41 protein-coding genes, 1 tRNA gene, 1 pseudogene and 1 CRISPR repeat array (1 of these 44 running past the window's edge) are annotated in these 57,671 nt (G+C 52.8%); of the genes and pseudogenes, 17 read left to right on the top strand and 26 right to left on the bottom strand.

Annotated features, from left to right (window positions below; genetic code table 11):
• Positions 1-76 precede the first annotated feature (76 nt).
• The 4 genes from JOD55_RS02155 to cysS all read right to left on the bottom strand — a co-directional run bounded on the left by JOD55_RS02155 (position 77) and on the right by cysS (position 4,468).
• Complete coding sequence (locus JOD55_RS02155; protein WP_204398229.1) at positions 77-598, bottom strand: ASCH domain-containing protein; 522 nt, start codon at positions 596-598, stop codon at positions 77-79.
• Entirely contained in the window at positions 591-1,955 is a 1,365-nt protein-coding gene (locus tag JOD55_RS02150) for a hypothetical protein (protein WP_204398227.1), read from the bottom strand. Before JOD55_RS02150 ends, JOD55_RS02155 begins: the two co-directional genes overlap by 8 nt.
• Before the next feature lie 116 nt (positions 1,956-2,071).
• On the bottom strand, positions 2,072-3,037 hold the full coding sequence (gene rlmB, locus JOD55_RS02145; RefSeq protein WP_204398225.1) for a 23S rRNA (guanosine(2251)-2'-O)-methyltransferase RlmB: 966 nt from the start codon (positions 3,035-3,037) through the stop codon (positions 2,072-2,074).
• Positions 3,038-3,040: 3 nt separating this feature from the next.
• Positions 3,041-4,468 (bottom strand): cysteine--tRNA ligase, encoded by a 1,428-nt coding sequence (gene cysS / locus JOD55_RS02140; protein ID WP_204398223.1) that lies wholly within the window; start codon positions 4,466-4,468, stop codon positions 3,041-3,043.
• 177 nt (positions 4,469-4,645) lie between these two features.
• Between cysS and JOD55_RS02135 the strand changes: the two genes are divergently transcribed.
• Entirely contained in the window at positions 4,646-6,052 is a 1,407-nt protein-coding gene (locus JOD55_RS02135; RefSeq protein ID WP_204398221.1) for an MFS transporter, read from the top strand.
• A gap of 61 nt (positions 6,053-6,113) precedes the next feature.
• On the opposite strand, the gene ispF is transcribed toward JOD55_RS02135, so the two are convergent.
• The 5 genes and pseudogenes from ispF to JOD55_RS02110 all read right to left on the bottom strand — a co-directional run bounded on the left by ispF (position 6,114) and on the right by JOD55_RS02110 (position 9,984).
• Positions 6,114-6,584 (bottom strand): 2-C-methyl-D-erythritol 2,4-cyclodiphosphate synthase, encoded by a 471-nt coding sequence (ispF, locus tag JOD55_RS02130; RefSeq protein WP_204399680.1) that lies wholly within the window; start codon positions 6,582-6,584, stop codon positions 6,114-6,116.
• A 23-nt stretch (positions 6,585-6,607) separates the two neighbouring features.
• On the bottom strand, positions 6,608-7,318 hold the full coding sequence (gene ispD, locus JOD55_RS02125; RefSeq protein ID WP_204398219.1) for a 2-C-methyl-D-erythritol 4-phosphate cytidylyltransferase: 711 nt from the start codon (positions 7,316-7,318) through the stop codon (positions 6,608-6,610).
• 149 nt (positions 7,319-7,467) lie between these two features.
• Positions 7,468-7,956 (bottom strand): annotated as a pseudogene (locus JOD55_RS02120) (CarD family transcriptional regulator); the annotation flags it as partial.
• Between the two features lie 81 nt (positions 7,957-8,037).
• Entirely contained in the window at positions 8,038-8,739 is a 702-nt protein-coding gene (locus JOD55_RS02115) for a response regulator transcription factor (RefSeq protein ID WP_204398215.1), read from the bottom strand.
• A gap of 51 nt (positions 8,740-8,790) precedes the next feature.
• Entirely contained in the window at positions 8,791-9,984 is a 1,194-nt protein-coding gene (locus tag JOD55_RS02110; protein WP_204398213.1) for a sensor histidine kinase, read from the bottom strand.
• Between the two features lie 183 nt (positions 9,985-10,167).
• On the opposite strand from JOD55_RS02110, the gene phoU reads away from it, so the two are divergent.
• The gene (phoU, locus tag JOD55_RS02105; protein ID WP_204398211.1) at positions 10,168-10,851 is read left to right on the top strand and encodes a phosphate signaling complex protein PhoU; all 684 of its coding nucleotides are present in this window, start codon (positions 10,168-10,170) and stop codon (positions 10,849-10,851) included.
• 261 nt (positions 10,852-11,112) lie between these two features.
• On the opposite strand, the gene JOD55_RS02100 is transcribed toward phoU, so the two are convergent.
• Entirely contained in the window at positions 11,113-11,853 is a 741-nt protein-coding gene (locus tag JOD55_RS02100) for a phosphoglyceromutase (protein WP_204398209.1), read from the bottom strand.
• Positions 11,854-11,967: 114 nt separating this feature from the next.
• On the opposite strand from JOD55_RS02100, the gene JOD55_RS02095 reads away from it, so the two are divergent.
• Positions 11,968-12,759, top strand: coding sequence for a sulfite exporter TauE/SafE family protein (locus JOD55_RS02095; RefSeq protein ID WP_204398207.1), 792 nt, complete (start codon positions 11,968-11,970; stop codon positions 12,757-12,759).
• A gap of 33 nt (positions 12,760-12,792) precedes the next feature.
• Here JOD55_RS02095 and JOD55_RS02090 read toward each other — a convergent pair whose 3' ends face one another.
• Positions 12,793-14,268: an amino acid permease gene (locus tag JOD55_RS02090; RefSeq protein WP_204398205.1), complete on the bottom strand. Its 1,476-nt coding sequence runs from the start codon at positions 14,266-14,268 to the stop codon at positions 12,793-12,795.
• Between the two features lie 290 nt (positions 14,269-14,558).
• Here JOD55_RS02090 and JOD55_RS02085 point away from each other — a divergent pair, with 290 nt between their 5' ends.
• The 3 genes from JOD55_RS02085 (at position 14,559) to JOD55_RS02075 (ending at position 18,172) form a co-directional block, all read left to right on the top strand.
• Positions 14,559-15,803, top strand: coding sequence for an alpha/beta hydrolase (locus JOD55_RS02085; RefSeq protein ID WP_204398204.1), 1,245 nt, complete (start codon positions 14,559-14,561; stop codon positions 15,801-15,803).
• Between the two features lie 62 nt (positions 15,804-15,865).
• On the top strand, positions 15,866-16,738 hold the full coding sequence (locus JOD55_RS02080) for a glutaminyl-peptide cyclotransferase (RefSeq protein WP_204398203.1): 873 nt from the start codon (positions 15,866-15,868) through the stop codon (positions 16,736-16,738).
• A 348-nt stretch (positions 16,739-17,086) separates the two neighbouring features.
• Positions 17,087-18,172 carry a hypothetical protein gene (locus JOD55_RS02075; RefSeq protein ID WP_204398202.1) on the top strand — a complete coding sequence of 362 codons (1,086 nt, stop codon included), beginning with the start codon at positions 17,087-17,089 and terminating at the stop codon, positions 18,170-18,172.
• A 316-nt stretch (positions 18,173-18,488) separates the two neighbouring features.
• Here JOD55_RS02075 and JOD55_RS02070 read toward each other — a convergent pair whose 3' ends face one another.
• From JOD55_RS02070 to JOD55_RS02055, 4 genes are all read right to left on the bottom strand, one after another.
• On the bottom strand, positions 18,489-18,986 hold the full coding sequence (locus JOD55_RS02070) for a hypothetical protein (protein WP_204398201.1): 498 nt from the start codon (positions 18,984-18,986) through the stop codon (positions 18,489-18,491).
• Between the two features lie 23 nt (positions 18,987-19,009).
• Positions 19,010-19,210 (bottom strand): Panacea domain-containing protein, encoded by a 201-nt coding sequence (locus JOD55_RS02065; RefSeq protein WP_204398200.1) that lies wholly within the window; start codon positions 19,208-19,210, stop codon positions 19,010-19,012.
• A 70-nt stretch (positions 19,211-19,280) separates the two neighbouring features.
• A complete protein-coding gene (locus JOD55_RS02060) occupies positions 19,281-19,673 on the bottom strand; it encodes a hypothetical protein (RefSeq protein WP_204398199.1) in 393 nt (130 codons plus the stop codon).
• A gap of 7 nt (positions 19,674-19,680) precedes the next feature.
• A complete protein-coding gene (locus JOD55_RS02055; RefSeq protein WP_204398197.1) occupies positions 19,681-20,136 on the bottom strand; it encodes a Panacea domain-containing protein in 456 nt (151 codons plus the stop codon).
• Positions 20,137-20,414: 278 nt separating this feature from the next.
• On the opposite strand from JOD55_RS02055, the gene JOD55_RS02050 reads away from it, so the two are divergent.
• The gene (locus JOD55_RS02050; protein WP_204398195.1) at positions 20,415-21,707 is read left to right on the top strand and encodes a hypothetical protein; all 1,293 of its coding nucleotides are present in this window, start codon (positions 20,415-20,417) and stop codon (positions 21,705-21,707) included.
• Between the two features lie 645 nt (positions 21,708-22,352).
• Positions 22,353-25,128: direct repeats of the CRISPR family, unit length 29 nt; unit sequence GGAAATACCCCCGCATGCGCGGGGAATAG.
• A gap of 18 nt (positions 25,129-25,146) precedes the next feature.
• Here the strand turns inward: JOD55_RS02050 and cas2e are convergent.
• From cas2e to cas6e, 4 genes are read right to left on the bottom strand one after another with little or no spacing between them, the layout of a single operon-like run.
• Entirely contained in the window at positions 25,147-25,461 is a 315-nt protein-coding gene (cas2e, locus tag JOD55_RS02045) for a type I-E CRISPR-associated endoribonuclease Cas2e (protein WP_204398193.1), read from the bottom strand.
• The gene (gene cas1e, locus JOD55_RS02040) at positions 25,461-26,396 is read right to left on the bottom strand and encodes a type I-E CRISPR-associated endonuclease Cas1e (protein WP_204398191.1); all 936 of its coding nucleotides are present in this window, start codon (positions 26,394-26,396) and stop codon (positions 25,461-25,463) included. Before cas1e ends, cas2e begins: the two co-directional genes overlap by 1 nt.
• 19 nt (positions 26,397-26,415) lie before the next feature.
• Positions 26,416-29,100, bottom strand: coding sequence for a CRISPR-associated helicase Cas3' (cas3, locus tag JOD55_RS02035; RefSeq protein ID WP_204398190.1), 2,685 nt, complete (start codon positions 29,098-29,100; stop codon positions 26,416-26,418).
• A 20-nt stretch (positions 29,101-29,120) separates the two neighbouring features.
• Complete coding sequence (gene cas6e, locus JOD55_RS02030; RefSeq protein ID WP_204398188.1) at positions 29,121-29,801, bottom strand: type I-E CRISPR-associated protein Cas6/Cse3/CasE; 681 nt, start codon at positions 29,799-29,801, stop codon at positions 29,121-29,123.
• 252 nt (positions 29,802-30,053) lie between these two features.
• Here cas6e and JOD55_RS02025 point away from each other — a divergent pair, with 252 nt between their 5' ends.
• The 4 genes from JOD55_RS02025 to cas5e are packed head-to-tail and all read left to right on the top strand — an operon-like array spanning position 30,054 to position 34,121.
• Entirely contained in the window at positions 30,054-31,640 is a 1,587-nt protein-coding gene (locus tag JOD55_RS02025; RefSeq protein WP_204398184.1) for a type I-E CRISPR-associated protein Cse1/CasA, read from the top strand.
• Between the two features lie 13 nt (positions 31,641-31,653).
• Complete coding sequence (gene casB / locus JOD55_RS02020) at positions 31,654-32,271, top strand: type I-E CRISPR-associated protein Cse2/CasB (protein ID WP_204398183.1); 618 nt, start codon at positions 31,654-31,656, stop codon at positions 32,269-32,271.
• A gap of 30 nt (positions 32,272-32,301) precedes the next feature.
• A complete protein-coding gene (gene cas7e / locus JOD55_RS02015) occupies positions 32,302-33,387 on the top strand; it encodes a type I-E CRISPR-associated protein Cas7/Cse4/CasC (protein ID WP_204398181.1) in 1,086 nt (361 codons plus the stop codon).
• Positions 33,384-34,121: a type I-E CRISPR-associated protein Cas5/CasD gene (gene cas5e, locus JOD55_RS02010; protein ID WP_204398179.1), complete on the top strand. Its 738-nt coding sequence runs from the start codon at positions 33,384-33,386 to the stop codon at positions 34,119-34,121. The genes cas7e and cas5e overlap by 4 nt, the downstream gene beginning before the upstream one ends.
• 223 nt (positions 34,122-34,344) lie before the next feature.
• Here cas5e and JOD55_RS02005 read toward each other — a convergent pair whose 3' ends face one another.
• Positions 34,345-42,432, bottom strand: coding sequence for a DUF5979 domain-containing protein (locus tag JOD55_RS02005; protein WP_204398177.1), 8,088 nt, complete (start codon positions 42,430-42,432; stop codon positions 34,345-34,347).
• 433 nt (positions 42,433-42,865) lie between these two features.
• On the opposite strand from JOD55_RS02005, the gene JOD55_RS02000 reads away from it, so the two are divergent.
• The 3 genes from JOD55_RS02000 (at position 42,866) to JOD55_RS01990 (ending at position 45,914) form a co-directional block, all read left to right on the top strand.
• Entirely contained in the window at positions 42,866-43,183 is a 318-nt protein-coding gene (locus JOD55_RS02000; protein ID WP_204398175.1) for a hypothetical protein, read from the top strand.
• Positions 43,184-43,239: 56 nt separating this feature from the next.
• A complete protein-coding gene (locus tag JOD55_RS01995) occupies positions 43,240-44,541 on the top strand; it encodes an alpha/beta hydrolase (protein WP_204398173.1) in 1,302 nt (433 codons plus the stop codon).
• A gap of 143 nt (positions 44,542-44,684) precedes the next feature.
• On the top strand, positions 44,685-45,914 hold the full coding sequence (locus tag JOD55_RS01990; protein ID WP_204398171.1) for an MFS transporter: 1,230 nt from the start codon (positions 44,685-44,687) through the stop codon (positions 45,912-45,914).
• 260 nt (positions 45,915-46,174) lie between these two features.
• Here JOD55_RS01990 and JOD55_RS01985 read toward each other — a convergent pair.
• Positions 46,175-46,262 (bottom strand) — tRNA-Ser (locus JOD55_RS01985).
• A 232-nt stretch (positions 46,263-46,494) separates the two neighbouring features.
• Here JOD55_RS01985 and JOD55_RS01980 point away from each other — a divergent pair.
• On the top strand, positions 46,495-47,505 hold the full coding sequence (locus tag JOD55_RS01980; protein WP_204398169.1) for an NAD(P)H-quinone oxidoreductase: 1,011 nt from the start codon (positions 46,495-46,497) through the stop codon (positions 47,503-47,505).
• Here the strand turns inward: JOD55_RS01980 and JOD55_RS01975 are convergent.
• Genes JOD55_RS01975 through serS form a run of 3 tightly spaced genes read right to left on the bottom strand, consistent with a single transcriptional unit; the run spans position 47,387 to position 52,280 of the window.
• Positions 47,387-50,017 carry an alkaline phosphatase family protein gene (locus tag JOD55_RS01975; RefSeq protein ID WP_204398167.1) on the bottom strand — a complete coding sequence of 877 codons (2,631 nt, stop codon included), beginning with the start codon at positions 50,015-50,017 and terminating at the stop codon, positions 47,387-47,389. The genes JOD55_RS01980 and JOD55_RS01975 overlap by 119 nt on opposite strands.
• Before the next feature lie 50 nt (positions 50,018-50,067).
• Positions 50,068-51,009, bottom strand: a complete 942-nt coding sequence (locus JOD55_RS01970; protein WP_338022176.1) for an HAD family hydrolase — start codon at positions 51,007-51,009, stop codon at positions 50,068-50,070.
• Positions 51,006-52,280, bottom strand: coding sequence for a serine--tRNA ligase (serS, locus tag JOD55_RS01965; RefSeq protein WP_204398165.1), 1,275 nt, complete (start codon positions 52,278-52,280; stop codon positions 51,006-51,008). Before serS ends, JOD55_RS01970 begins: the two co-directional genes overlap by 4 nt.
• Positions 52,281-52,604: 324 nt before the next feature.
• On the opposite strand from serS, the gene JOD55_RS01960 reads away from it, so the two are divergent.
• Complete coding sequence (locus JOD55_RS01960) at positions 52,605-53,795, top strand: diacylglycerol/lipid kinase family protein (RefSeq protein WP_204398163.1); 1,191 nt, start codon at positions 52,605-52,607, stop codon at positions 53,793-53,795.
• On the opposite strand, the gene pheA is transcribed toward JOD55_RS01960, so the two are convergent.
• Positions 53,769-54,866, bottom strand: coding sequence for a prephenate dehydratase (pheA, locus tag JOD55_RS01955; RefSeq protein ID WP_204398162.1), 1,098 nt, complete (start codon positions 54,864-54,866; stop codon positions 53,769-53,771). The two genes, JOD55_RS01960 and pheA, sit on opposite strands and share 27 nt — an antisense overlap.
• A gap of 258 nt (positions 54,867-55,124) precedes the next feature.
• Between pheA and JOD55_RS01950 the strand changes: the two genes are divergently transcribed.
• Complete coding sequence (locus JOD55_RS01950) at positions 55,125-57,512, top strand: hypothetical protein (protein WP_204398160.1); 2,388 nt, start codon at positions 55,125-55,127, stop codon at positions 57,510-57,512.
• Between the two features lie 45 nt (positions 57,513-57,557).
• Here the strand turns inward: JOD55_RS01950 and JOD55_RS01945 are convergent, their stop codons facing one another.
• A protein-coding gene (locus JOD55_RS01945; RefSeq protein WP_338022175.1) for a glycosyltransferase family 2 protein crosses the window boundary here: on the bottom strand, positions 57,558-57,671 show its 3' portion. The gene runs 672 nt beyond the window's last position; the window shows 114 of its 786 coding nt (coding positions 673-786); its start codon lies beyond the right edge, outside the window — the gene reads right to left on this strand; its stop codon occupies positions 57,558-57,560.

Here is a 57,671-nt window from a genome sequence, read left to right as displayed (position 1 = left end):
ACGGCCTTTTCTGCGCCGCATTTTACCAGCACGATCACTGTACGAAGCTGTAAATCCTTGATCTACCAGCACTCACTCAGTCCACGTAAGAGTAGAGAACCTCAAAGAACTCTGTGACCACGCCGCCCTGTTCATCAAATTCGCCGCCAAGGTCAGAAATCTCACGTTCAAAAAATGCACGATGTTCGCGCACCCAATCCTCATGAGTCCCCTCGCCCTCCGCCTGCGCAATATGGGCATCGACATCACCAAAAGCAGTAATTTCCACGGTGCTCGTACGCAACAAAGCGCGTGGAACGCCGTCGCCATCGCATAAAATACCCAAATCGCCAACGGTCGGAACAGGCACCCCAGCTCTTCTATACGAAGGCAGGTACGACGACGTAGCCCGCTTTTCCCCACGTAGCACCAGCTCGCATAGGCGATTCGCCTGCGCCCGATCCGCACCAAAAGCGAAAGACGACGGTCGCAACGACGTCAGATCATCCTGAGCGTTGAACCCCTCCGAAAGATTCAACTTCGCCGCATTAATTGCATGAATCCAAAAAGCTTCCAGATCAATAGCGCGTGGCTCTACGATCTCCTGTAAGTCACTCATGATCCCCGCTTTCCACACTGGTCGACGCTGCCGCGTTCCCTGCCTGCTTGTCATCCAAGCCAGCCCCCTGCCAGGCCTGCACATTCGTATCAGTCTGCTGGAAAATCGTTTGCACCCAATGCGTGGTAAGCACCCGCGATAGCGCATTAACGATCAAAGCTGCGCCAATGCCAATTTTCAGCTTCGGATGCTTGGTTTTCGCACCACCCCGCAGACCTTGTGAAAGCACCACTCCACCAATGCCAGCTTGAATAGCTCCAACCAGCGACACAATCCACGGACGATTCAAATAGACGGCGCGATAAGCACGCGCAACATCTGGCTCCACCAGGCCCTCACCCGCGATCTCCCAAGCCAGAGTTTCTGAAATAACCTCAGATCTCCGCTGCTGAGCTTTGAAAATACGCGCGTGCGGAATACTGCTCAGCTTCCCTACTCCTCGCAATACGTCCATCACTTCAGCTGGCAGCCCCAAAGCACGCACCAAATTCTGAGCACCCTCACTAGGCGGAACAAGCAGAGCACGGCGAATATCAGCGAAAGTAACGTCCACGACGTCGGCAACTGCTCGGCGCGCAACAGCCCCCGCACCAAGCTCATCGTCAATAAAAGCCGTGGCGACGACGTCGCCCTCCACCCACGGGAACATCGGCTGCTCACCGGACCAATCCCACGTCAGCCGGGTATTATTGCGACGCACGATCAGTAACGGACTCTTCCCTTGCGCACCACCAGCGGAAAGCGCCACCACAAAATCAGGGCGCGGGAAAATCTTACGAGAAAGATCAAGTGAGTGCTCTGATATCACCAGGCGCACATCGCCCATCTTAAGCACAGCTAGATCGGTATTTTCGGCATTCGCCATTGCTGGCATTTCTGACATCGCCAGATCCGCAAGCAACAACATCGGGCCGGTGCCCAACTCAGGGAGACCGTCACCAATAATTCCGTCGGCTTCATCTTCGCCACTACCAGCGCCAGCAAAGTTACGCGGCAACGGATCCTCACCAACCGCCGCGGCCAAATCGGCGTCGTCAATATCTACCGCGCCCAAATCAATCGGACCATAGACGACGTTATCGCCGATCTCCACCGCAACTTTGCGCAAACGCTGCGTCATTTCCTGCATGAGATCATTAACCGAGTACCCGAGGAAAACTTGCCCCTCATCGTCTAACGTTGCTACCCGACGACGGCGTCCTCCTACCGCAAGCTCGAAGTCAAAGCCGCCATCGCCGTCGTCCGTACCTCGCCCGAGAATACGATACTCAGCAAAAAAATCGAGAATATCGCTCGTGCTCGTCAATCGAGAATCGAGCCGCTCAATACGGCCACGGACTGGTCGCCAAGATACCATGAGGAACGCCTTTCTGTTTCCTCTAGCTTAACCCAGAAAACTACCCTCTGGGAGAAGAATTTTTCGCTAAGCGTGAGCGAAAAAGCGTCACCGCAAAAGACATCGCTCCGGCAATCTCACTGCTGACGCAGTTGATCAACCTGATACAGTGCAATTCCGGTGGCAACCGCAGCGTTGAGGGACTCCATATCTGAAGCGATTGGGATCGAAGCCACGACGTCGCAGGTCTCGCGCACGAGTCGGGAAAGCCCCTTGCCCTCTGATCCAGTCACCAGCACCAATGGAACGTCAGCAAGGCTCAGTGAGGCAACCGACTGATCGCCGTCGCCCGCCAAACCCACGACAAAGTAACCATTCTCCTTGAGCTGCTCAAGCGCACGCACCAAATTCTTCTCGCGCGCAATCGGCACTCGAGCCACCGCACCTGCGGAAACTTTCCACACAGTCACATTCACCGAAGCCGATCGACGCTCCGGAATCAGCACGCCGTCGGCCCGAAAAGCGGAAGCCGAACGCAATACCGCACCTAAATTATGCGGATCAGTGACGGAATCAAGCGCAACGATAAGCCCCGGGCGAGCCGAATCATAAGATGCCTCAACCAGCTCATCTAGCTCTGCATATTCATGCGGCGGCACCTCTAAAGCCACGCCCTGATGCACGGCGCCATCAGTCATACGATCCAACTCAGAACGCGTCACTTCGAGCAACGGTGCACCAGCGCGGGTAGCAGCTCGCATAATTTCGGCAACTCGATCGTCATTGGCCAAAGCTCCCACCACAAATACGCGGGTGAATGGAATCCCCGAAGCTACCGCTTCCACCACCGGATTGCGTCCAGCAATCAGCTCATGCCCAGCAGGCAGACGCAAGATGCCGCGCAACTTCGGGCCAGCTGCTTTGGCGGCAGCTGCTTCGGCAGCCTTTTTACGCTTATAGGCAGGATGGTAAGTGCGATCTTCGGCCTTCGGAGTAGGGCCTTTACCCTCGAGAGCTGCTCGGCGCTGCCCACCGGAACCGACTTTTGAGCCTTTCTTTGCGCCCTTACGAATAGCGCCAGGACGTCCAAAATGATTTGCCATAAATTACTCGCTCATCTTCCATCGAGCACCATCGCTGGAATCCTCCACCACAATGCCTGCATTAGTCAAAGCATCGCGAAGAGCATCAGCGGTGGCCCAGTCTTTATTCTCTCGAGCCGTAGCTCGATCTTTCAAAATTCCCTGTACCAAAGAATCCAAAGCTGAATGCAGTTTCGCATCCTGCAAATCGCCGCCACGCCACGGAGCTGCGCAAGGATCGAGTCCCAGCACATCAAGCATTGAGCGCACCAAAGATTGCGCGCGGCGCACCTTCTCATGATCTTTAGCGGCGAGGGCTGCATTTCCCTGTTTCACGTGTTCATGAATGACCGCGAGCGCTGCCGAAACGTTGAGATCGTCGTCCATCGCCCGCACGAAATCAGGCGGCAGATCCTCGCAACTGAGTTGAGCAAGTTCCTCAGCTGGAACTTCACCAACCAACTCCACCGCGCGTGATACGAATCCCGATAGTCGCTCCCACACCGCCGCCGCTTCTTCAAGCGTGCGATCCGAATAGGCTACGGTTGAGCGATAATGCACTGTTCCTAGAGCTAAACGCACCAGCACGGCCGGATGATCTTTGAGAATATTTTCCACGGTGAGCGAGTTCCCCAAAGACTTACTCATCTTTTCGCCGTCGATGGTTACCCACGCGTTGTGCATCCAATACCGCGCAAAACCGTATCCTGCAGCATGGGATTGTGCCTGCTCATTTTCGTGATGCGGGAAACGCAAATCGATTCCGCCGCCATGAATATCGAAGCTCTCTCCCAAGTACTTTCCAGACATCGCTGAGCACTCAAGATGCCAGCCCGGGCGCCCACGTCCCCACGGCGTCATCCACGAAGCGGTGAGCGGCTCGTGTGGTTTGGCTGCTTTCCACAGTGCGAAGTCGTGCGGGGAACGTTTATCGGGTTCAGAATCGTTTTCATCAGCGTGCAAATCGGCGAGCGATTGGCGCGTCAACGAGCCATAATCTGGCAAGGAAGCGACGTCGAAATACACATTTCCTTCCTCGCCCACGTAGGCATGACCTCGGTCAATAATCCGTTGGATCAGCTCAATCATTTCTGGCACGTGTGCAGTTGCGCGTGGCTCATACGTAGGGCGCAACACACCCAGCGCGTCGTAGGCTGCCGTGAATTCGTTTTCGAAACGGTAGGCCCACGCCCACCACGGCCAACCAGCTTCGGCCGATTTGTTGAGGATTTTATCGTCAATGTCAGTGACGTTGCGAATGAGGGTGACGTCGTAACCACAGCGCCGCAACCAGCGAACGAGCACGTCAAAGGCAAGTGCCGATCGAATATGGCCGATGTGTGGAGAGCCTTGAACCGTGGCACCACACAAGTAAATTCCAACCTTGCCAGGTTGGATCGGTTCGAAATCGCGTGTGGTGTGGGTTGCAGAGTCATGGATTCTTAGAGTCACACCTCTAGCCTACCTTGTTGGTACAAATTCACGCCAAAACAGGCCTTAATTGACTCGCTTCATGAGTGCGATCACGCTTGCCAGTGCGGCCACTATCACACCTGGAAGAGGTAATTATTCACACTTAATTCACGTCTGGTTTTACCTTTTGTTGCAATTTCGAAGTATTTTGTAACTATGACTGAATTGAATACCGCGCAACCAGTGCTTCCACAGGTTGACGCCATCAAAGACATCGCTTCCGATTCCGTCAACGGCGACTTGGGTAGCGCAAACACCAAAATCTTCACAAAAGAAGTCTGGGCATGGGGATCGTGGGACTGGGCTTCTGCAGCTTTTAACGCCGTGGTCACCACTTTTGTTTTCTCCGTGTACCTCACGAATGCAAAACTTTTTGGCTCCTCTGCAAATACCCTGCTCGGCTATGCGCTGTCCATCGCCGGCATCATCATTGCCATCGTGGCACCGGCACTTGGTCAAAGTGTTGACCGCAGCGGAAAATCCGCAACCATGCTGCGTATCGCAACGTTGAGCGTCGTCGTCATCATCGCCGGACTCTTCTTCGTATCGCCCAACGAAAATCGCCTCTGGCTGGGCTTGTTCCTACTAGCCGCCGGAAATATCGCTTTTGAGACTGGCTCGGTTATCTACAACGCGATGATCTCGGACATCTCCACGCCAAAAACTGTTGGGCGTATTTCAGGTTTCGGCTGGGGCCTGGGCTATGTGGGCGGAATTGTGCTGCTCTTGACGCTGTTCGTCGGGTTCATCAGTCCTGAGGTTGGCTGGTTTGGCGTCACCAAAGACAACGGTCTCAATATCCGCGTGGCAATGCTTATCGCCGCTGCTTGGGCGCTGATTTTCTCCGCCCCTCTGCTCATCACTGCGAAAGACAAGCCCCGCCGCGAAGGCACCTCGAGCGCCGGCATTATCGACGCATACAAGCAGCTCTTTGCATCTATTCGCCATCTGTGGGCAGTAGATCGCTCCGTGGTGTGGTTCCTGATTTCCTCTGCGATTTACCGCGATGGCCTGGCTGGAGTATTCACTTTTGGTGCGATTTTGGCGTCCACCGCTTTCGGTTTCAGTGGCGGCGAAGTGATTATTTTCGGCGTGATTTCAAACGTTGTGGCAGGTATCGCCACCATTGGCTTCGGCTTCCTTGACGACAAGCTCGGCTCGCGCGCCGTCGTCATTATGTCCGTTGCGTCCATGACGGTATTTTCGCTCATCGTTTTCCTTTTCCACGACGGCGTTGGCCCGCTTGACGCAAAAGGCGTCTTTTGGGTGTTTGGCGTGGGTCTATGCGTATTTGTGGGGCCAACGCAGTCAGCTTCACGCACGTATTTGGCACGCATTGCGCCTAAAGGTGAGGAAGGCGAGCTATTTGGTCTTTACGCGACGACGGGGCGCGCAGTTTCGTTCCTCGCGCCGTTCATGTATTCGACAGCGATCAGTATCGGCGCAGCTCTTACTGGGCTTTCTTTGGACGACGCCGCGTACTTTGGGATTTTAGGAATCGCACTTGTGCTTCTGGTTGGCTTGCTAACGTTCATTCCGGTGAAAGCGCAGATCAAGGATTAGGCTGGTAGGCTTCGAATAGTTTGATGGCTTCGTCGAGACGTGGAGTGGGTTTTCCGCTCAATTAAGCACGATAAACGAGCGCGGTAGCGATAGCCGCTAACCCCTCATTGCGGCCAGTAAATCCAAGGTGGTCGGTGGTTGTTGCAGAAATAGCCACCGATGCACCAAGGATCAAGCTCATCGCCTGCTCCGCTTCAACTTTGCGAGGTAAAAATCGTGGCCTCTGCCCGATAATTTGCACCGAAACATTTGCAATTTCCCAGCCCTCACTGCGAATTTGCCGAGCCGATTCTTCCAATAGTTGCGCTCCGCTTGCGCCCGCCCATTGGGGTTGGTCGGTGCCAAAAACGGTACCTAAATCTCCCACGCCTGCAGCAATCAAAATCGCGTCACATACCGCATGAGCTGCTACGTCCGCATCGGAATGCCCTTCAAGGCCACGCACTCCCGGCCACTCCAAACACGCAAGCATCATTGTGCGCCCTGGCGTTTTGGAAAACGCGTGCACATCTACACCAATTCCAACTCGCATATTGTGTGGATTCACGAGACCTCTCACCTCCCGCTTTCGCAGCTATATGCTTCGCGCTGGTCAAGGATTAGCTCAGCAACCGCAAGATCAAATGGTGTGGTGACTTTCAGCGACTGCGCATCGCCTCGCACGCAAAACACAGCCTCACCGAGCAACTCCACCAGCGCGGCGTCGTCTGGAGCGGCACTCTGTTCACTTTCAGACATTCGTTTTCCCTGCTCGTGAGCCTGCCGAAGCAAAGCAGTATCGAAGCCCTGCGGTGTTTGCACAGCTCTCAGGCTTGCACGATCAAGCGTTTCTGTCACGACGTCGTTCGCATCAGTTTTCTTGATCGTATCGGTCACCGCAAGAACTGGAATCACTGCACGATGTCCGTTTTCAAGCGCCGCAACCACTGAACGAATCACTGCCGACGGCGTGAGTGCACGAGCGGCGTCGTGAACCAAAACGACGTCAGCATCAACCTGGGCGAGTCCGCGCGCCACCGATTCTTGGCGGGTAGCTCCCCCAACGACGAGTCGCGCATCCAGGCCAGCTTTTTCTAATACCGCCGCAAATTCACTCTCACAACCAGTAGGAATAGTAACGACGACGTCTGTAACGTCGGCGTTGTTCATGCCTCGCAGAGCGTGAACAATTAAGGCTTCACCCGCTAACTCCACCAAAGCCTTTGGAATCGGCGCACCTAAACGCGACCCCGACCCAGCAGCAACGATCAAAGCAGCAATTTTCATTGCGAAGCGTTCTACTGAGCAGCGTTAGGAGCAGCGGAATCAGCGCTTTGTGCACTGGTAGCCGAAGTAGCGCTCGCTGCCGAGCCGGCGCTATCGGCGCTCGATGCACTGGCAGGAGTGACGATTTCATCGGCCGAATCAGCCGATCCAGCAGAAAACTCGCCCAAAATTTCATTCAGCAGCTCGCCCGCTTCGTCTTCAGAAATATCGCGCGCAAGTGCGACTTCAGAGCCGAGAATGCCGCGAGCCTGGGAAAGCATACGCTTTTCGCCAGCCGAAAGACCACGATCATTATTTCGGCGCGAAAGGTCACGAACCACTTCGGCAACTTTATTAACATCGCCAGAGGTCAGCTTCTCGCCATTCGCTTTATAACGGCGTGACCAGTTCGACGGCTCTTCCACGTTCTCTTCACGAAGAACTGAGAACACACGCTCGAGCTGTTCGTCATTAGAAACATCGCGCACGCCCACCTGCTCGATTGAATCGGCAGGCACCTGAATCGTCATATCACCTTGAATAATCCGCAAGGTGAGGTACATGCGCTTCTCACCTCGGATCGTCTTCTCCGAAATATCCTCGATGTACGCTGCACCGTGGTGGGGATAAACGACGGTTTCACCAACTTTAAAAGTCATTGCGATCTCAATTCTTTCTGCTTTCTAACCTCTATTCTACCAAAGGTGCACGAAAGAGTAATGTGAGATTTCTTGACAGTTCTATTGACCGCTCACCAGTTTGTAGCCCAGACCACGAACCGTGACTAAAATCTTCGGCTGTGCAGGGTCTTCTTCAATTTTGGTTCTAATCCGCTTAACGTGAACATCTAGAGTTTTCGTATCGCCGATGTAATCAATGCCCCAAATTCGATCGAGAATCTGGCTGCGAGTGAGCACGCGATCTGGATTCTCCATAAGGTATTCCAGCAGCTCAAATTCACGCAGCGGCATCGATACCAGCTCACCTGCGATACGCACCTCATGAGCCTCAATATTCATTTCGATTCCGCCGACGCAAAGCACGTCATTTTGTTCACCGGCCGACGACGCATCCCCAGTTGACGCCGTACGCCGCAGTAGCGCACGCACGCGGGCGAGTAGCTCACGGTAAGAATAGGGCTTTGTAACGTAATCATCAGCGCCGAGTTCCAGACCCACGACCTTGTCGATCTCCGCATCCTTGGCAGTGAGCATAATGATCGGCACCTGCGAATCTTGGCGGATTTTCCGGCATACTTCCGTGCCCGAGAGCTTGGGAAGCATCAGATCAAGAATCACAAGATCAACCTCTGCAGCTGCAAAACGCTCCAAAGCAAGCAGACCATTTTCAGCTTGAATCACGTCATAGCCGTCTCGGCCGAGGTTGAAAGCGAGCGTTTCTCGATATGTTGGCTCGTCTTCCACCAAAAGAATCGTCGTCATTATTATTCCTTACCTACTTCACTGCTAAAGACCTAAAATTGCTGCTAAGGCCTAAATCTCATCATCACTCTTACCCACGCTCTTGTCCGCTTCCGACTCGGTAGCCGGCACCACCACCAGCGGTTCTTCATATCGCGGTAGAGAAATCGTGAACGTTGAGCCGCGCCCAACCTCACTCCACAGGCCGATACTTCCACCATGATCAGCCACAACATGCTTCACAATGCTCAAGCCAAGCCCAGTACCACCGGTGTCACGCGAACGAGCTTCGTCTGCTCGATAAAAGCGTTCGAAAACCCGATCTTGAATCTCGCGCGGAATGCCCACACCCTCGTCAATCACCGCAATTTTCACGTTCCTGCCATCGGCAGAAAGGCCCACTGAAACTGTTGACTGGGAGGGAGAATACCGCACGGCGTTGTCAAGCAAGTTGCGCACCGCCGTCGTCAATAACGAATAATCGCCCACTACTCGCAAGCCTTTGGAACCGCCGCAACGCAAGGTAATTCCGTGCAACTGCGCGTCCAGTTGCGTGCGTTCGATCGCTTCGGCGACGACGTCATCCACCGAAATCACCTGCGGATCCGCAAGTGCGTCTCCCTCTTGCAACCGCGAAAGCTGAATGATTTCTTGCACGAGTTCGCCCAGTCGCGCCGATTCTTGCTCAAGCTTGCTAGCAAAATTCTCCACAAGCTCCGGCTCATTCGACACCTGCTGCAACGTTTCTGAAAGGAGCTTGATCGCGCCAACCGGCGTCTTCAATTCGTGCGAAACGTTGGCCACGAAATCGCGGCGCGTCTGGTCAAGACGCCGTTTTTCCGTCTGATCTTCAAAGAGCACGATGGCATGGGAGTCCATCACCGGCGCAATCCGCACCCAAATGCGGCGCGAGGGGGAATCTTTGGTGGTTTTGCGCATGTCGAACTCGACGTCACGCGCCACGCCCGTCTCTAATACGCTCGTCACAATTGACGCGATATTGCGCCGCAAAGCGCCCTCTTGAATCAGGCCAAAAGCAGTGGCGAGTTGAGTGGAATGCCGAATTGTTAAATCAGGGTTAACCACAATAACGCCCTGCGGCAATGCGTCGAGCATCGACATTACGCGGCGTTCGGCGAGGTCAGTATCCTCAACGAGCTTCTTCTGGGTACGCTTTTTCAAAATACGTGTTTCAGCGAGCCAAACTACTGCAACGGTACCGGCTCCAAGGGCAATCCCCAGAACGAAAATCAACGCATCGTGCATAGATTCAGCGTAGCGCTTTCCGCGTCACGATACGCAGGCGAACGAAAAACTAGCAACCTGCTGTTTACCTAAACGACAGGTAATGTTCAAAATTATCTGGTTAGCTTATGTAGAAGAGTATGGGTGCAGTGCGCGCTCACTCATATGTATTTATTGCGTATCTATAAATCCTAAGGAGCTCACGTGCGTGAACAGTTCCATCAGCAGATGAACCAACTTGCCGAAACGCTGGTTGTTGAAGCAAAAGCAGCAGCAAAGGCGATGCGCGGTGCAGCCGAAGCACTGCGCGATGCAAACCTCACTAAGGCTGAGAAAGTTATTGACGCCGATCGTAAAATTGACCTGCTCGAACGCACAGTCGATGAAATGGGCGTTTCTTTGCTGGCTCGGCAAGCGCCTGTGGCATCGGATTTGCGCACGGTAGTATCAGCACTCCGCCTCTCCGCCACTCTTGAGCGTATGGGCGATCTTGCACGTCACGTAGCCTATATTGCACGTGGACGCTATCCTGACATGGCCGTCCCAGGTGAAGTTCACGAATTGCTCGTCAAAATGGCAGAGCATGCAGCAGCTGTAGGGCAAAATGTGGCGGTGCTCGTTGAGACTCGCGATCTTTCCCTTGCAGCTCAGATCGTTGCAGAAGACGACGTGCTCGACGATTTGCACGCACAGTCGTTCCAAATCGTTTTAGATGATTCAAAAGAATTGACTCGCCAGGAGATCGTAGACATCGTGCTGCTCGGCCGTTACCTCGAGCGCTATGGAGACCACGCCGTCTCGGTAGCACGCAGAATGAATTTCTTGGTCAAAGGCCTGGGCAATGATGGTAACGATCCGTTTGCTGAAGTTGATTTAACTGAGGTCTGAGCTGCGGCGAGAAACTGAACGGCATCGAGATACTGAGCTTTCGCCACACTGAAATGTTGAGATTTCAGCTGCACTGAAACAGTGACGTCTGGATCAGGGTGAAAACTCTGAGATTTCAGCTATGGCGAAATACTGCAAAATACTGAGGGTAAATATGCTGGTGGGGGCATGATTCGAAAGAATCATGCCCCCACCGTTTTAGCAAGCTTGTGTTTTATTCACATTCTCCGTGTGAACTCGCTTAACTTGCCCTGGTTAGCCTTACTTGCCCTGGTTAGCCACAGCTTCAATAGCTGCCTTTGCTGCTTCAGGATCGAGGTAAGTACCGCCTTTAACTACTGGCTTGAGTGTTTCTTCGTCAAGCTCGTAGTAGAGCGGAATGCCAGTTGGGATGTTCAGGCCAGCGATTTCGTCGTCAGAAATACCGTCGAGGTGCTTCACAATTGCACGCAGCGAGTTTCCGTGAGCTGCAATCATAACCGTCTTGCCAGTCTTGAGATCAGGAACGATCTGCTCTTCCCAGTATGGGAGCATGCGCTCGAGCACATCCTTCAAGCACTCGGTTGCTGGAATCGGCTCACCTGCATAGCGTGGATCCGTATCCTGCGAAAACTCCGAGCCAAGCTCAATTGCTGGTGGTGGCACGTCGTAGGAACGACGCCATTCCATGAAGAGCTCTTCGCCGTATTCGTCGCGAATTTCCTTCTTGTTCTTGCCCTGCAGCGCACCATAGTGACGCTCGTTCAAGCGCCAGTTGCGCTTGACTGGGATCCAGTGACGGTCAGCGGCATCGAGTGCGAGGTTCGCCGTCATGATCGCGCGGCGAAGCATTGATGTATGCAGCACGTCTGGCAGCACTTCGGCATCAATGAGCAGCTGACCAGCGCGGCGAGCTTCCTGCGTACCCTTGTCAGACAACGGAACGTCTACCCAGCCGGTGAACAGGTTCTTTGCGTTCCATTCACTCTCGCCGTGGCGTACAAGTACCAGTTTGTAAGTCATATTAAACTTCCTAGTATTGAAGTGGTTTGTTTATGCGCTATGCGCACCACGACTATTCTATCGAATTTTGCTCTCAATCATGCAGGACTATCAACCAAGGTATAACGTGCAAATATGGAGTTATTGATCGCATGCCTGATGGGAATCTGTGTAGGTTCCGTTGTGGGTGCTCTTGGCGCTGGCGGCGGCATTCTCGCTATTCCCTTTTTAGTGTTTGTGCTCAATCAATCTCCACACGACGCCGCAGCCGCCTCGCTCGTCATTGTAGGTTTCAGTTCGCTCGTTTCGCTTGTATTACGACGCCGGCAAGTGCAGTGGCACCAAGGTTTCCTTTTCGCTGTGCTCAGCATGGTGGGTGCCGTTGCTGGCGCACGGCTTAACGTTTTGGTAGCACCGCATTATTTGATGTATTCCTTCTGCGCGCTACTGGTGGTCATTGCCATTGCAATGCTCATCAAGGCAATGCGGGAGCGTGCTGCGCACAGCGAGAGCACGACGACGCACGGTCACCTCGCAACGCAAGCAGGCCGGCGTCGTCCACTGTGGTTTCTTGCCCTTGCAGCAACTGCAACTGGGCTGCTCACCGGATTTTTCGGTATCGGCGGCGGGATCGTGATCGTGCCGATTTTGGTGTTCGCCTTGGGATTCATGATGCCGCTGGCAACTGCAACGTCGCTGCTGATCATGGCGATTACTGCGCTGGTTGGGCTATTGGCTCGCCTTGGAACTGGCATTCATATCGATGCGGGTATCGTGCTGTTTTTTACGGCTGGATCAATGCTTGGCAGCGTCGTGGGCAGCAAAATTACGCGCAATGCTCGCAATTCCACTCTCACGCTGGCGTTTGCACTTTTGCTATTTAGCGTGGCAGGAGCATCCGTAATACTGACGGCTCTCGGATATTGATCCGAGAGCCGTCAGTATTACATCGTAGCCGATTTAGTCGTTCAAACCGTGAGCATTGCGCTTGAGGTTAGCTTCGAGCAAATTGACTTTCTTCGATTTGGTAACCAGCTTATGCCCACCCCACAGAGCTAAGAAGAGCGGCAAACCGATGTATGACGAGAGCAGCGCTTTCATATCAGCGTTAGTCAAAATTGCCTCGTAGTTCTGGCCCAGAATCACGAATGCACACATCACCATCGCCACGATCGGTCCCAATGGGAAAAGCGCAGCTTTATACGGAAGATCTTTCACATCGTTACCCTGCTTGACGTAGGCGCGGCGGAAATTGTAATGCGACCACGCGATAGCCATCCAGGTAATGAACCCCGCGAGACCGGAAGCGTTCACGAGCCAAACATACGCTTCGCCGTCGCCAATAAGGGAGGTGAGGAAGCACAAAGCGCCGATGATCGTGGTGGCAATGAGAGCGTTCATCGGGATGTCACGCTTGTTGAGCTTGCCAAATATCTTCGGTGCTTTACCGCTACGAGCGAGCGCCCACAACATGCGCGTTGAGGCGTACATGCCAGAGTTTCCAGCTGAAAGGATCGAGGTGAGAATGACGGCGTTCATCACGGCCGCCGCAGCGAGTACGCCTGCGTTGTCAAAGATTAAGGTGAATGGGGAAACGGAAATCTGATCGACTTCCGAGGCGAGGAGGCGTTCGTCGGTGTATGGAAGTAGGAAACCGATGACGGCGATTGCGCCGATGTAGAAGAGCAGGATACGGAAGAAAACTCCGCGGATCGCTTTTGGAATGGTCTTTTCTGGCTGCTCCGCTTCGCCTGCAGCAACACCGATAAGTTCGGTGCCCTGGAAAGAGAAGCCTGCAATCATGAAGATGTTGAGTACGCCGAGTGCACCGCCCACGAATGGCGCTTCGCCTACCGTCCAGTTTTCAAAACCTGGCGATTTACCACCGAGAATGCCGAGGATCATCAGAATTCCGATGCCGAGGAAGATGATGACGGTCACGACCTTAATCGAGGCGAACCAAAATTCTGATTCGCCGAAAGATGATACGGTGAGCGCGTTGATCAGGAACAAAATGGCAAGGAAGAGCGCCGACCAGACCCAAGCTGGAACGTCAGGAAGCCAATACTTCATGACGATTGACGCGGCCACCAACTCAGCGGCTACAGTAATTGCCCAGTTAAACCAGTAATTCCAACCAGTGGCAAAACCAAATGAAGGGGAAATGAAGCGAGTTGAATACTCTTCGAAAGCGCCTGCCACCGGAAGATAGGTAGACATTTCGCCAAGTGATTGCATGAGCAGGAACACCATGAAACCTATGAGCACATAGGCGAGCAGAGCCCCACCAGGGCCAGCTTTCACAATGGATCCGCCCGAGGCCAGGAACAGGCCTGTTCCAATCGCGCCGCCGATGGCGATCATATTGAGGTGACGGGCGCGCAAGCCACGGCGAAGATTTTCCGCAGGTGCTGCCGTATCGGGATTGCTGGTCATAGCAGGTCCTTGTCTAAGAATTCATGAAATTGCATATTTTATAGTTCAGACTGTACAACTTTCGGGGCACAATGCCACACTTTTCCACTGTGCGATTGGGAACACACCGGCTCTTCACACACACAACAACTAATATTATTGCACTTACTTAAATAGATATGCACAACGTGGACTGTCGTGCGTCACAGAACCCACCCGCTCTCTCTGTCCGAAAATGTGCGCTGCGTCTAATAGAAAATTCATCCTCCAGTAGTACATGTCAAAACAAAACTGTGAAATATGATTAATTCATGCATTTCTTTGAACTTGTTGACAACTCCACTTTGGCAGTTTCAATCATCCTATTTATCGTCGCGCTACTGTGGACGACGATCGGCCTACCACTCCTATGGAAGAAGCGCCTCGCTCCCCAAGAAGAACGCCGCAAGGATCTCATCTCTTTACTGCGTTGGATCGGCATCAAGTTTGTGCCCCACCTGCTGAGCGTGATTTTGTGTTGTGTGCTGGCAGTGTGGTCTGCATTTGTTGGCTTCAACCGTTCCACCCTGTGGTATGCCACCTGGGATGACCTCTTCGGCCAGTTGGATCAGCAAGTACAAGTTCAAGATATTGGCGGCGATACCACAGGCGACACAAAGGCCGACTCGAAAGGTGACGGATCGGCGTCGTCGTCCAAAAACAGCGAGAAAACGAAACCTGCCAAACCACAGTTCAGCGATTTACAACGCAACCCGCTGAGCAACCCTGCACTGACGGGAATCCAGGACGCTACCCAAGGTCAATGGATCAAAGTCAATATCGACGGGCAAGGTCAAGGTGGCGACGGCACCACGTACATTCACCTTCCGGCGTCTTATACCAAATCGTCCGACCGTGTATACCCGGTGATCGTGGCGTTTCAGGGCGTGCCTGGCTCCCCTGCCGGGTTCACCGAGATTATGCACACCGCTGAGAAGTATCAGCAGGTAGTGGACAAGGGTGAGATGGGCGAGGCGATCATCGTGGCGCCCACGGTATTCCCACGCAATTTGGATACGGAGTGCCGCGACGTCCCCGGTGCGTCGATCGAGACATGGGTGACGACGACGCTGCGCACCTGGATTCAGACAAACTTACGTACCGTAGATTCGCGCGATGCATGGGTCACCGATGGTTATTCCGCTGGTGGATGGTGTGCGGCGATGTTCGCCATGCGACACACGGACATATTCGGCGGCGGAATTGTGCGCTCCGGGTACTTTGCTCCTCAATATACTAAAGGCGTGGTTTGGGACGATCCTAATAACCCAGCGTATACGCTGAGCGAGGTTGCGAAAGGCGGCCCAGATAGCAAGCTATTCGTGGTGGTAGGCAAGAAAGACGGCGATAAACGCGCAAGTTACGATACGTTCAAGAAATCTGTGAAGGCGCCGACGACGGTCACCGAGTTCGAGGTGGGCGGCAGCTCCCACCGTTGGGACGTGTGGGTGGATAGCCAGCCGCCGTCGTACACCTGGCTGGGAAAGACGCTGGCAGGTTTCGCGCCGAAGAAGTAGTTTTTGCTGTTCAATGCTTTCGTGAGTGAAAGAATCTCGCCAAGAGGATAAGGAGCTGCATCGTGTTGCATCGCAAGCTTGCCACCGTCGTCGCGCTCATTAGGCTCGTTGCGCTCGTTGCGATTGTTACGAGCCTTGCCTTGGTTTTGACCGCGTGCACGGGCGCATCGGACTCCGCGACGCAACAATCCGGGTCTGGGCAGGTAGCACAGGTGCTGGGCGCGCAAATCGTGGGAACCATGCCGCACGACCCGCAAAGCTTCACCGAGGGACTCGAAATCGTTACGTCCGGAGTGATGGCGGAATCTTCGGGATTGTCTGGAAAGTCTTTCGTGCAGCTCGTTGAGGTAGGGAGTGGCAAGGTACTGAAAAAGGCCGCTTACCCTGATGATGAGTTCGGAGAAGGGCTTACTAAAGTTGACGACGAGCTCGTGACGCTGACCTGGAAAGATGGACGTTTCTATCGTTGGGACGCCACTACGCTCACCCCAAGTGCGCCGCAACGCTTGCAGACGAAGGAAGGTTGGGGCGCGTGTTACGACGAAGCCACTGACACCGTATGGACCTCCGACGGTACCAGCACTCTTGCCGGGCGTGACCCAAGGACGATGAAGACGCAAAAGAGCCTGAGAGTGAGTCGGGACGGTGCGCCGCTCGAGAAACTCAATGAGTTAGAGTGCGTTGACGGTTTGGTATGGGCCAATGTTTGGAAGACGTCGCAGCTGGTGGCCATTGATCCGCAGACGGGCGACGTTCGTGGAGTTGTAGATTTGAGTTTCGTGAGTGCGCGGGCGAGGATTGACGCCGAGGGGCGAGCCTTCACCGACGACGACGTGCTGAATGGAATCGCGTGGGACTCCAAGACTTCCACAATGTGGGTGACGGGCAAGCGCTGGGATAAGATCTACCAGATCAAGATTGATAAGGTGCAGTAGGCGGTAAGGTTTCGTCGGCGGTTATGGTTGCGGGCTATGTATGGTTGCGTAGGCGGCTAGGTTCTGTAGGTTCAAAAAACTTCAAAACGTCCTGAATATCATTGCGGGAACATATCAATACTTCTTTACTGTTTCATATACGTCTTTTATACATCGTTCTCGCCTATGCGATGGTTATCGCGGTGCTGTTTGGCTTGGTGGCAATTGCGGCTCTTATACCCGCTGTTCGAACGGTTTGTGAACCAGCGAATTATCGAAGTAAGTAAGATGCAATGAAAGTGAACGAAGCAGGAATATCCGACTCTCCATCCGCTAGGATGATTATTACTAGATGAAAGGGGAATAATTATGCCTGGTGGAGAACATGCGCCCTTACAGGGAGCAACCGTGAGCCAAGAATCGAATACCTCTACCCCTAAGCGGGGTGTGTCTCGTAAGGCGCTCGCGCTCATTGTTGCAGGTGTGCTCGCGCTCATAGGGCTCGGTGGGGTCGGTATCTATCATGCCAATGCTGATACCCGCACTGCTCGCACCGCCTACAACAGCGCTATCGAGGCCCAGGACAAGGCTCTCGCCTCCTACACTAAGGCCTACGAGGACGCTGCGGCTCTCGCTAAAGATTGTGCCACCCAGGTAGATGACACCCACGTGTGTGATGAGCTCACTCAGGCTCTGGGTACCAAGCTCACCGGGGTGGGTGTGCTCAACGACAAGGCCGGCTATGACTCGTTTATTAAAAACACTCCCCTGATTACTGATAATGCTGCGACTCTTGATAAGACCGCTAAGACGCTCGGTGATCTGACCGCGCGCGTGAATGCCTCGATTGACCGTAAGGCATACAATACTTTTACTGCTGCGTGGGCAGCTCACGAACAATCGTTGAACGCTCTCAATGGGGTGTTGTCTGCTACTGCCGGTAAGGTTGCCGATGCTAACGCCTACAATAACGCCACGAGCGCACGCGATAACGCCACCCATCTGCGTGAGGTTAAGCCTGAGGGGCGCGATGCCCTGCTTAAGGCGGCATCCGATCTTGATACTTCGCGTGCCTACATGGATCAAAACGCGGCAGCAGTCTACGCAACCCACCAAGCATGGGCCGGGGCACAGGCTCAAGCCGAGGCTCAGGCAGCACAAGCAGCTGCACAACAGCGCACATCAACACCAGCTACGAAGCGCACCGCGCGCGCGGGCTCAGGCTCGGGCTCGGGCTCGGGTTCTGGTGGGGCTACCTCTGGATCGGGGTCGACTGGAGGCTCAGCACCAGCACCAAGCGCGCCAAGCACCAGCCGCAATAAGACCATTGCTCCTCCAGGCGCCCCCATTCCGCCTACGTGTACCGACGGACAAAGGCGACTCCCTCCAGATACCTCTATCAAGGGGTATATCGAGTGTCGAGGTGGAAAGTGGATCCCTGTCTATAACAACTAACCTATAACTCGGTTCTTTCCCTTTCAAGGAGCGTTGGCTACTTTGGTAGCTGACGCTCCTTTCTTTATGCTCTCAACATCGTTGTTGGCTGCTTGTGTTTTGGTCATTGTTCCCACTCCTCGCAATCGTGGTCTGTTGCCTTACACCTAAAGAGTGTGTGCAAAAAATTGTTTCGTAACACCGGCTCCCACCAGTGTTTTTAATCTTTGCGACACTTCTGCCAGCATGTTTGCCTCACACGTTCAGCTTAGCGCTCCCCTCCTGCCAAAAAACGTGTCCAGACGGGGAGTTGCTCTCTCATGCGATTCTTACGTGGTTAGGTGTTTTTCTTCTTCGACGGCCATACCTGATGGTCAAAATCGACCCCAATAATATGGAACTCATTGCCGAAACGACATCCGATAATACGCTCTTTACCACCAAGCCGAAATCTACCCATCGAATCTAATGTCTCATAGTTATCCGATAGACGCTGAAGTGCTTCTTTGTTTGGGCAACCGGACATATCCCCATAAGAGCTATAAAGCCTGCCTGGCTTGAAAGCCTCACCACATCTGTGTTGCTCAAGTTCGGAAAGTTTCTTCCACAGCATTTTAGACTGATCTTGGGTAAGTAAACGGGGAGACCAAGGACCGTCCAGATCGGCTATACCGAAACAAAACCGCAGGTAGTCCGAGTTCTCCCGTTCAAAAACAGTAGAGCTAAAGGTTGCACTTTTCTTAGAAGAACACGGCAACACAGTACCTAAATCCGCGCGCTTTCGTGATCTGTGCGGATTCGTTGACACTTTTGGTGTCTTATATTTTTTACTCATGGGACATAGTAGACGTGACTGTTTCACAGTAAGGAATCGTAATATTCAGCCATTGCGCTATGAGTGATTTCGTGGTTGCACCGCTGACCAAAAGGAATACCGTCTCTAACATCTCGCCACGGAGCTTCTGCATGAGTGAGTTCGCTCAACCAATGAGCGTCTCTGTGAGCGTAAAAATCCACAACAGCATCAATAGTTGTAGGAAATATTTCACCGCGACTCATAGTCTAACGACACTTTTTACAACCCACAAGGCTCAAATAATGCCCGGTCTACTGATTCGCAGCAACAGGCTCACTCTGCGCTACGGCTTGTTTTGATGTGTTGACTTTCCGTGTGCGTCTTCGCAAAAACAAAGCCTAGCGCAGTGGTGGTGACGAGCTTAAGTAATTCAATAGCAGAGTGAAGCTCACTTCTACTAGGGTCATCTCCGCCCCAGGCGTAGCCGATAACACTAAGAATGACAACCAAGCATATACAGCAGCAAATAAGTCTCTGTCCGTACTGTAACTTAGAGTAGTCAACTATTTCGTGGAAAGGATGCGGCTCTTGTTGGGAGGTGCTAGAAACCTTACTATCTGTTTGATGCTCAGTAGGAGCCGGAACTTCCGGCTCCACACCCGAACCCCGACGGTCAGTTTCTTCATCTATTTCAAGCGCAACCTTATGCGAATGAGGTTTCTCCATCGAACATTCACCTTAAACCTAGTGGCTCGCGGTAGGTTGTATCCGAACCAATATCAGCAGGATTAAGAACAGGCCAGTCTCGTTGAAAAGCCTTATCCCAAGCAGAGTCTTTTATGTGGGTAATTTTCGATAGTTCGATACCCGTCTTGTGTTTAGCTTTGTCCCAGACTCTATCAAGGGCTACCTTAAGCTCGATGTCCTGTGCCTCATCAATAATGAGCGTCTTACCTCTAGCGTCTCTAGCATAACGCTTAATCCCGTTCTTGCCGTAACTACGAAATTCGTCGTAAACAGAATACACAACAGGACCATACGCCCAGGTAGAAAATGATTCTTCTAAAAGATCACTCTTCATTACTTTCTGATATTCACTAGCAACGAAGTACATGATTTTTTGCAATTTCATCGAGCTAATGTATATCTTTTCTGCAAAAGAGCGGCTTAAAACATTGTTAGCAATCATTGTTGAACTATAAGGCACTGTTCCTCCTTTCTTGTTTGTAGCATATCAGTTTAGACGCTTCGAGCTATAGAGGTTGTTTACTCCTCTAGTTTGTATTATCTGCGCGTGAGAAAAAATCAGTGCCGCACACTAAATGAGCGATTGGGTAAAGGCTCAATCACTGCTTGGTCAGTATCCCAAAAATCTTTCCAGGCAGTAACGCACACTACTAGGGATGTCAGGAAACAGTGAATATCTGTTTTCCGACATTACATCCTCTCTCATTAAAGGAAAAGCTAATGAAGCCAATGAAGCGCCGAATTATCGGCACTCTCGCAGCGCTATGTAGCGCAACCCTTCTCACGAGCCCTCTCGCCTTTGCTGGCGATGGGGCAGGCACCGCCGGTGGCGGAGCCGTCAGCCATTACGGCGCAGACCAATCATACGTTTGGCACGCACAAGATGATTACGAAAGCGGAAACACTGTGCCTACGCAGGGCTGGGGGCAGACCTCGATTGACTACTTCGCCACCAAGGTCCTTGCTGGCTCAGGTAAGTCCTCGTTTGGCACCAGCGCGGTAGGCTACTACCAAGCAGCATGTACCGACGCTATTAACGAAGCTATTGCCCGTGGCGCGAGCGATCCTGTGCCTGCAACTCAGGCGCGCGTCGTCTACCTAGGAATGTATGACTACACCCTCGCCTCAGCACCAACACTGTTTGGTGGTGGGTATGCGCGAGCTAACGATGATGGCATTACCCAATACAATGCGTCATGGGATCAGATCGTCGGATCGTGGACGGACTACTTCATTCAGTCAGCTAACAACCTCAATGACGTGAATAGCCTGCGTGCTCTTGGTCGGTCCAAGATCGACGCGATGGGCTCAGGTACTCTCTCAGCAGTGTGTATCGCCCGTAACAACAACGAGCCACTAGGTAATCCGTTGCCTGACCCGAACCCCAACAAAGCCTGGGTACTCGACAGCGCAGGCGCTCTGGTCACCTCGGATCCGAACAAGACCAACGCTGTGGGAGCAGACCAAAAACTCTTCCTCCACGGCGATAAGGTAGGCTCCGTCGTCACCGGCTCTATCCCAAACGGCATCACCCGCCCCTTGACCGACTACCAGATTGCCGATGACTGGTCAGGAGCTGCCAAATACGTCGACTTCACCAACACGGGAGCCGCGCGCGTATTCAGGGACGGAGTAGACGTAACGAGCCAGTTCACGATCACGCTCAGTGGCACCACCACGATTGCGAGTGCGAAACCAGAGTTTTTGGCCACCACTGCGGGCTTGTCCCAGCCAGCGGTGATGAAGCTCTACATTGCTGGTGCGTTTAAGCCCGTCACCGACGAGACCGACACTCACGGTCAAACGGTGCAGCTGACCAACAAGGGCTGGGAGAAATACAACGACAAGACCGTACCGACCAATGAGCCGCCGGTCTATGTTTGGAACCCTGACCCACACAAGGACATCGTGGGCTCGACCAAGCAAGACGGTAACCAGACCTCAATCAACTCCACAATGGTGTTCCCTGGTCAATGGGTGATTATCGTGATGATTAGTGGCGTGAGTATGTAGCTGGTGACATGATCGCTGCTAAATATTCTCATTATGGTGAGGACGGGTATTATTTTCTGCTTTCTCAAGGTAAGACTCTTGAGGATTTATTTCGTGAACATTGGGTTGCTTCTGGGAATCCTCCGCAGGATTAGGAAAAGGTGTTTATTGTGGCGAAGTCAACGAGTGTTGGGGCTGTTTTGAGGCGCGGGAGCGTGTGGAGGCTGTGAATGCGCTGCTTGATGAGAGGGGCGACTGTTTATCAGGTTGCTAAGCGTATGGGGTGAGGAATCAGAATTTGCGTACTTTGGTTCACTATCATTCTGTTTGATTGTGCGTGCTGTTTGGAAAACTCCCACATACGCCGGAATTGACCTGTGCACAACGTGCACACTGAGATTGCCAACATTTTCTCACTACCTTACGTTCCAACAAGATCCGAGCAAAAGGTGTGTTTTTTCGAGCCGCAAGTACAACTGCTACACGTACTGCGATTTTATGCCGGGCGGCTTGCGCTTGCGTTTTCTTCCTTATGCCTGCCTATAATTTCATTAAGGCTCTTGTATGACCGGCGCAATTCTAGCTCCGCCCCCAACAAGAGTCTTTCAGTTTTCTCACTAACTCAGTACAAAACTTTTTGCGAATCAATAGATCGATCTAAAATTTAGAGATACCCCCGCATGCGCGGGGAATAGGGCACTGCCAGCGGTGCTGGCTCGGCTGGCGTAGAAATACCCCCGCATGCGCGGGGAATAGATACGTGGTCTCAGCGCGTAACTAATCCACTTGGAAATACCCCCGCATGCGCGGGGAATAGACCCTTTTCCAAAGGTTTTTAAGGTAGGAGATGGAAATACCCCCGCATGCGCGGGGAATAGGCGCACCTCTTGCCTGAGTATCGCTAATTCTTGGAAATACCCCCGCATGCGCGGGGAATAGATTTCAAATCAACCAGCAGCCAGCCGTGAACAGGAAATACCCCCGCATGCGCGGGGAATAGGCTAACGCACAACGCGCGAAAATGGATGCGTCGGAAATACCCCCGCATGCGCGGGGAATATTTTTTTGATTGCTTCCCGCACTTCCTGCGGTGGGAAATACCCCCGCATGCGCGGGGAATAGCAGTACCGTGATTTACCAGAGCCTGAACCACCGGAAATACCCCCGCATGCGCGGGGAATAGTGCTCCTCTTTCTCTTTCGCACGCTTACGCAGGGAAATACCCCCGCATGCGCGGGGAATAGTTCGTCTGATAAGGGCTTCCAAGGTGTTGCACGGAAATACCCCCGCATGCGCGGGGAATAGGTATGGATTCTGATCTCGATGGCTGGTTTGAAGGAAATACCCCCGCATGCGCGGGGAATAGTAGTTACGCGCTGAGACCACGTATCAATCCATGGAAATACCCCCGCATGCGCGGGGAATAGCTTGGGCGCTGGACTTGTGGGCGGTATGCTCGGGAAATACCCCCGCATGCGCGGGGAATAGCACGCATTGTTATGGCAGCGCTCGTGATTGGAGGAAATACCCCCGCATGCGCGGGGAATAGTCAGCTTTACGACGGCTAATACTTGCCCTCATGGAAATACCCCCGCATGCGCGGGGAATAGTAGGTGGCTCTTCTGGTAACTTAAATTCCATTGGAAATACCCCCGCATGCGCGGGGAATAGAACATACGCGCGCGAATACGGCCAATCTCAGCAGAAATACCCCCGCATGCGCGGGGAATAGAGGGTGTTTTGACTACTAAAGATTTCTTTATTGGAAATACCCCCGCATGCGCGGGGAATAGTGCGTCCATGAGACGTGAGCCAAGCTCATACTGGAAATACCCCCGCATGCGCGGGGAATAGAAAATAAAGCCATGCCAACAACACCAAAACCAGGAAATACCCCCGCATGCGCGGGGAATAGGGTTCGTGGGTTACTACTGATACGTGGGTGCCGGAAATACCCCCGCATGCGCGGGGAATAGTTGCTTAAGCCTAATCTCGCCTTGTGAAGTCTGGAAATACCCCCGCATGCGCGGGGAATAGAGAATCCTTACCCTCGTTATCTTTTAAATAGCGGAAATACCCCCGCATGCGCGGGGAATAGTCTTGCATGATGGCGAAGAAGTTGGCTCGTCCGGAAATACCCCCGCATGCGCGGGGAATAGCGTCGGCGATTGAGGAACTGGCGAAGGCTGGCGGAAATACCCCCGCATGCGCGGGGAATAGCCAACATGAAGCACAGCCTTACCGATAGGAATAGAAATACCCCCGCATGCGCGGGGAATAGCTGATTCCACCGAATATTAAGACGGCTTCAGAGGAAATACCCCCGCATGCGCGGGGAATAGTAGCCACGATCACGCATCCACTGAAAAAGCCTGGAAATACCCCCGCATGCGCGGGGAATAGCTGCTGAGCGGTTGATGCGTTCTACTATCCGCGGAAATACCCCCGCATGCGCGGGGAATAGGCATTAACAAGCTCTTTCGCGGGGCGTTTGAGGGAAATACCCCCGCATGCGCGGGGAATAGAGTGTTTCGGTAGCCTAAACCCCTGCTCAGCCGGAAATACCCCCGCATGCGCGGGGAATAGTCCTTGTAGGTGTCGGTTCCGTCTACCACCAGGGAAATACCCCCGCATGCGCGGGGAATAGCTTTTGGTTCGAGTTCGCGTGCATAGGTCTCTGGAAATACCCCCGCATGCGCGGGGAATAGGTTTAGTTAGCGGATTCTTTAGCTTCGATCAGGGAAATACCCCCGCATGCGCGGGGAATAGAGTACGTCTTTCCATCTTCGATCCAAATTTTTGGAAATACCCCCGCATGCGCGGGGAATAGATTACACTGCCGGTTATCCTCAACCGATCGACGGAAATACCCCCGCATGCGCGGGGAATAGTCCACTCGAAATTGCTTCAGCAATCTCGGCATTGGAAATACCCCCGCATGCGCGGGGAATAGGATTTCAAATAGAATTCCAAGCGCAAACGCCATGGAAATACCCCCGCATGCGCGGGGAATAGTACAGGGTACTCAGTTCCAGACCTCTCCAGCGGGAAATACCCCCGCATGCGCGGGGAATAGAGGGTAGCTAAAATGAATGAGGCAATTCTAACGGAAATACCCCCGCATGCGCGGGGAATAGACCTACCCCCTCAATTAAAGGGTAATGCCAATGGAAATACCCCCGCATGCGCGGGGAATAGCGCTCTTGGTATTCCGCAATTTCATCTAAATCGGAAATACCCCCGCATGCGCGGGGAATAGATGATCGCCCTGACGAGACGGTTATCAATTTGGGAAATACCCCCGCATGCGCGGGGAATAGTCACCTTGTGGAGATTCTTCCACTTCCGTGTTGGAAATACCCCCGCATGCGCGGGGAATAGAACGCCGGCATGTGCGCGCTGTTATAGATGGTGGAAATACCCCCGCATGCGCGGGGAATAGACTAAACCACCTGCGGAATTATTTCACAAAATCCCGCTTTTCTGCCACTTGCAATCGGCTACCACAAATCAAAGTCACCCCATCACAATCTGAAACTTGGCGAGACTGTGGCCCGGCGGTCAACACCGAAAAACCTTGCTCACGTTGAGAATCACTCATCACCATTGTAATACTTCCCTCACCCACCGCAGTACTAATACGCTCCCACAAGCGCTCAACTACAACTCGTGACATCGTCCCCACATACAGTCCCACATTGGCCTCAGCTAAGAATCGGGACAAATACCCATGCATATGCGCCGGCACGTTCGAAGTAGACACGACCACAAACATCAGTCATCCTTCCCATACTGAACATGCCCATCAACTTCCTCGCCGCCGTCGTCAATCAAACGATCGTCATCACGATTTGGCAGGTGGGGCGTCAAAACAACCATCAACGCGTCAATCATGTCGGCAATAATTTTTCTTTTATGAATCTGCTGGCGCAAATCACGGCGGATTGCTTCAACTGGGTCTTCGTCATGTGCATGCGAGAATACCAAAGGCAAAACAATGCGTGCCTTGTACAAGTCCGCCAGGTCAAAGAGTAGCGACCTCGCATCGCCTCGGTGAATAATCCCCAGCGACGGATTCACGCCGATCGCAGCACAGGCAGTGGCCGCCACCCCATACATGATGGAATTCGCAATATTGAGTCCTGTGTTCACGGCGTCTTCAGCTTTGGTATCACGCTTAAATCCCGAGATACGCATCTTTTTTGCCTGATCACGATACGTGTCGCGCATAATTCTCCCCTCCATGCCACGCATCGCTGCAATCGTCCCACCAGGCATATGCTCAAGTCCGAACTGCCGTTTATAAAGTTCCAGAGCAGCAACCCGCTGAAATTTTTGGTTCGAAATCAACCTCGCCTGGGCAATGGCCCATTTCGACGACGCCGTCAAAGGAGTTGCGTACGAATACGCATTCACTCCCCCACCACCAGTAAAAACAACCGTGCATCCAGATCTGGTACACGACGTCATTGCAGCATGCGAAATACTCGTTCCTGGCCCTAAACAAAGAACGCCAACACCAGAAACTGGCAGCTGAATTCGGTCAACTTGGGCTTCATCTCCACCAACGTCACGAATTGCAACCACGCCAGTGCGGTCTTGACGCACTAAGCAATACTCAAGATACAAATATGAGATTCGATCTTCGGCTCTAATCTGATGTCCAGGCGGGATCGTACTGAATGCCAAAGCTTCCTCAGAATACCCCATGCTTGCAGCCCTCCCTATTTCAGTTTTCCGAATATTGTGCAGATGCCGATATTTGCGAGCGATCGAATCCAGTAACCGCGTCGTAAAATCGCTGAGAATCTGGCAAATACCAGTACCCACGCAGAAGAGAGTTGGCATCACTTAACGCCACGAGTCCGTAATTGGCAGCCTTATCCTTGTCGAACGACAAGCGCACATTCATCGAAGCCTTCATCACCTTACGCACCCGTTCTTTGTCTGAGGCACGTATTTTTAAGAGCTGATCGACGTTCCACTGTTGAGCGCCAGGAACCACATCTGGATCACCACCGAGAATCAATGAATACTGATGCCCCTGATCGATGAGTCGTGTTGCTCTCTCATCAGGAGTAACCGCCCCGGTCATCGACTGAAGCTCGCCATATTCGGCCTCTTCACCAAGAAGTTTCCTCAAATCAACTCGGTTGTTCTCACCCTTCATAGTTTTCAAAGCCTGATCAGCCAAAGCTTCAATATCCTGATCAGTACGCGCATCATCAAAACTAACGGTCGAGGCATCGATAAAGTCTTGGCAGTCACCCGGAACGTTGATCGCACCATGTTTTTCGAGCCACGACGCCGATCGTTTAATCTCCGCAGCAAGATACGGCAAGTACTTTCCAGACTCGTCGTCGTCAAAATACGTTACCGTAAGCACCTTGTGTTGCATCCTCGGCACGCGAGCACTTCGACCGTCGTCAGCTCGTCTCCACAAACGGCCCGCGCGCTGGATTAGCGAAGGCGCTGGGCACAACTCGGTGTTTAGCAAGTCCAAATCAATATCTAACGAAGCCTCGATTGCTTGCGTGCCCACAATTGTTATTTTCTTTGCTGTTCCGCCCGGTCCGATCTCGTTGAGCATTTTATCTGCAGCTTCTTGTCGATGTTTCGCAGTCATGTTCGAGTGAAGTACGACGACGCTCTCACCAGTTTCCTCGATAGCTTTCGCAATGTCTCGCGCACGTTGCACAGTGTTACAAATAATGCCGATGCGTGAATTTGGATATTCACGCCGTTGCTCAGCAAACCATTTAATATGCGATTCGACGAGATTCTGATGCGTCACCTTACGCAGATCAATACCGATAACGTACCTGTCCGTTTCCAATTTTTTGCACACGATTTCTTGCTGACCCTGAGTAACACTCTCTGCCGAAGGGAACGACGCCGGCGCCATCGTGATGCTTTTGCCACCGTATGCGCGGGTGAGCACTTCACGTTGCCAGCTAGGCAAGGTGGCAGTCAAGAACGTTACTCGGGTGTTCGTTGCTGCCAGCCACGGCATCAATCCTTCAAGCAACTTCGTCTGGTATTGATCAAGCGTATGCACCTCATCAATCACAATATGCGAATTGGCTAAGGCGAGAAGCGTAAGGTGAATCCATTTTCCCGGCAATCCTCCAATCAGCGCCTGATCAATCGTGCCTACACACACTGGCGCTAACAGGCGTGCTGAACCAGACTTCACGAAACTTGAGGGATATAAACCGGTAGGATCCTGATGCGGATTTAGGTCGCCGCATTCCTTAGCTGTGTTAATACTATTCGGATCGTCATGTGAATCATCGAAAATCGAGAGTGGCTGCTCATAGAAATCTTCGAGCGAAGCAAGCAAATGCGCCAACGATGCAACATTGGAAGTCTCTGCAAATGCCTTGCGAACACGATTCATGATTGCATTCGAAGTAGCTTGAGTTGGAAGCAGAAATATGAGCCGCTCCGATCGAAGCGAATGCCGCAGTAACGCAGCTTCGGTCTTCCCCACACCTGTGGTGGCCATGAGCGACCACAGACCATCGCCAGTTTCTAAGGCCGCCTGTTGAGCAGGACGTGGCTGATAGCCTTGAAGAATAGCTTTGTAGGCAGCGTCGTCGTTCTCCCACGGGTGATACAAACCAACTGTTGCATCAACCCTGCTTACGGCGGCGCCATATCTGTATTCGATCCATTGACGCGGATTTTCCAAAGAAATTTCGCCCGCGTTCATAAGGTTTTGACCACCTTGAACCCATCGTTCACCAGATGCGATCCTATCGGCCAAAATCACAAGACCTGAAAGCAACACAGTGACCACTGGAAAAACCGTCTCGGGTAACTCGTTCTGATCCACGTCGCAACCTAACGCAAGCAGTGACAGCAGATCCTCGTGCGATTCACGCCAACCAGTCGCCCGTATCTGTTCCTGATAGTCCTCTCGTTCGACGGAACTTAGATCTGGAACCTCAAATCGACCATGATGCCCACCAGAAATTACAGATTTCCAAATATCTTCGATGCGATTATCGCCGCGCAGGAAATTATCAGCGAAATAATAGGCAGAGTTCTGTTCATGACGTCGGATAAACCGTTTCGTACCGTTACGCAGCACAGTGCGTGGGTGCAGATCTTGATAATGCCCCGAAGCATTAATCGCTGAACGAATTTCATTCCATTGGGAATCAGCAGCACCCAGCTGCAACTGAAATCGCGGTGTCGCCTTTCCTACATCGTGAGCGCCTAAAACGAACTGCACGATGTTTCTAGCTTTATCCCCGAAAGCATGTTGTATCAGCTCGCGAAGTTCCGACCGCAACCAGTGATCATAGAGAGCTCCAGCAACACAAGCAGTGTCGAGCATATGAGCAAGCAAAGGATACGGAACATCGAATCCGGTGCGCTTAGCCCACAATTCAGATCGGGTATTCACTATTGGCACCTCACGACCGGTCAAATTGCCTGCACAGAAAGCAGACCACATCCGTAATTCTTTGCCCGTCCCACACCATGCGCCATCATAGTATGCAGAACTTCAACGTCACCGATTTGTGCTACGCCGTCTACCGTATCGACTTGCACCACACGATCACTGAATCGCCGACCATCTCTGTCGACCCCAAGCACTTCACGTTGATGATTAATAATTTGCAATTCTTTGAGAGCAGGATGAAGTTTTCGTTGCAACCATAGCGACATCGGTGATACGTCGTCGTCATTTTCCTCTCCGTCGAACGGAACTGGAATAACGCCTCTACTATCCTGGCTGGGTACGGCCTTTTCTTTGTTTTGACGACGTACCGCGTTTACTGCAATTCGGAAACGTACCGGTGTTCCTTCAGCATAGCTCGGAAGTGTATATTCGACTGTTTCAATCGCTGGATGCTCAAAATCAGGGCGGGCAGTAGACTGTACGAGGAAAAATGCGGGTTCGCCGGGGATCAAGTCGAGCCGGAACAGCGCGTCAGTCTCTGCACGAGGGGAGTCAGTGAACAAATCGCCGAACAATCCCATCACTGCTCGATGCCGAAAGACAGGATCAGCGGGATTCCAACCACGCCCCGGCTTCGCAACATCATCACGAGCCAAGGCTACATGCATGGGAAACTTGGTCAAATACAGCGGCTTGTTCATTGTTGTCCTTCCGTATGCGTCCTCGCATTTTTGTCTTCTATCACATAGAATAACTGGTGATTCCCCAAGCGTTTGGGGGTATTTCTATATTCGTGAATATTGAGTTCCCCGCGCACGCGGGGGGATTGTGGATAGTTACAGAATAAAAGCTCTAATAAAATTTCGCAACATATTTGTGAATATTGATTGACAATCAAACTTTATTGTGTCTACTCTTACATTATCCATAACAATTCTGTGAAATGGAGAAAAATGGAGGACCAAAATATCTTTGATATTCCTTGGATTGATACCAACCGAGGATATTTGAGCCCGCGAGAACTGCTCAAACAAGCACATACCGCCGGCATTTCGCTCAACTTTGCCCGACCCGCATTTGAGGTTTCCACTCAATTTCGGTTCTTGCTCCACACCATTGCCGTTGTGTTGAGACATGAATATACCGATGGAAAAATCTCACGATCTACCACCGAGAACCTACTCAAGAACGGTCTTAGCAATAAAGCAATCGACTCAGGTCTCGAAAAATTAGCTCCGGGAGCAATGCTTCACGACGGCGTCATGCCTTTCATGCAGCGTCCACCACTCCCACCGAAAGGTCCGAAAGATACCTCTCGAAAACTGGGACCCAGCGACCAAGAAGTTAAGAAGCTTTCACCAGCTATGCCGTCTGATGAGGGCGAAGATTTTTGGAATTTGCTGGTCGATTTCCCCAAATCTCTCCCCTACCCCCAAGCTATCCTCAAATTAACCGCATACAATTTCTTCTCACCTGCCGGAAATAACGTCTACGACGGTGATAAAGCAAGAATGGGAACGCCTGGAATGCGTTTTCTTGGAAAAGGAAACGCCGCAACTGAGTTTATTTGGCAGATCGACGGTGGCTCCTTACTTCACTCCTTGTTAGCTTCGCTTCCAAAGGATTGGGTTGCTGGTGATGCTTTACCTGCGTGGGCTGATCGTGAAGGAACGAGTGCCATAGCAGATTCTGGATTGTGCCACCCGTTATGGGCAGCGTCGTGGAGCTCTAACGTTGCCGTTGGATTTTGGGAGAACGACGAACTTACTGGTGTACGCATCGGCGGAGTACCCCAAAATTGGATACTCAAAGAGGTCATGGGTAATTCAGACGAGTTAAACAAGAACTGGTGGGATACCCGTAACACTGCGGATCCAATGTACCTATACATTCGCAATGATCAGAACGAACTCAAAGCTCAGCGAATTGACTTAGGCAGAGACGCAACTGATCTAGCGGTCGAATGGGCTGCGCAAAATAAAACCGAACACCTATTTGCGACAACTAGTAAGCACGTGCTCAATCTCGAAATAGGAGACGCAACGCCGCTGTTCTTCCGACATCAAATTGAAGGAACGGCGTCGTCACCTTCAATCCGAGCTTCGGAAGTATTCGAGGCAGACAAATCATTGTGGGCATTTAACCTAGATAAATACGTTCAAAATGACGTCTCCAACTTCGCCCGGCTCCTTCAAGACGTTCGTAACACAGTTGTTCGACCATTCCGCAGAAAGACGGGAAACGCTAACAATGTTCTTGACGCTTTAGCGGATCGTGCAAACGATGTTTCCCATGCATTTTGGCGCAATATCACTTATACGTACGAGCGTTTCATCACTGATGTAGCCTCCGGCAACGAAAATTATCAGGAGCTGTATGAGAACGTATATTACGAGGCTTTAAGATCGTTCGACGACGTGACGAAAGCTTATCTTGGACAATATCCAAACGACATCTTCCATGTGCGAGGTGCAGTGGGTCGATATGTTCGCAAATTAATCAACGACGATAAAGCCAACCGTGGATTACTAGAGAATTAAGTTAGGAGGAAAAATGCCGCAATCAACCAATTCTGAATTCGCGCTTCTCGCTCGAATAATCAAAAATCGGGACGAAAAAACTTTCCGAAAAGAGCGCGCGAATTTGAGTAGGGGAATTGAAGCTTCCACTGAGCATTACGCTATACCCTATGTCTATCGTTTCCTACCAGAAGATGCTTCAAAAGCAGAGGTAGCAGCATTGACGCGAGCCGCTGCGCTCGCCGCTATCTACACGTCTATTAAGCCTTTCTCAGCACAAGAAACCCCAGATCAGAACAAGAAAAAGCCCTTTGGGCGGTGGTGTTACGAGCTTTCACTGGCATATGCAAAAAAGAATAGCGGAACCGAATCTGTGAACATCGATCCAGATCGCCCCGACCCAATTGGGCAGCGGCTACTTTACCTACACACGCAGTCATTCGAAGAAGCAACAAGGAGCATTCGCCGCCTTCTGCAGATTGCAGATGGTTTAGGGGGAAGTTCTCCACAGCTCGACTATGTGAATCTCTACTACACCTTAAAATACTGGGGAAATGGTGTCAGTGAAGAATCACGCACGCATAGACTGCAGATCTTGCGCAACTATTACGGATCGTTTAGCACTTCCGATAATTCTTCCGAAAACAACTAACCTCAAAACTTTCAAAAATAGGAGCAAATAATGTACCAAAATCTTACAATTCACCTGCTTACCGCCGTTCCATATTCCAATCTCAACCGTGATGACGCCGGAACGCCCAAGCGAGTTATGCAAGGCGGTGCACTGCGCGCACTTCACTCTTCACAAAGTATTAAACGTGGCGTGCGCACCAAATATGAAAATGCAAGCATGGACATTTCGGTTCGTTCCGGTAATCTCGTGAGCGAAATTGTCAAGGTTGCGCTCGAGATGCAACCCGATGCTGATGAAAACGCCATTAAGAAAGCGGCCACAAAAGCCGTTGGATTGCTTACTAAAGGAGCAGACAAATCATCAGATAAAGAGTCTGAGCGTTCAATTTGGATGAGCATGGAAGAAATTACCACTGCCGCGCAAGCGATCCTTAACGACATTGACAGTTTCATGGACAGCAAAGACGCAGCCTTTATCAAAGATGGAAAAACTGGTTCCCTCGCTATCGCGGCATTTGGTCGAATGTTCGCCAACGCTCCCACCAAAGGAACCGAGGCAGCAATCGCAGTTTCACCTGGTGTAACTACCCATCCAGTTGCGATCGAAACTGATTACTTCTCGACCGGTGACGATATCAAAGACCGCAACCACGAATCAGGTGCTACCTTCCTCGGCATCTCCCAATACGTAACCGGCACTTTCTACCGCACAATCAGCATCGACAAGAAACAACTCAAAGAAAGCTGGACAGCCTACGGACTCGAAGATAGCAGGTCTAACCTCGAAGAATTTGTTCGCTCCTGCATTTACGGCATGCCACGCGGTAAAGAGAATTCGACCGCACCATACATTCTCCCAGCTCTTGTAATCGTTGAAGAACAGCAATATCGCACCTCCTACGATTTCGAGAAGCCGGTATCAGCTGGCCGTACAGGTGGATATATGGAACAAAGCATTGCCGAGCTGGCTCGCAAGTTTAAACAAGCACGTGCTTTTGATCCGAAGAACTTTGGCGAGTTGCAGTTGATCTCTGGTACCGATGCTGATCAGCTCGACCCTGCACTCTTTGGCGATGTTAAGTACGCGAATCTTGATGAGCTCACATCATCCGTTGTGGATTGGATTTTACAATGACCGATGCCCTCTATATCCGTCTAGCAGGCTCGCTCCAGTCTTGGGCTGGGCCCGCCGTAACAGGAAATATCGTTCGCACCGAACGATTTCCAACCGTTACGGCCTTGCGCGGACTCATAGCCGGAGCAATAGGTGCGAGACGCGGGGAATTTCCAGATTGGCTCAATGATATAGAGTTTTCTATTCGACAAGACAGAAGGCCACATATCGTTGACGATTTCCAGACTATTAACCCGCGTCCCGAGTCCACCACCTTCCGCCGAAGGATGCTCCTCGTCCAGCGAAAGTCTGCATCAAGCAAGAAGGCAATTACTTTCACCCCCGACGCACAAGGTGGAACGTCTATTGTTCAACGTACCTATCTGGCCGATGGCGAGTTTTTGGTGCGAATCGTGTGTAACGATCACCTCGATGAAATTGAAGATGCGCTCGCATCTCCAAAATTCGTGACCTATTTAGGAAGGAAGGCCTTTCCACCAAGTTTTCCTTTCTATTTGGGTAGAGGAAGCAGTGAAGCTTTCACACAGATTCCGACTCTTCCAGAATCAGAACATGCACCCCAACCCGAGGCTCGCACCTTGGAAGTTCGCCAATACTACGATGCAGGAAACGGACTCCCTCCTCAAGAAGCGAGAAGTCGAGCTCAGTTCAGCGTCGTGGCAACCCAAGATGAGCGACTAGAAATAATCAGCTCACTGCTGGACATCAGACGCCCGTTACAAGAAACGGCGTAGTATCGACCAGCAAGTATGCACCGGAGCGTTCAGCACGTTATTGGCACACTTTGTTGCCAACGAGGTCTCAAATATTGCCAAATGCGGGGTATGGATATCTACTAAACCACGCTAAAGGGTAAAAATACAACCATGGGGTGGGGCGGCAACATCATTCTTCGATGTTGCCGCCCCACCCCGGCCAATTAACTCACAGCAAGTTATAGTCTCACTGCATTAGGCACTACTGCCCAGCTCGTGACCTGCGCGAAAGCACCAATCCGCCTGCTAGCAAGGCCAAGGCCACCAGCCCGAGAATCAGCACTGCCGAACCGGTACGTGCTAGCCAATCAAGTTGCGGCGTCGGTGGCACCGGATCCGCAGCAGCAGGGCGCGGCAAATCAACATTCTGACACGCCACATTATTAGCCGATCCATCGGAGTCAAACTCCATATTCACCACGTTATGGATACCCAGCGGTTTCCCATACGCATCAGTCGATCCGCACTGGAACTTCTTCCAGTCGTATAGGTTGCTCTGCTGATCGACCGCAAACGTCACGGCCACCTCAAATACACGAGACTGCCCAGGCGCCAAAGGTATTTCACTGAGCGGATCAACCTTGGCGAGCGTCCAGGCTTGACCAGCCACAACGTCGTCGCGCTTCACAGGCTCCAACGCCACCATGCCACCTTGCCCGTCCGGCCGCTGCTCTGTCACGAGCACGCCACGAATCGCCGCCGCATCAGGAATCGTCATAGTGTCCGTAACGTCCTTCAAAATTCCAGACGTCACCGACGTCGAACGATTCGTCACCCTCACCTCGTAACGCGCGGTGAACGTGCCGTCGTCATTCTTCGCAACCACGCCAGCACCTTGACCACCAGCACCTTTATCACCTGCGCCTTGACCACCAGCACCGATATTCTTCTTCTCCACAGAGAAGTTGCTCGGCACTGCGCCACAATCCCCGTCATTCACCGTGATGCCAGCAGAAGTCACGAAGGCAATATTGTGTAGATCCACAATTTCATTCGCATTTCGCTCCGTACACTTCTCTTTCACCTGCGGCAATTGGTCCGGCCGCAGCACGCCGTCGCCACTCGGATTCGAAATATTCATCACCACAGTGAACGTTTCAGACGACGCCGGGTCACTTGCGCCCAATTCACGCCTGCCGTCTTGCACGCTACCATCAGGCAAAGTCACCGGCTCCGGCACAATAACCGCATCCAGCTTCCCGCCATGATCCACGAGATTCTCTTCACCAGCAGCTACATTCGCATTTGCTCGGAAAATCTTCGTCACACCCGGCGTCGAATCCGCAGGGTTCGCATCCGGATACGTAACCTTCAAGTATTTGAGCATCACACCAGCTGGCACCTGCGGGCGGTCGATAAGCGAATACTTCGTCGCACCATTGACCGATGGGTTCGTTACCTTGATCGAATACTCCACATTCCAGGTGCCATCCCATACGCCGTTGACCATATTCTGGCTCGTACCAACGTAGGTTTTCTCCACTTGTGCAGCCGGATTGAGCGTATTCACAACGTCAATATCAGTGCGATCGCCAAGCAAATCAAAAGTGAACGTATTGTCGAGACCATCGCGCTTTTCATCACCAATAGCGCCACCATCAATCATGTACCGCACTTTCGGATCCCACTGATATTTGTTCGGATCCACAATGTTCAGATCGGTTACGGTGCGGTCAATAGCCACCCCACCCAAGCTGGTAATATCCGAACCCGGCGGAATCTCAGCCACGCTACATGCAGCGCCACGCGGAATAATACTTCCAGTAGTAACGCGCTCACCACCAGCAGTTACATCAACCGTATCGTGAATTACGGTGCCGTCACCGGCGCGGCAGATGAATCCAACCTTGTAAATCCCATCTGGTTTTGCACCCTCCGCAGCATTTGCGATCGGTGCTTTGGCCAGCGCTAGTTCACTGAACATGCGCTTAGTCTCGTTGGTAACCGCAAAATCAGCGAGCGCATCCACACGCACCACAGCCTGCTTTGCTTCGACCGGCACACTCGTAATCGGAACCGTCCACTCATAGGACGCGTCCACACTCACGGGCTGCTCCGGCCTGCTATTTTCAGTCACGGTACAGGTAGAACCAGCCAAGATTTGGGTATCGCCCTCATCAGAGAGAATCTGCGCGTTGCCAGTTCCTAGCACATACCAAGAACCTGCCTTAACAGTTCCGTCCTCGGCCGTACACATCCAACGCCCCACATACTCATTCTTGAGCGCATCAGTGGTAGCTTGAAGGGATTTTTGCACGTCACCAGTCACGTTTTTCAAAACGTTGATCGAACCGTATTCCCGAACTGCCTTGGTCACAACTCGCAAATATGCAGTACCAGAGGTGCTCGTTGGCACCGACCACAGTCCCGACTTCACTTCGAAGTCCGGATTTGTGCCTAGCGCAGCATAAGCAGCCTTATACCCCGGCTCAATCCACGACCACGAGGAGTCCTTGAACGCGTCGGCAGTTGGCGATTCAGTTCGAACCCTACAGTTCCAACCAGCAGGAATAATGTTCGCACCCGCCGCATCGGTCAAACGGATATGCCCATCAACCACTGGCAATACCACCGCCCCCTCCAAAAGATCCTTCGGATCATTGGGCGAGGTACAACGCCATGCCACTGTGAGCTCCTGCCCGGCCGTCAATACGCCTGGATTTCCCTCGAATTCAGTCGAAATTTCCACGGGTGTATACACGCGCTGCACGTCGTTGGTCACCACTGCCTTAGCCGGATCAGTGGCAGAACCAACCGTTGCCGCAGTGGCATTTCCATCGGTGATCGGATACGTCACCGACGGCGTCGTCCACGCCCATGAGCTGTCTACCAGGCCATCTGCTGCCGGCGTATCTTCGGTGACGGTACACGACGTCGTCAACGGCAATGCGTCCGGCGCAATGCCACTGACACTCGTGAGCGTTGCTGAACTTGCTCCCACGCTCGTCCACGTGCCCTTTGCTATCTCTTGACCAGCATAAACACACTGGTACGTGCCGGAGAACTCCGCCGTCGCCTTCACGGCTTTCTCACCAGCAGTCTGCGCAGCAGGCCCATATGCTGTAGCGATGTCGAGCTTGCCGGTCACGCGTTCAACGCGGTTTGTAACTTTCACGTCGATACTCTGCGCATCCATCGGCACAACGAATGTGTGACCATCGGTCAAAGCAATATCTTGCCCATTTGCGCTCACGCGATACGACGGCGTCGCCCACCGATACGAAATATCTTTCAGCGTGTCTTGGCCGAGCGCGCTCTCGGAGAGCGTGCAGGTCCAACCGCGCGGCACTGCCCGTTTAAATGCCGCAGTAGCGCCATTCGTCACGTCAATCGTGCGAGGATCAAAGAAATCTTTTGCCTCGTCAACACACGACGCGTTAATGGTGAACTTCTGTTGCGGGTCGAGCATGCCAGCAACCTCACCCTCCACAGCTTTCGAAATATTGACTGTGGATTCTTGTTGAATGATTTCGTTCTTGACGACCATCGCATTCGTGCGATCTGCTTCCACGATTGCGGAAGCTACCTCGGCCGTCGCGCCAGACTTGCCCCACACGTAGGAAGGATTGCCGACGACGGGTGCAGCCTTTGGATTCGTCGCGGTAGCGCTCGGTGCCACCTCAGTTGGCACACACGTTGAGTTCAACGGCAAGAGCGTATTGGCTTTGGTCAAATCAACGGTTTTACCTGCCGAATCCTGTGCGGTAAGAGCCACCGTGCCTGGTCCGACGATCGTCCAATTGCCGTTTACCGGCTCGTCGCCCTCATGCGTACATTGGAAAGTTCCCGAGTACGTAACATCGCGGCCGTAGTTGCTCGCCAGATCAACTCCCACAATTTCCTTGCTGAGCTGCATTGTTCCGTATGCGCGCTCGATCTTGTTCGTCACGGTGAAGGTGCCGTTATCTCCGTCGCGATTGACGAGCAAACGGTTATCGGTACCAGACGTTGGCGTTCCATCGTGCGACGACGTGTAGTCACCCCACACGTAGGAGGCATCCTTCAAGCCGCCCGACGGCGTCGTCTCCACTACTGAACACGAGGAACCCAGCAGCACGTCGAACGTGGCGGTACCGTCGTCGGCAATCGTGGCTGGTTGGAACGTCGTAGCCGTTTCACCAGGCAAACTACACTGCAAGTTCACCGTGAACATTGCTTGCCCAGCACCCACAAAGCCCTGAGCTTTGTTTTGGCTATCTACGGTCTTTTTGACCGCAACCTTGCCACGGTGCTCAGACATCACATTGGTCACCGAAACTGCAGCCTCAACAGCCTTATCAGCAGGCAAAGTGAACGTCACGCTGCGATCAGCATTGCTCACATTCGTCACGCCCGTGCCGGAAACGGCGAACTTCACCTGATCCCAGCGATACGGATCTTTGCTCGGCGGCATAGTGGCCGATTCACTAATCGTACAGGTAGAGCCAGCGGCGATATCTTGGCCAGACGACGCTTTGAGCGTCATCGAGCCGCCCGCGGTAAGCTTCTGATCCTTGTTTTCATAGACGATTCCGCTGATCGACTTACAAGTGAAATCGAAGCTGAACTGGGCTTGGGCATCGTATGCCACGCCCGCTTCGCCACCTTCAACCTGCTTGCTCAAAGTGATACCAGCGGTGTATTTCTCAATATGGTTGTCGACCGTGAGCAGCTGTTTTGCGTCCTCGCTTGAAACTGTAACCGTACTTTCTGGCGTCGTATGCAACCAGTAGAACGATGGATTATCGGCTACCGGAGCAGGCGGAGTCGATTCGGTAGCAGAGCAACGCGAGCCGAGCAGCACGTTTACCGCAGTGGCATCACTGGAAAGCGCGGCGTTGCCAGAAGTCACCGTCAAGGTGGCGAGCCCCTTGCCGACGCGCGACCACGTACCGGAAACTACTTCAGTTCCCTCAGCGTAGCTGCACTGCCACGTTCCCGAATAGGTGAGATCAGCTCCAGCATTCGGATTCGAATCTGGCACGGTGAGCTCTTTATTTATAGAGAACGTGCCATAAACGCGCTCATAGGTATTCGTGAACGTCACGCGTGGGAATGGGTGTTCGGCGTCTGTGGACTGCGCATGCGCGGTGACCACGGTACTATTGGTGGCGCCTGACGTGCCATTATGTTCCTGGCCGTACTCGATCTTCCAGCCTGTGCTTGCCCATCGATAAGACTCATCCACAAGGCCGTCCGATTTACCCCTAAGATCCGTTTCGGTGACGGTACAGTCTGTACCAGCCGGAACTTGCTTATTCGTATTGCGCCACACTTCACCCGCGCCGAGCGAGACAGTTTCCTTGTAATTCTGAGTCTCACCCTGAGCAGGGGCGTTACAGCTCACCTCAAAAGTGAACTTCGCATTCGAGTTCAACGGTTTCATATCTGGCGCTACGACCTTGGCAATCGCAATACCGCCATACGATTTCATCGTTTCGTTTTGCACGACGACGGCGCTCGAACCGTCGTCTGCGACCGTCACCGTGTTATTCGTCAACGGTTGGTTAGAGCCATCGAAATACTTGATGGCTTCGCGGTTCCAGTCGAAATCTGCCTTGAGCAGGCTTTCGTTGAAGTTCGCATCCGTCTTGGCTTCAGTGACTGTGCAACTAGCACCACGCGGAGCGCTGATTACTTGCTCCCCATCAGCAGGAACATTAACGGTGTACGAGAAGGAGTCTCCACACTTCACATCAACTGCGAAAGTGTTGGTGCTGGTGCCGGTGTAGCCACTATCGCCCGTGCCACCAGGACCAACAACTTTCTTCTTGATCGTGAGATTGCGTTTGTCCACTTCGTAAGTGTTCTTCACCGTGGTTTTCAGCGTACCGTTGTGGGTTACCTGGTTGGTAGCCTGGCCATTCGCATCAGTCAACGGTGCAATAATTGGGTCTTTCCACACGAAGTAGGGGGCAGAGAACTCGCCGTTTTGCACTTGTGGCTTATCTTCGGTAACGGTGCAGGAAGAGCCAGCGGGAACCGGAATGGTTTCGCTACTACCTGCGAGAATATTGACGGTACCCTCAAATGGTGCGCCCGACGTCGTACACGAATATTTAACAGCGAACTTGGTTGTGCCCACATAACTAGACGGAACCGAAGAATCGGCAGGCGCAACCTCTTTATGAATGCTTAGCGTGCCCATATTGCGCGTTAGGGTATTGGTAATGCGCGCTTCTGGAATATTGGTTGGGTCCGGTTGAAGCCACAACACATCATACGCAGGTTGCGCCCAGGTGTAGGAGGTGTCTTTGACGTTTCCGCTCGGCTGATCCTCAGAAATTTTGCATCGCGCTCCTGCAGGTAGATTGTTTACCACCTGCGATTCACCTGCTGCGAGTTTCACGGTGCCACCATAAGTGGTGCCGTTGAACGTTCCACACTGGTAGTTCACATTAAAGACTTTTTCCGAGCCGCCGGTGAATCCGCTTTCAGGGTCGTTGAGGACCTTCGTGAGCTTAATCGAGCCAGTTTGGTACTCGTTGTTCCAGGTACAGGTGACGTCCGCGCCGTCGGCAAGTATAACTTTGCCATCGTTTACGGCAACGTCAGCACCCTTTGCGTCCTTGCAAACCAGAGATTTTTGCTTGAATCCAACGACCTTGTCGTTCGGAGATTCCGAAAGCGCGTAGGTGCCAGACGGAACCCACTCGCTCGTGCCGGTCACGCCAGAGAGCGTAGTGTTCTTTGTAACCTGATCTTCGGAGACGCCGGTGGCATAGAGCGTCCATTCCTTACCTGTCACTGTGTTTGGGTAGTTACCCGAAAGCTCTTTCTTTAAAGTAAGCTTGGTTTTTGCCTCATACACGTTGTGGAACGTACAAGTGATCTCGTTACTCTGCGTATCGGGTGCCAGACCTACGCGCTCGAAATTGATACTACGACGAGTGACGTCGTAGTCCACCGGGACGTCACTACCTGCGGAATTGACGCACTTCATGGAATCGAGTCGCCAGCCAGTAGAATCCTTGCCGCCGAGTGGATTTGGCGCATCTTCAGTGATTGTGAAATCGCTGCGACCAACGAGGAAAGAATACGATTCCGACTTCGCGGTGCCTGAATCGCCCAGCGCCGTCGGTTTAAGATTTGGGATTGAACCGTTCTTTAAGAAGGTTTTGCTCGATGAGAGAGTGGATGGCGAACCAGCAACTTCGGCAGATTTCACGCCAAGAGTTTCGGAGAACGAGAACTCTGGAATCGTCACATTCTGCGAGTTTGCATCGGCAGTGGCCGTCTTTTTGATTGTAAGAATGCGCTCTTGGTTAAAGGAACCGTAGAGGCAGCCATAGGAAACCTGGTCCTCTTTAGTGACGAATGTATTAACCGGCGCAGAGTTAGCCGGTGGCGTATCAGGGCAGGTGCCATCAGCATCTGGCACAAACCCCCACAACACTAGGCGGTAAGGTACACCGTTGGAATCAATAACGATCTTCGTTGCGGTCGTTTTGTTAATGCGCAAAATATCGTCGGAAGCAGGATTTTTGTTAGCGGCGCCTTTGAGACCTGGGTAATAGTAGTACTTTGAATCTATCCCGTACCACCCATTTGTGTCAGTATCTGCATACATGTCAAAGGTGCCGTACCCCTCACCCATGTACTTGTAGCAGCCCCAATCTCCATTTTCATTCTGAGCCATAACACTACCGTCATAGCAGTAGTACGATCCTGGAATACCAATTGGGGGTGCTATGTAAATATATGCACCTCCGGTGTGGTCTATTGCCGAAGGAACTTCATTATTCGGAGTTTCTTCCTGATCAAAAGGGAAGCTTTCGATATGTCCATTGATGTTTAAATCAATTGAGCCGTGCACGAAACGGTGTTTGGTTTGAATTGGGAAGTTATTGTGGCGCATCGTACCCACTAAGAACTGCGAACCAGCCTTGACATCTCCCGGATTATTGGCTCGGAAACCGAGAGCCGAAGTATCACCCACAGAGATATAGTACGAACACGAGGCGCTATAGCCACGCGATACATACGACCATAAATCCTGTTTTGTGGCGATCTGCCATAGCGGTGCAGAAGTCGTATCGGCGTAATAACTCGAACCATATCCATAGTGAACACAGTCATCTGCTGAATAATCAGGGGATTTCTGTGTCGATTCGTCATTCACGGAAATTTGACCCATCTGGCCATATACGTCACCAATTCTGAGCACATCCGCACCCGGCTGCTCTTGAGCGGCTTGCGCTGAATGTGTGGAATCAACAACCAACGCTGTGATGATCGTCGTGAAAAATACTATAAGCGCACTGAGAAACGCTAGTGCACGCTGAGAAACTGAATAAAATGGCGAGGCCAAGCTTTCAGGCTCACCACTTTTTGGGCGCTGATACATAAGAACTCCGAATTATTCCGAATGAAAAGATTTATATAATGCAGGGCGTTGTAGCTAAAGTCCACCTATTTGCTCTATTACTTGGACTTTTCCGTCATTAATCGCCGAAACACATGACCGTATCGATCATCTGTTTCCGAACACGTCCGCACGCCTGTAGGGGTTCAGCAACTTTTCGCAGCCCTTACTGGAGACGTATGAAAGAATTCAATTATACCTAATCATAACATTTCCGAAATTATGTTATAGATCGTACAAATGAGACATAGTTAATTATTTATTCACAATTTATGTGTGTCGCCCAGTCACACAAAAGTCCTAATAATTTTTGATAACAGATCGTTAACAGAACTCTCTCGACCAGCCCGAATCCCACAGATTGCCATAGAATTCCCCTATGCATATGTTTGGGATAGTAGACATATCCACAATAGTCGCAACTATCGTGGTCACCGCAGCCATATTTGGTTGGACGATTTTCGCCCTGCCTTATTTGTGGATGCGCAATACCAAACGCCGCGACCTACTCATTCAGCAAGGAGAATCTCCTCGCTTCCCCAACTGGGCATTCACATTGACTCACCACCTCAGCCAATTCTTTTGCCTCACCTTATGCTGCATTAGCGCCATTGCTTTAGCAGCAATCCTCGCAAACCACCACACTCTCATGTTTCCCACATGGCGTGCACTCTTCTATCAACTCGGAATCATCTAAGGTGAAATTCTCTTCACTTCCACATCACCCAAAACCACAATTCATGAGGAACAGCAATGCTCGACTTTGGTCTACGTGACACAGCGCCGCTCGTCGTCGCAATATGCATATTCATTTTCGCTGCTCTTTGGGTGATTATTGGCATTCCGATCCGCTGGAAAAAGCGGCTGCGTAACACAACTCCGACACAAGAATCTTATAAATTGAGTGCGCGGTATTTTGTCGAACAAGGCTTCTTCGTGATCCTATGCGCGTTCTCAGCAGTGGTTGCGCTATTTCTCATCATCAACCGAGCTTCGGTATGGTACGGCACGTGGAACGACATCTTTAACAAAACAGATTCAACTCCCACAATCCGCGTCGTAACTGGCAATTCGATACTTCCCCACGCCGATACGAGCGATTCTCCTGCGCCTAAGACCCCGCCGTCGGAAACACCATCGTCGTCATTCATGGACCCAGGAAGCAACGTGATAACCCTAGCGAAAGGCGTGGCATCGGCGTCGTACGTGCTCGACTCGGTACCGATCGACTTCAGTGAGCTGCAAAAAGACCCTCTCAACAACCCCGCATTTGCGAAGTATCAAAAAGAAAAACGCGGCGTTTGGATTCGGGCAAAAATTGACGGACAAGGCGAAGAAGGCGACGGACGTACGCTAATCTACCTGCCGGCGTCGTATCTCACCGAAACAAATAAGGCATATCCAGTGCTCATTGCACTGCATGGGATACCCGGTTCCATTTTGGAGTACCGCGACGCGCTCGACGTCGATCATTACTACGGCAAAACGGTACGTAACGGCACTAACGCCGAGGCGATTATCGTGGTACCGGAACCGTTCCCGCAGAATCTCGATACCGAATGCATGGACGTGCCCGGTGTGGCGATGGAAACCTGGCTGACGTCGATTTTGCCCGCATGGCTGAACCAAAATCTGCGCACCATCCACGATCGCAACTACTGGGCAGTTGAAGGTTATTCCGCAGGTGGCTGGTGCAGTGCGATGTTGGCGATACGTCATCCAGATCTGTTTGGAGCTGGAATTATTAAGGCTGGATATTTTGCACCCCTCTACGAAGAGGGGGACGAATGGAATAATCCGGACGATCCACGCTATCAGCTCAGTGAGGTTGTGAAGAATAAACCTGCCGTGAAACTTTTCGTCGTCACAGGTGAGCAAGACGAATTGTTTAGGGACAGTTACGAAGAGTTTCGGCAGAATGTTCAATCCCCGACTGAGCTCACTGAATACGAGATTTCGGGAAGCACGCATCGGTGGGAGATTTATCGGCAGAGTTCGATTCCGGCGTATGAGTGGCTGGGCAGAAATCTGAAAGGGTTTGCGGCGCAGTCATAATTCGCAAGGTGGCGATCGAGGCGCGAGTTGTGGCGGTTGATGCGCAAGGCCGCGGGTCGCGTACATGCGAGGCGGGAGGCTGCGGACGTATGCAAAAAGTATGCCATTGGTCAAAGCACTGCCGATAACGATATTGTTTTCACATGCCGCACCAACAAAACCCACGTATTTTGCGACTAAGTCGTCGCTTTATGACCGCCGGCCTGGTCATTAGCGTGATGGGCAATCGCGTCATTGATGGATCCTTCGATTCGTTAACTGCCTTAGGAGTTATACCCGTCGCTCTTCTTGCTCTCACAGAACAGCTTGGAAAGCTCATCGTCTTTCTTTTCCCTGCTTATGCGCGCATTTTACGCCGATTCAGTCCTGACTTAGCGCTGATAACCACCGATCTCACTGAAGCGACCCTCTCGTGTGCGGTGATCGCCGGAATTCTTATTTTCCCCGATGCTGCAAGCTGGCTTGTGCTTGGATATGTGTGGTTCGACCTCCTGCTCAGCCCTATACCCGATCTCGCCGACGAGTTTTACGCCGAATCGCTTGCGGCAGCAGACGTATCCGAGACCTTGGCATTCAATACCTCGGTCGATTCGCTACTTGCTTTTACAGGCTTCGTCGTGTTCAGCCCGCTCGGAGCGTTGCTCGCCGATGTCGATATTGCGGTTGTGTTTGCGTGCAATATCGTATTATCGCTGATAGGAGCCGCAATGCGGTGGCGTTCACGCTTCATATGCCCGATTCCAGCTCCCCGCGAGAGCGTCGACGCCGGCGATTACGCTGCCACTGGAGTGCGGCTTCCGCTGCGGCAGTTTTTCGCCGAGCTCTTTACATCTGGAGCGGCTTCACCGCTTCTATCTGCAATTATTGGCGTGGCGACAGCGTGTACAGGTTCTCTTTTTCTTGTGTGGGTATCTCGACTAACCGAAAACCCTGCTCGTGGAATGGCGATCGCGCTCGTCTGTTTCGGTCTGGGTGCTACGGTAGGACCACAGTTAGCAAGAGTTGCAGCAAAAGGTACGTCTACACAACGATTACTGCAAGTAATTGGCCTTGCCGGCGCACTTTTCACGGGCAGTTTTGCGGTATTAACGAGCATATGGGACGTGACTTACGGCATCGCCGTCGGATTCGTGATCGTCATGGCAACTCTCTCACGAGCACGACTGAGCCTACTCACAACGCATCGACAAACGACATTCAAAGGTGAAAAGTTCCGGCGCATTATGAGTTGGTCATACACTTTTGGGGCAATAGGAGGAATTGTGGGGATTCAGTGCGCGACGATGCTCAACGTCACTCAAACTCCTACCGCGACGCTCACGCTCGCTGCGGGATGTTGGCTAGGGATCGCAGCTGTTGTCACCTCGAAATAAGACCTTGATGCCTGAGTGATACGCCGGCGCGAAGTGTAGTGGCCGATGCGCGAGGCCGGAGGTTGCGGACGTACGCATGTACGGACTGGACATAAGACCGCAGGTCACAGATGCGTGTGGGCATATATGCGCTTAAACAGGGGGTACAAACCCCGCACCCCATTGCAAGTTGGCGCTTTTTAGGCCTTTAATCCACCGCCCATTTTCCCGCGAAAACAAAAGAAAATCCCCGCCAAATCAACGATTTGGCGGGGCACTTGCGGAGAGTGGGGGATTCGAACCCCCGATGCGGGATCGCCGCATAACGGTTTTCAAGACCGTCTCATTCGGCCGCTCTGACAACTCTCCTTGCACGTCACCAAGCCGCTGATCTGCTCACTTTTCTTCTCGCTTCGAAAAGTTAGCTCTGATCAACGCACAGCCACAATAACGTGCCTTACGATTCTAAACGAAAATTGCTCAACTTAAAACTTCGCGTGCACCGATCTCAGTTTCCCGCCAGAAATCACACTAGCTACACACCCCTCAAATTCCCTCAACAGCACTCCCATACTCACCCAACCTTTGGCAAGATGTAAACATGAAAGCTATCCGCACCGTAGATGAAAAGCCCACCCTCAGCGTCGTCCCTATTCCTAAACCCGGACGCAACGAAATCCGGATCAAAGTTGCCGGCGCGGGCATCAACCGAGCAGACCTCCTGCAAACGCAAGGGAAATATCCCCCACCACCAGACGTAACAGACATACTCGGCTTGGAGGTCTCCGGCGTCGTCGACGCAATCGGCACGCTCGATCCCGAGCTGCACTCTCACCCCTGCGCCATCCCAGGCACGCAGGTCATGGCCTTACTACAAGGCGGCGGATACGCGCAATACGTCACCGTCGATCTCCGCCTCGCCTATCCCGTCCCCTCACACCTCGACCTCACCGACGCTGCCGCACTACCCGAAGCACTCGCTACGGCTTATTCAAACCTCGTTCTAGCAGGCGGTATGCGCGCCGGGAGTCGCGTACTCATTCACGGCGGCTCGGGAGGGGTAGGCACGCACGCCATCCAACTCGCCAAAGCCCTTGGCGCGCAGGTGTTCACGACGGCGGGCAGCGCATCTCGCGTCCAGCGCCTACTCGATCTTGGCGCAGATCACGCTATCGACTACCACGAGCTAACTGAGGAAACGCAACTGGCGCAGTGGACCCGTGAGCATACCGACGACGCAGGTATCGACGTCGTGCTCGACGTTATGGGAGGTAACGGGCTTGACGCGAACATACGCACCCTTGCCGACGGCGGAAAAATCGTTGTGATCGGCACGCAAGGTGGCACACGCCCTCAGTTCAATCTGACGCGACTCATGGTCAAACGCGGCTCAATCATTGGCACTACCCTGCGCTCACGACGTCTGCATGAACGCATTGACGTGCAGCAACGCGTGTCACGTGACGTTATCCCACTCGTCACAGAGGGCAAAATCAAGCCAGTGATTGAGCGGATTTACCCTTTTGAACAGGTTCAGGATGCTCATGACGCGCTTGTTCGTGGCGAGGTATTTGGAAAAGTCCTGCTGCAAGCGCCGGCAGAAGCAGAATGAAGCCCATTCCGGGAATAACTATTCCCGAGTCATTTACCAAGAAAGCAATGGTCAGGCACGTGCCGACAGCTATCAGCGTGCACACTTCCACCGATTCCATCAGCTTTCCGTACAGTTTGCGCGCGGCAGGAATAATGACGACGACGATCAGCACCACTCCGGCGAGCGCCACCCATCGGTGCGAGGATGTAACGAGAAGTCGGAGGTTAACCGCGATTTTCCGCGCGATTATTTCACTTGCCTCGCCATCTAGTATGGATTGCACGAAATTTCCCAGATGCGTGCGGGATTGAACTGGACGCAGCCAGTCGATGGTAGCAGTGCCAAAAGCGACCACAATGGCAGCCAGGCTCAACAGTCCAATCTTCTTCCACGACGGAATTATCCTGCCCACTAGCAGCACAAATAAGGCAATCGCTGGAACGAAAGCAAGCGCTCCACCAAAATCAGCACCCATAGTCGGCCACACGCCAATAGCTGCTGCTACAAGCGGCACCACTGCGCTGGCGAGTGCAGCGAAGATTCGTTTCCACCCGCGTCTGATCAAGCAGTGCGCCAAGAATCCGGCGAAAATCAATATTCCCGTCGATAGCAGGGCAAATGGTTCATTGCCCAACCCATAAAAACGGGCACCTAGTAACGTATTGAAGCCCATCGGGGCATCCGACATCACTTTCGCCCCGGTTGCCGTATCAATGACCAGCGCAATTCCGGTCGTCGATCCAATCACGACAAGCGGAAGAAGTATATGGAATCGGAACAAGAAAAATGTGCCAGTGGCAATGACGAGCGCAAGCAGCCACGTCGAGGTGATAATCGCAAATTGCGGATCGCTCGCACGCCACCAACCGTACGTCATGGTAACGAAATGCGAGGCCACCGGCACACTCGAAATCGTCAAGCCCATCACGCCAAGAATTGTGGCAACCCACGGTTTCCTTAAACGTGCGCTCAGCGAATACGAGGTTTTCCGCAGTACTCGTGCGAAATTTGAGCTGTAGATTTTGCGCCTCTCACCAGCGCCAGCGCTCGCGTTGCCAACACCAGTGCTCGCGTTGCCAGCACCAGCGCCAGCACCCGCACCCGCGCCGCGAAAGACCCCAAAAAGTAGTCCGCACGAAGCCGCAATGAAAACAATCGCCGACCACGTCATTTGAACATAGAATCCGCCCCGAACCTTGCGAATTTCGGCAGCCTGCAAGGCCATATCCGCTAAAGAACTGCGGCGCATTTCGAAGCACGAATCGGCAGCGCACGAGCTGAGGTCACCCAATGGCACGTTTTGGATTGCTGTTCCGGGAAGTTGCGGGGCAGACGACGATGCGCCAATTCCTCCTGCGCTATCCTCCGTAGTTCCCCCTGTGGTCTCCCTTGTACCCCCTCCTGCAATAACCCCTGCATTTTTGAGGTGTTCTAGCACAGTCGGCAGAAGCGAAGCGTAAGTAATATTTCCGGTTTGGCGCACTTGTGCACTCCAGGCAACAGTGTTACGTGCCACTTTGCTATTTCCAGCGGAAATAAATCCAGCTTGCATGGATTCCGTCGAGCCAAGACCCTGCAGCGAAGCGAAAACCACCAATGTACCTGGATCTAGTTGTTTCATCAGCGCTTCAACTCGTTGCGCGTTATTCTTTGCCTGGATGTCACGGTAGATCAACGCCGGTAAAAAGTCTGCTCCCGCGCGTGTTTCGGGATCGTTCAGAGGCAAGCGCGTGATGAATAGTGATTTTTCGTTGGCAGCGCTTTGACGATCCGGATCAAGCGCAAAATTACTTATCGAAGCGTCAACGATGGTGAGCTGCTTTGTTAACGAAGAATCGCGAACTTGCTTGGCAAATAATTCATTTCCCAATGCCGCTTCGTGGTAATTATTGGGGGCCTTACCGTGCCGGTTGGCTGCGATATATGCCGCTTGGTTTCCTATGGCCGCGAAATCGACCTGGTGCTGCTCGAGAATTTCGCCAAAACTTCCCAAGGTGAGGTGAGGTGATTCCTCGGCTGCCCGAATGGCGATTGACCCCCAATTGAGGAACTCAGAACCGTAAAATACGCTCGGCTCAATGCACGTCGGCCGGCGAGAAACAGAGGTCTTCGCCACCTGCCCACCTGCGCCCATAGCTACTGCGACATCGATAGGGCACGTCCAGTCAGATAACGACGGCGGAATCACGTTAAACATCGTGCCCGCTGCGGCCCACTGTGCGAGCGCCGGAGTGTTCTGGGTATTGATGTAATCCCAGTTCAACGAGTCAGTGAGAATCACGACGACGGGCTTAGGGCTCACGTTCTCAGCGTTGCGCCCTGTGGCCGGAGTCGTACTATTAACCGCCGACGCTGTGCGACCAGCCAGCGGCACCGTACTATCAACCCTCGGTATCCTACTATCAGCCGCCAGCGTCGCATCACCAACCATCGGCAACGCACCACCAACCGCCTGCGCCTTTACCAGAGCACCAAGCCAAAATTGCGTAATAAGCAGGAAAAATACAGCTACCCCTAACAGCAGTCGCACTACTGCATGCTCAAACGGCTTTCGAGATTTCCTGCAGTTGCGCCTCATATTTAGCCCAGCAATTCTTCTAGTACGAGCGCACAGCCATCCGCATATACGTCCGCAGTGATGGTATCGGCGTATGCCGCAACATATTCTGGCGCATTACCCATAGCGACGCCAAGACCTGCCCAAGTGAGCATCTCACAGTCATTACCTGAATCGCCCACAGCCACGGTATGGCGCGGATCGACGCCGAGAATATTTCGCACATACTCCAGGCTCGTAGCTTTCGAAATCCCCACCGGCGCAATATCCATCCACGCCGACCAACCCACAGCGTATTCCATGCCATGTAAGCCCAGGTCATCCATAACGTCGAGCAATTCTAAGGCAGTCAAATGCGGGGCACGCACCGTCAAACGCGTTGCGTGCGGATCGCTTAACTGCGCAAGAGGCACAATCACCGACTGCCCCGTGAGCTCACCGGGCGGAAATTCCCCGGTGATCTTTCGCGCCTGATCAAGCGTCTCAACTGCCATAACAGCATCAGGTAACGCCTTGGAAATAATCTCAATTTCCCGCTGCGGATCAAAAGTATTGGACGCAACTATCGCCACCTCGGGCGTAGCTTCTTTCACGACGTCGGCCACCGGCGTCGTCCTCTCTTGCGGCGCGATTCCCCCAACACTCAACACGATTGACCCGTTGGAACACACCGCGTATCCACGGCAAAAATCGAATTGCTGCATCGCCACTTGCGCCCCGGAAATGCCGCGCCCGGTAGCGATCACCAAATTCGTTCCAGCAGCTAGATGCGCCGCAATGGCCTCTTTGACGCGCGGAGAAAGGGAAGTGTCGTGGTGCAGAATCGTGCCGTCAATATCGAGAGCAACCATCAGCTGCGGCCCTGCGCTTGGCAGTTCAGCAGCCAAAATTGCCTCCCGCCACGCAGTGTTTGGAGCAGTGCGTGGCGGCAGTCCGCCAGAAGAATCAGACCGTGGTGCTGTCACTTCTTAACCGGTTCAATAACCTCGCGACCACCCATGTATGGTCGCAAAGCTGCAGGGATATAGAGCGAGCCGTCGGCCTGCTGATGGTTTTCAAGCATCGCCACCAGCCAGCGCGTGGTGGCCAAAGTTCCGTTGAGAGTGGCGACGGCGTTCGTGCCGTTTTCACCACGGAAACGCGTGTTGAGACGACGCGCCTGGAAAGTCGTGCAGTTCGAGGTAGAGGTGACTTCCATGTAGCGATTCTGCGTAGGAAGCCAAGCTTCACAATCGAATTTCTGCGCAGCTGAAGAGCCAAGATCGCCAGCGGCAGTATTGATCACGCGATAAGGAAGCTCAGCCTTGGCAATCATTTCTTCTTCCCAAGCCAAGAAGCGTTCGTGCTCTTCGCGCGCGTCGGCAGGATCGCAGTAGGAGAACATCTCCACCTTATTGAACTGGTGTACGCGAATAATTCCGCGCGTATCTTTGCCATAAGACCCGGCCTCGCGGCGGTAGCAGGTAGACCATCCAGCATAGCGGATCGGCCCATTGCTCAGATCGATGATCTCGTCTTTGTGATAACCCGCGAGCGCCACCTCTGAGGTGCCGGTGAGGTAAAGATCGTCGGCTGGAAGATAGTAAATTTCATCGGCATGCGCGCCGAGGAAGCCAGTGCCACCCATAATGTCTGGGTTTACGAGCGTTGGCGTGGTGAGCAGGGTAAAGCCGTACTTCTCTGCCTGATCTGCTGCGGCCGTGAGCAAAGCAAGCTCCAGACGCGCACCCACGCCTTTCAGATAATAGAAACGAGAGCCAGCAACCTTGGTGCCGCGAACCATGTCTACGGCGTCGATACCTTCGGCGACGTCGAGGTGATCCTTTGGTTCGAAACCTTCCGTTGCGAAATCACGCGGCTCACCAACGTGTTTGAGCACCACGTAATCATCTTCGCCACCTGCGGGAACGCCGTCTTCAATAAGATTTGGAAGCTTGAACATCGCCTCCGTGAAGGCTTGATCGGCGGCGTTGGACTCGGCCTCTAACGCCTTGACCTGATCCGAGAGCTCTTTAGCTTTAGCCAAAATCGCTGGACGTTCCTCAGCGGAAGCCTTACCGATCGTTCGTGAGAGCGACTTCTGTTCCGAACGCAGATCTTCGAAAGCTTGAAGCGCCTTGCGGCGTGTTTCATCGGCAGCCAAAATGAGGTCTGCAACGGACTCATCAGCGCCACGTGCACGTTGGGAGGCGCGAACTGCCTCAGGATTTTCACGAATAATGCGGATATCGATCATATATCAAGGATATGCTCTCGAAGCTTTCTCGGCTAATTTGCACGCCAAACTGTTCACAATTGCACTGCAATCAGACGGTAGCTCGCCTAAGAGTCCGCGTAAGAGTCGGTGTTGCGCCAGTGTTTCGCGCCTGCGCGTATGCGCCGCGCCAGCGCGTGCACATTGTGCGAAAGTGTCGTGTCAGCGCATGGGTACCGTACCAGCGCGTATGCAACATGCGTGCACCGTGCCAAGGTGCCGCGTCACAGTTCAAACCCACAGCCCAACCATCAAAACCCGCATTACCACTGCGTCAACACACACCTTTAGCGTACGCTTAGTAACATGAGACCTGAACTCATCATCTCTATCATCGCCTTAGTTCTCGCTGTGATTGCCCTGGGCACCACCGCTGCTGCGTACTGTATGCTGCGAAAGCCACATGCCGCTCAGCCAGCGAATATGCCCACCTCCGAGCCAGCGAGCGCGACTGCGCTACTAGAGGCCGAAGCTTCCGTCGGCGAGATTCTCGACGGCCCGCCCCACGTTATCTACAATCCCAGCAAAACTGCCGATTGGCGCAAAATCCGCGAAGAGCTGGTGCGTGCGGCCGACGCCGCCGGTTTGCCCGAACCGGTATGGATTAAGACGACTGAGGAGGACCCTGGTTTCGGTCAGGCTCACCGCGCGCTAGCGAGTCGCGCATGCGTTGTTATTGCTGCTGGTGGCGATGGAACGGTTCGTGCCGTTGCGCAAGTACTCGCTGGCACCAGCACACCGCTCGGCATTATGCCTGTTGGCACTGGCAATCTTTTGGCCCGAAATCTAGATTTCCCAATCCAATCCATCAAAGATCTTGCGCAAATCGCTCTCACTGGCATCAATAAGTGTTTCGATGTGGGACGCATCAATATTGAGGAAACGTTGAGCGAAAGCCAAATAGAGAGTCAATCAGAGAACCAGACAGACGACGGCTCGGCCGCACCAGCTGGTCATCATGCCTTTATGGTGATGGGCGGTGTGGGATTCGATGCCGATTTGATGGACTCTACCAAGTCAGAACTCAAAGATCGGATCGGCTGGCTCGCATATGTGCAGGCTGCAAGCACACATCTTTTTTCTTCCAAGCTCAAAGCGCAATTGCAGCTCTCGGCTAATCGGCAGCCGGTAGACGTGGAGGCCCGCTCGGTGATGTTCCTCAACTGCGGCGAACTCACCGGCGGAATCGTGCTCGAACCTCATGCCGATCCAGCTGATCAATGGCTCGACTTGGCAGTTCTTGACGTGCGCGGAGGAATCCTTGGCTGGTTCGATCTAGCGCGCCGCGTGATCCTCAAAGGAATCGGCTTCCAAGCGCACGACCTCATCAAACAAAACGTCGTAGCTGGTCACATCACCACACGGCGCATTCGCGAGTGCCGCGTAGCCCTGGAAAGACCTCAGCAGCTACAGCTCGACGGCGATGTGCTCGGCGTCGTCCAGGACTTCACCGTGGAAGTTTTGCCACAGTCACTCTACATCCGCACTCGACATTGATCGGCTGACCAGGCTTTTCACCCAAGCTCGTGCCGCATGGAAATCGCTATCTGCGGTACCTGCCAAGAGTTTTGTTTTCACGCCAGCTGCCGAGGGATACGAGCCAAGGAAAGTCACCTTGGGGCTCACGCGATGCAAAGCAACCAGCGTGGACTGAATCCGCTCGTCGAAAATATGCCCCTCGGCGTCGATAGAAAACGCGTATCGACCCAAAGAATCTCCGATCGGACGCGACTCAATCCGGGTGAGATTCACCCCATGAGCTGCGAACTGTTCGAGCAGCGTAAGCAAAGCACCAGCTTCATCTGTAGGTAGCTGCACCATCAAAGTCGTTTTATCAGATCCGGTACGCGGCGGCACTGCGCCAGCCGCGCCTATCATCACGAAGCGAGTGACGGCGTCGGGATTATCGGCCACATCCGCACTCAACACCTCGAGACCATACTGTTGCGCTGCGAGAGGTGAGACGAGCGTGGCGTCGTATGCGGCGTCGTCGTAAGGAAGCGTGAGGCCTTTGGCACCTGCTGCGGTTGACGTCGCCGGAAGATGGACGACGTCGGGCAGGTGGGTGAGGAGCCAGTTGCGGCACTGCGTCCAGGCGGCGTTGTGAGTGGAGATTCGCTTGACGTCGGCGAGCTTCGTACCAGGACGAACAGCAAGCACAAACGAAATTTTTTGCAAGACTTCGGCGCCGATAATCAGGTCGGCGCTTTGTGCGAGGGTGTCGAGAGTTGCGTTGATGCCACCTTCGACCGAATTTTCAATAGGGACGACGGCGAAATCAGCTTCACCCTCACGCACCATTTTTATTGCGCGCGGAGCGTCGATTGCGGGAATATGCGTGGTATTGGAGTCTTCTGGCGCGATTACATTGAGAGCTTGTTGGCAGAAAGTGCCACGCGGGCCGAGAAATGCAAAACGTGTTGGGCTGGTAGCCTCCGTGCCGGGCGCATGTCCAGTTGGAGCAGTGCGCGCAGTTGTGGTTGGCTCAACCTGCGCGGGCGTGCTTACTGCTGGGGTGGCTCCCGCAGATGCTCGTGCGCCTGCCGTATGTTTGGTTACGCCATCCATATATTCTCCTCACAGTGCTTAGCTTTTACTACTGTAATGCTTTTAGAAACGGCACGCTTGCGATGAATACTATGCGGAAAGTGAGAGATATCGGGAAACTGTAGTTGAGTATCGTAGGATTGGATTGGGGAATATTATCCGAGCGTGCCTATTTGACTGCTTTAGCTGCAGCGCCGGCTTGTGGTTGGCAATGCCGCAGCTCGCGTATGATGTTTTCCATTGATGTCTGTGTTCCGCTAAGAAAGTAGATTCCTGCACGTGAGTCAAATATTCAACCCGAAGTCACCGGTGGTGATTCTTATTTCGGTCATCGTGGGGATTTGCGCTGTTTTTAGTGCACATTTATTGCATCCTGCTGGGGAAACGCAAGCTTTCACTGCAGCAAATAGCGCAGTTTCGACGGCGGAGCAGACAGGTCAAGACACGGCGGGCAAAGGGGCGTCGGGAACGGGTACGGCGGGAAATGGAACGCCGGGAGCAGGCACGTCAGGAACGGGCACAAAAGATGCAAAGCCTTCGCAAACTCCGCACAAAACGCCAGTTGTTTTCATCGGTTTTTCGGGCGTGCAATGGTCTTATGTCAACCCACAAAATACTCCACACTTAGCTGATTTTGCTGGTAAAGCAGCTACCGCAAACAACGTAGTGCGCACGCTCGATACCACGACCTGCCCAGACGACGGCTGGCTCACCGTTAATACTGGTATGCGCACTACCTCGGCGCGTGCGAATGGCGATTCGTGTGCGCTTCTTCCTGAGCCTAAAGCCACTGGTCAATTAGGGCGTACACTGGCGATTAGCAACTGGGCTGATTACGTTGGCGTAAATGAATCCAATGCTTACAACCCCAAACTCGGATTATTTGGCGAAGAACTTCGCACCGCTGGTAAAAAAGTGGCGGCTGTAGGTGGCGGAGCCGCGCTCGCTATTGCAGATAAATCTGGCAATGTGGTGGGTGATTATTATGCTCATATTGCAGATATGAAGGGTTCGCTTTCGCAATATGACGTTGTGGTGATTGACCTTGGCGCAGCTCGCCATCCCAATTGGCCACTCGGCCAGCAAAATCACGCAGGTTCGGTCTCCGAATTGAAAGCAGCGTTTTCGCAGCCTGCGCCGGCTCCGGCTGAATTATTGAACCAAGTTAAACAGATCGATCAAGCACTGGGCACTGTGCTTTCCAAGATTGACCCCGCCGCAACGGTGTTGATCGCCTCGGTTGCCGATTCAGATCAGATCACAGCGCGAATGCAGTATTTTGCCACGCGTTCCCCGCAGACAGAGCAGATCGGCACCGGCGCACTAGCGCATGCCAGTTCTACCCGCCAAGCAGGGATTGTACAGCTCACCGACGTCTTGCCTACGCTGGGGCAATTATTGGCGCTCCCTCATACGTCGAGTCTTACGGGCAGTCCGATCCGCTACTCCGTTGACGAACGTTCTGCGCAAGAGCGGTTGACGCATCTCGTTGATGTTGAGGAGCGGGCAACCGCTGTTCGCCCAGCTGTTGGGCCTTTTTATATCATCTTTTCTGCTCTGGCAGTGCTTTTGTTGAGTTGGGCGCTCATATTAGTACGTGGCCACTCAGCGCGACGCCGCAGCCACAGTTTGGCGATGGCGTACGGGCTGTTGTCGGTAGCGGCGTTGCCAATCTCTACATTTCTTCTTAACCTCGTCCCGTGGTGGCGACTCCCCCACGCGCACCTGTTTTTGATTTTATTTGTGATGCTTTTGGCTGCGTTGCTCGGGTTGATCGCATCGGTTTCTATGAAGATGGATGTTTGCGCTGGTGCTTTCGTTATCGCCACGATTACAGCTACCGTTTTGGGAGTTGATGCTGCACTTGGATCACCTTTACATTTTTCTTCGATTATGGGTGACCAGCCACAGTCTGGCGGACGTTTCTATGGCATAAGTAATGCGCCTTTCGTGCTTTTTGCTACTTCGATATTGTTTATGGTTGGGTATCTGCTGGATCAAATGCGCAAGCGTTTGGCACCGCTGTGGATGCGCGTTGTGGTGTTGCTGGCTTTCGCATTTTTCGCCATTGTGATTGATGGAGCACCTAATATTGGCGCAGATTTTGGCGGTCCTCCTGCCTTGGTGGTTGCGTTTGTGCTCATCGGTTTCTTGCATGCGCAACGGCGGATGAGTTGGACATCGCTGCTGCTCATCGGCACTATTGCAATGGCAGGAATGTTCGGTATTTCTTATCTTGATTGGCGCCAGCCGGAAGAGGACTGGTCGCACTTTGGCCGGTTCTTTGATTCAGTTGTTTCTGGTGACGTTTTTGCAGTTATTGCCCGAAAATTTGAATGGATGACGACGTCCGCCCCAGTGTTCGTGTGGTTCATCGTGATTCCGTTGGCTTTGGGTGGGACTTGGTTGGCTTTCCGTCGTCGTGCCACGATCGCTGACCTCATTACACCCACTGTGAGCAGCTCGAAGAATGCAATCTCTGCCGATCTGTGGATAGCTTTCATCGCTATGATTGCGATGGTATTTGTTGGGCTACTGATTAACGATTCAGGACTGGTTCTGCCCATGATGGGCATCCTCTTTGGAGGATCACTGTGGCTAGCGCCCGCAGTTGCATTTCACGGAGCGAATCAAGCGCATGACCATGCGAATCATGAGAAAAATTAGCGAATCACGAGCTCAACTAGGTAATCGCCGATAGGTAATCTCTAACTATTTTTCCTGGTAGGCGTTGTACGGCTCGCCCGCAATGCTTGGATTGGAATTGCGTTGCGCTTTGCTTACCCCAACTCTGCGAAGCTTGCGGCTATTGACGGCAAGTAAGAC

Source organism: Arcanobacterium pluranimalium (assembly GCF_016907845.1).
GTDB classification, from domain to species: Bacteria; Actinomycetota; Actinomycetes; order Actinomycetales; family Actinomycetaceae; genus Arcanobacterium_A; species Arcanobacterium_A pluranimalium.
This window is presented reverse-complemented; position numbering and strand designations above follow the sequence as displayed.

Bases quoted from the DNA above. Each gene is read 5' to 3' on its own strand.
- JOD55_RS02050 (WP_204398195.1), top strand. From the start codon at position 20,415: ATGAAGCCAATGAAGCGCCGAATTATCGGCACTCTCGCAGCGCTATGT.
- pheA (WP_204398162.1), bottom strand. From the start codon at position 54,866: ATGGATGGCGTAACCAAACATACGGCAGGCGCACGAGCATCTGCGGGA.
- JOD55_RS01980 (WP_204398169.1), top strand. From the start codon at position 46,495: ATGAAAGCTATCCGCACCGTAGATGAAAAGCCCACCCTCAGCGTCGTC.
- JOD55_RS02000 (WP_204398175.1), top strand. From the start codon at position 42,866: ATGCATATGTTTGGGATAGTAGACATATCCACAATAGTCGCAACTATC.
- JOD55_RS02135 (WP_204398221.1), top strand. From the start codon at position 4,646: ATGACTGAATTGAATACCGCGCAACCAGTGCTTCCACAGGTTGACGCC.
- cas6e (WP_204398188.1), bottom strand. From the start codon at position 29,801: ATGAACAAGCCGCTGTATTTGACCAAGTTTCCCATGCATGTAGCCTTG.
- JOD55_RS02085 (WP_204398204.1), top strand. From the start codon at position 14,559: ATGCATTTCTTTGAACTTGTTGACAACTCCACTTTGGCAGTTTCAATC.
- JOD55_RS01960 (WP_204398163.1), top strand. From the start codon at position 52,605: ATGAGACCTGAACTCATCATCTCTATCATCGCCTTAGTTCTCGCTGTG.
- cas5e (WP_204398179.1), top strand. From the start codon at position 33,384: ATGACCGATGCCCTCTATATCCGTCTAGCAGGCTCGCTCCAGTCTTGG.
- ispD (WP_204398219.1), bottom strand. From the start codon at position 7,318: ATGAAAATTGCTGCTTTGATCGTTGCTGCTGGGTCGGGGTCGCGTTTA.
- JOD55_RS01990 (WP_204398171.1), top strand. From the start codon at position 44,685: ATGCCGCACCAACAAAACCCACGTATTTTGCGACTAAGTCGTCGCTTT.
- JOD55_RS02070 (WP_204398201.1), bottom strand. From the start codon at position 18,986: ATGAGTAAAAAATATAAGACACCAAAAGTGTCAACGAATCCGCACAGA.
- serS (WP_204398165.1), bottom strand. From the start codon at position 52,280: ATGATCGATATCCGCATTATTCGTGAAAATCCTGAGGCAGTTCGCGCC.
- JOD55_RS02060 (WP_204398199.1), bottom strand. From the start codon at position 19,673: ATGGAGAAACCTCATTCGCATAAGGTTGCGCTTGAAATAGATGAAGAA.
- JOD55_RS02095 (WP_204398207.1), top strand. From the start codon at position 11,968: ATGGAGTTATTGATCGCATGCCTGATGGGAATCTGTGTAGGTTCCGTT.
- rlmB (WP_204398225.1), bottom strand. From the start codon at position 3,037: ATGGCAAATCATTTTGGACGTCCTGGCGCTATTCGTAAGGGCGCAAAG.
- JOD55_RS02110 (WP_204398213.1), bottom strand. From the start codon at position 9,984: ATGCACGATGCGTTGATTTTCGTTCTGGGGATTGCCCTTGGAGCCGGT.
- JOD55_RS02100 (WP_204398209.1), bottom strand. From the start codon at position 11,853: ATGACTTACAAACTGGTACTTGTACGCCACGGCGAGAGTGAATGGAAC.
- JOD55_RS02090 (WP_204398205.1), bottom strand. From the start codon at position 14,268: ATGACCAGCAATCCCGATACGGCAGCACCTGCGGAAAATCTTCGCCGT.
- casB (WP_204398183.1), top strand. From the start codon at position 31,654: ATGCCGCAATCAACCAATTCTGAATTCGCGCTTCTCGCTCGAATAATC.
- JOD55_RS02075 (WP_204398202.1), top strand. From the start codon at position 17,087: ATGCCTGGTGGAGAACATGCGCCCTTACAGGGAGCAACCGTGAGCCAA.
- JOD55_RS01995 (WP_204398173.1), top strand. From the start codon at position 43,240: ATGCTCGACTTTGGTCTACGTGACACAGCGCCGCTCGTCGTCGCAATA.
- JOD55_RS02055 (WP_204398197.1), bottom strand. From the start codon at position 20,136: ATGATTGCTAACAATGTTTTAAGCCGCTCTTTTGCAGAAAAGATATAC.
- ispF (WP_204399680.1), bottom strand. From the start codon at position 6,584: ATGCGAGTTGGAATTGGTGTAGATGTGCACGCGTTTTCCAAAACGCCA.
- cas7e (WP_204398181.1), top strand. From the start codon at position 32,302: ATGTACCAAAATCTTACAATTCACCTGCTTACCGCCGTTCCATATTCC.
- JOD55_RS02025 (WP_204398184.1), top strand. From the start codon at position 30,054: ATGGAGGACCAAAATATCTTTGATATTCCTTGGATTGATACCAACCGA.
- JOD55_RS02150 (WP_204398227.1), bottom strand. From the start codon at position 1,955: ATGGTATCTTGGCGACCAGTCCGTGGCCGTATTGAGCGGCTCGATTCT.
- JOD55_RS02155 (WP_204398229.1), bottom strand. From the start codon at position 598: ATGAGTGACTTACAGGAGATCGTAGAGCCACGCGCTATTGATCTGGAA.
- cas1e (WP_204398191.1), bottom strand. From the start codon at position 26,396: ATGGGGTATTCTGAGGAAGCTTTGGCATTCAGTACGATCCCGCCTGGA.
- cas2e (WP_204398193.1), bottom strand. From the start codon at position 25,461: ATGTTTGTGGTCGTGTCTACTTCGAACGTGCCGGCGCATATGCATGGG.
- JOD55_RS02115 (WP_204398215.1), bottom strand. From the start codon at position 8,739: ATGACGACGATTCTTTTGGTGGAAGACGAGCCAACATATCGAGAAACG.
- JOD55_RS02065 (WP_204398200.1), bottom strand. From the start codon at position 19,210: ATGAGTCGCGGTGAAATATTTCCTACAACTATTGATGCTGTTGTGGAT.